The 55873-nt window shown below is 45.9% G+C and carries 61 protein-coding genes, 3 tRNA genes and 1 riboswitch (2 of these 65 only partly in view); of the genes, 7 read left to right on the forward strand and 57 right to left on the reverse strand.

The annotated features are described in order from the left end of the window. From L0U89_RS08970 to L0U89_RS08980, 3 genes are all read right to left on the reverse strand, one after another. Window positions 1-178: the 5' portion of an avidin-fold protein gene (locus L0U89_RS08970; RefSeq protein WP_234861237.1), read on the reverse strand. The gene continues 161 nt to the left of window position 1, outside the view; only the first 178 of its 339 coding nucleotides appear in the window; the start codon lies at window positions 176-178; its stop codon lies off the left edge, out of view. A gap of 509 nt (window positions 179-687) precedes the next feature. Then, window positions 688-1239 carry a hypothetical protein gene (locus L0U89_RS08975; RefSeq protein ID WP_234861238.1) on the reverse strand — a complete coding sequence of 184 codons (552 nt, stop codon included), beginning with the start codon at window positions 1237-1239 and terminating at the stop codon, window positions 688-690. A 270-nt stretch (window positions 1240-1509) separates the two neighbouring features. Next, window positions 1510-1583, reverse strand: a tRNA-Asn gene (locus L0U89_RS08980). Window positions 1584-1912: 329 nt separating this feature from the next. Between L0U89_RS08980 and L0U89_RS08985 the strand changes: the two genes are divergently transcribed. The 3 genes from L0U89_RS08985 (at window position 1913) to L0U89_RS08995 (ending at window position 7912) form a co-directional block, all read left to right on the forward strand. Then, on the forward strand, window positions 1913-2371 hold the full coding sequence (locus L0U89_RS08985) for a (2Fe-2S)-binding protein (RefSeq protein WP_234861239.1): 459 nt from the start codon (window positions 1913-1915) through the stop codon (window positions 2369-2371). Window positions 2372-2374: 3 nt separating this feature from the next. After that, on the forward strand, window positions 2375-4660 hold the full coding sequence (locus L0U89_RS08990) for a xanthine dehydrogenase family protein molybdopterin-binding subunit (RefSeq protein ID WP_234861240.1): 2286 nt from the start codon (window positions 2375-2377) through the stop codon (window positions 4658-4660). Between the two features lie 126 nt (window positions 4661-4786). Continuing rightward, window positions 4787-7912, forward strand: coding sequence for an AsmA family protein (locus L0U89_RS08995; protein WP_234861241.1), 3126 nt, complete (start codon window positions 4787-4789; stop codon window positions 7910-7912). Here the strand turns inward: L0U89_RS08995 and L0U89_RS09000 are convergent. From L0U89_RS09000 to L0U89_RS09015, 4 genes are all read right to left on the reverse strand, one after another. Then, window positions 7909-8766: a ThuA domain-containing protein gene (locus L0U89_RS09000; protein ID WP_234861242.1), complete on the reverse strand. Its 858-nt coding sequence runs from the start codon at window positions 8764-8766 to the stop codon at window positions 7909-7911. The genes L0U89_RS08995 and L0U89_RS09000 overlap by 4 nt on opposite strands. Before the next feature lie 318 nt (window positions 8767-9084). Continuing rightward, entirely contained in the window at window positions 9085-9792 is a 708-nt protein-coding gene (locus tag L0U89_RS09005) for a gluconate 2-dehydrogenase subunit 3 family protein (RefSeq protein ID WP_234861243.1), read from the reverse strand. Window positions 9793-9803: 11 nt separating this feature from the next. Further along, on the reverse strand, window positions 9804-11546 hold the full coding sequence (locus L0U89_RS09010) for a GMC oxidoreductase (protein WP_234861244.1): 1743 nt from the start codon (window positions 11544-11546) through the stop codon (window positions 9804-9806). A 123-nt stretch (window positions 11547-11669) separates the two neighbouring features. Then, window positions 11670-12740 (reverse strand): ABC transporter ATP-binding protein, encoded by a 1071-nt coding sequence (locus L0U89_RS09015; protein WP_234861245.1) that lies wholly within the window; start codon window positions 12738-12740, stop codon window positions 11670-11672. 779 nt (window positions 12741-13519) lie between these two features. Between L0U89_RS09015 and L0U89_RS09020 the strand changes: the two genes are divergently transcribed. Continuing rightward, a complete protein-coding gene (locus L0U89_RS09020; RefSeq protein WP_234861246.1) occupies window positions 13520-14020 on the forward strand; it encodes a hypothetical protein in 501 nt (166 codons plus the stop codon). 138 nt (window positions 14021-14158) lie between these two features. Here L0U89_RS09020 and L0U89_RS09025 read toward each other — a convergent pair whose 3' ends face one another. Together L0U89_RS09025 and L0U89_RS09030 are read right to left on the reverse strand one after the other, a co-directional pair. Next, the gene (locus tag L0U89_RS09025; protein ID WP_234861247.1) at window positions 14159-15190 is read right to left on the reverse strand and encodes an iron chelate uptake ABC transporter family permease subunit; all 1032 of its coding nucleotides are present in this window, start codon (window positions 15188-15190) and stop codon (window positions 14159-14161) included. Further along, entirely contained in the window at window positions 15180-16346 is a 1167-nt protein-coding gene (locus L0U89_RS09030) for an ABC transporter substrate-binding protein (RefSeq protein ID WP_234861248.1), read from the reverse strand. Before L0U89_RS09030 ends, L0U89_RS09025 begins: the two co-directional genes overlap by 11 nt. A gap of 96 nt (window positions 16347-16442) precedes the next feature. Beyond that, a riboswitch (cobalamin riboswitch) is annotated at window positions 16443-16657 on the forward strand. A 174-nt stretch (window positions 16658-16831) separates the two neighbouring features. On the opposite strand from L0U89_RS09030, the gene L0U89_RS09035 reads away from it, so the two are divergent. From L0U89_RS09035 to L0U89_RS09045, 3 genes are all read left to right on the forward strand, one after another. Continuing rightward, window positions 16832-18799: a TonB-dependent receptor gene (locus L0U89_RS09035; RefSeq protein WP_234861249.1), complete on the forward strand. Its 1968-nt coding sequence runs from the start codon at window positions 16832-16834 to the stop codon at window positions 18797-18799. Next, complete coding sequence (locus L0U89_RS09040; RefSeq protein ID WP_234861250.1) at window positions 18796-19860, forward strand: YncE family protein; 1065 nt, start codon at window positions 18796-18798, stop codon at window positions 19858-19860. Before L0U89_RS09035 ends, L0U89_RS09040 begins: the two co-directional genes overlap by 4 nt. A 101-nt stretch (window positions 19861-19961) precedes the next feature. After that, complete coding sequence (locus tag L0U89_RS09045; RefSeq protein ID WP_234861251.1) at window positions 19962-21239, forward strand: porin family protein; 1278 nt, start codon at window positions 19962-19964, stop codon at window positions 21237-21239. 71 nt (window positions 21240-21310) lie between these two features. Here the strand turns inward: L0U89_RS09045 and L0U89_RS09050 are convergent, their stop codons facing one another. The 48 genes from L0U89_RS09050 to L0U89_RS09285 form a co-directional block, all read right to left on the reverse strand. Beyond that, window positions 21311-22108, reverse strand: coding sequence for an SDR family oxidoreductase (locus L0U89_RS09050; protein ID WP_234861252.1), 798 nt, complete (start codon window positions 22106-22108; stop codon window positions 21311-21313). 139 nt (window positions 22109-22247) lie between these two features. Next, window positions 22248-23528 (reverse strand): phosphopyruvate hydratase, encoded by a 1281-nt coding sequence (gene eno, locus L0U89_RS09055; protein WP_008627408.1) that lies wholly within the window; start codon window positions 23526-23528, stop codon window positions 22248-22250. A 19-nt stretch (window positions 23529-23547) separates the two neighbouring features. Further along, on the reverse strand, window positions 23548-24648 hold the full coding sequence (gene carA, locus L0U89_RS09060) for a glutamine-hydrolyzing carbamoyl-phosphate synthase small subunit (RefSeq protein WP_234861253.1): 1101 nt from the start codon (window positions 24646-24648) through the stop codon (window positions 23548-23550). A 129-nt stretch (window positions 24649-24777) separates the two neighbouring features. Further along, window positions 24778-25281 carry a 50S ribosomal protein L17 gene (gene rplQ, locus L0U89_RS09065; protein WP_234861254.1) on the reverse strand — a complete coding sequence of 168 codons (504 nt, stop codon included), beginning with the start codon at window positions 25279-25281 and terminating at the stop codon, window positions 24778-24780. 5 nt (window positions 25282-25286) lie between these two features. After that, on the reverse strand, window positions 25287-26276 hold the full coding sequence (locus L0U89_RS09070; protein WP_008627413.1) for a DNA-directed RNA polymerase subunit alpha: 990 nt from the start codon (window positions 26274-26276) through the stop codon (window positions 25287-25289). A gap of 30 nt (window positions 26277-26306) precedes the next feature. Beyond that, complete coding sequence (rpsD, locus tag L0U89_RS09075) at window positions 26307-26909, reverse strand: 30S ribosomal protein S4 (protein ID WP_008627415.1); 603 nt, start codon at window positions 26907-26909, stop codon at window positions 26307-26309. A 20-nt stretch (window positions 26910-26929) separates the two neighbouring features. After that, window positions 26930-27328, reverse strand: a complete 399-nt coding sequence (gene rpsK / locus L0U89_RS09080; protein WP_234861255.1) for a 30S ribosomal protein S11 — start codon at window positions 27326-27328, stop codon at window positions 26930-26932. A 15-nt stretch (window positions 27329-27343) separates the two neighbouring features. After that, entirely contained in the window at window positions 27344-27721 is a 378-nt protein-coding gene (rpsM, locus tag L0U89_RS09085; RefSeq protein WP_008627420.1) for a 30S ribosomal protein S13, read from the reverse strand. Window positions 27722-27726: 5 nt separating this feature from the next. After that, a complete protein-coding gene (ykgO, locus tag L0U89_RS09090) occupies window positions 27727-27843 on the reverse strand; it encodes a type B 50S ribosomal protein L36 (protein ID WP_008627422.1) in 117 nt (38 codons plus the stop codon). 6 nt (window positions 27844-27849) lie between these two features. Then, window positions 27850-28068 carry a translation initiation factor IF-1 gene (gene infA / locus L0U89_RS09095; protein WP_040480068.1) on the reverse strand — a complete coding sequence of 73 codons (219 nt, stop codon included), beginning with the start codon at window positions 28066-28068 and terminating at the stop codon, window positions 27850-27852. A gap of 2 nt (window positions 28069-28070) precedes the next feature. Further along, window positions 28071-28844, reverse strand: a complete 774-nt coding sequence (gene map / locus L0U89_RS09100) for a type I methionyl aminopeptidase (RefSeq protein WP_234861256.1) — start codon at window positions 28842-28844, stop codon at window positions 28071-28073. Next, on the reverse strand, window positions 28841-30163 hold the full coding sequence (gene secY, locus L0U89_RS09105) for a preprotein translocase subunit SecY (RefSeq protein WP_008627430.1): 1323 nt from the start codon (window positions 30161-30163) through the stop codon (window positions 28841-28843). The genes map and secY overlap by 4 nt, the downstream gene beginning before the upstream one ends. Before the next feature lie 8 nt (window positions 30164-30171). Further along, a complete protein-coding gene (gene rplO, locus L0U89_RS09110; RefSeq protein WP_040480072.1) occupies window positions 30172-30618 on the reverse strand; it encodes a 50S ribosomal protein L15 in 447 nt (148 codons plus the stop codon). Between the two features lie 2 nt (window positions 30619-30620). Beyond that, window positions 30621-30800: a 50S ribosomal protein L30 gene (gene rpmD / locus L0U89_RS09115; RefSeq protein WP_008627433.1), complete on the reverse strand. Its 180-nt coding sequence runs from the start codon at window positions 30798-30800 to the stop codon at window positions 30621-30623. Between the two features lie 5 nt (window positions 30801-30805). After that, window positions 30806-31324: a 30S ribosomal protein S5 gene (gene rpsE, locus L0U89_RS09120; RefSeq protein ID WP_008627435.1), complete on the reverse strand. Its 519-nt coding sequence runs from the start codon at window positions 31322-31324 to the stop codon at window positions 30806-30808. A 6-nt stretch (window positions 31325-31330) separates the two neighbouring features. After that, a complete protein-coding gene (rplR, locus tag L0U89_RS09125; protein ID WP_008627436.1) occupies window positions 31331-31681 on the reverse strand; it encodes a 50S ribosomal protein L18 in 351 nt (116 codons plus the stop codon). Between the two features lie 5 nt (window positions 31682-31686). Further along, complete coding sequence (rplF, locus tag L0U89_RS09130) at window positions 31687-32244, reverse strand: 50S ribosomal protein L6 (protein WP_008627439.1); 558 nt, start codon at window positions 32242-32244, stop codon at window positions 31687-31689. Window positions 32245-32253: 9 nt separating this feature from the next. Then, complete coding sequence (gene rpsH, locus L0U89_RS09135; RefSeq protein ID WP_040480074.1) at window positions 32254-32649, reverse strand: 30S ribosomal protein S8; 396 nt, start codon at window positions 32647-32649, stop codon at window positions 32254-32256. Window positions 32650-32734: 85 nt separating this feature from the next. Continuing rightward, the gene (gene rpsN / locus L0U89_RS09140) at window positions 32735-33004 is read right to left on the reverse strand and encodes a 30S ribosomal protein S14 (protein WP_008627447.1); all 270 of its coding nucleotides are present in this window, start codon (window positions 33002-33004) and stop codon (window positions 32735-32737) included. Window positions 33005-33009: 5 nt separating this feature from the next. Beyond that, complete coding sequence (gene rplE / locus L0U89_RS09145) at window positions 33010-33564, reverse strand: 50S ribosomal protein L5 (RefSeq protein WP_008627448.1); 555 nt, start codon at window positions 33562-33564, stop codon at window positions 33010-33012. Next, complete coding sequence (gene rplX / locus L0U89_RS09150) at window positions 33557-33901, reverse strand: 50S ribosomal protein L24 (RefSeq protein WP_008627449.1); 345 nt, start codon at window positions 33899-33901, stop codon at window positions 33557-33559. Before rplX ends, rplE begins: the two co-directional genes overlap by 8 nt. A gap of 2 nt (window positions 33902-33903) precedes the next feature. Beyond that, the gene (gene rplN / locus L0U89_RS09155) at window positions 33904-34272 is read right to left on the reverse strand and encodes a 50S ribosomal protein L14 (protein ID WP_008627450.1); all 369 of its coding nucleotides are present in this window, start codon (window positions 34270-34272) and stop codon (window positions 33904-33906) included. A gap of 2 nt (window positions 34273-34274) precedes the next feature. Continuing rightward, a complete protein-coding gene (gene rpsQ, locus L0U89_RS09160) occupies window positions 34275-34538 on the reverse strand; it encodes a 30S ribosomal protein S17 (RefSeq protein WP_040480322.1) in 264 nt (87 codons plus the stop codon). An 8-nt stretch (window positions 34539-34546) separates the two neighbouring features. Then, the gene (rpmC, locus tag L0U89_RS09165) at window positions 34547-34741 is read right to left on the reverse strand and encodes a 50S ribosomal protein L29 (RefSeq protein WP_008627453.1); all 195 of its coding nucleotides are present in this window, start codon (window positions 34739-34741) and stop codon (window positions 34547-34549) included. Window positions 34742-34749: 8 nt separating this feature from the next. Then, on the reverse strand, window positions 34750-35169 hold the full coding sequence (gene rplP / locus L0U89_RS09170) for a 50S ribosomal protein L16 (RefSeq protein ID WP_040480078.1): 420 nt from the start codon (window positions 35167-35169) through the stop codon (window positions 34750-34752). A 23-nt stretch (window positions 35170-35192) separates the two neighbouring features. Then, window positions 35193-35936 carry a 30S ribosomal protein S3 gene (gene rpsC, locus L0U89_RS09175; RefSeq protein WP_008627455.1) on the reverse strand — a complete coding sequence of 248 codons (744 nt, stop codon included), beginning with the start codon at window positions 35934-35936 and terminating at the stop codon, window positions 35193-35195. Between the two features lie 9 nt (window positions 35937-35945). Next, on the reverse strand, window positions 35946-36335 hold the full coding sequence (rplV, locus tag L0U89_RS09180) for a 50S ribosomal protein L22 (RefSeq protein ID WP_040480080.1): 390 nt from the start codon (window positions 36333-36335) through the stop codon (window positions 35946-35948). A 2-nt stretch (window positions 36336-36337) separates the two neighbouring features. After that, the gene (gene rpsS, locus L0U89_RS09185) at window positions 36338-36616 is read right to left on the reverse strand and encodes a 30S ribosomal protein S19 (protein ID WP_040480082.1); all 279 of its coding nucleotides are present in this window, start codon (window positions 36614-36616) and stop codon (window positions 36338-36340) included. Between the two features lie 2 nt (window positions 36617-36618). Continuing rightward, a complete protein-coding gene (rplB, locus tag L0U89_RS09190) occupies window positions 36619-37443 on the reverse strand; it encodes a 50S ribosomal protein L2 (RefSeq protein ID WP_234861257.1) in 825 nt (274 codons plus the stop codon). 13 nt (window positions 37444-37456) lie between these two features. After that, the gene (rplW, locus tag L0U89_RS09195; RefSeq protein ID WP_040480085.1) at window positions 37457-37744 is read right to left on the reverse strand and encodes a 50S ribosomal protein L23; all 288 of its coding nucleotides are present in this window, start codon (window positions 37742-37744) and stop codon (window positions 37457-37459) included. A 4-nt stretch (window positions 37745-37748) separates the two neighbouring features. After that, window positions 37749-38378: a 50S ribosomal protein L4 gene (gene rplD / locus L0U89_RS09200; protein WP_234861258.1), complete on the reverse strand. Its 630-nt coding sequence runs from the start codon at window positions 38376-38378 to the stop codon at window positions 37749-37751. Window positions 38379-38382: 4 nt separating this feature from the next. Then, window positions 38383-39015, reverse strand: coding sequence for a 50S ribosomal protein L3 (rplC, locus tag L0U89_RS09205; RefSeq protein WP_040480324.1), 633 nt, complete (start codon window positions 39013-39015; stop codon window positions 38383-38385). A gap of 253 nt (window positions 39016-39268) precedes the next feature. Next, window positions 39269-39574: a 30S ribosomal protein S10 gene (gene rpsJ, locus L0U89_RS09210; RefSeq protein WP_008627480.1), complete on the reverse strand. Its 306-nt coding sequence runs from the start codon at window positions 39572-39574 to the stop codon at window positions 39269-39271. A 13-nt stretch (window positions 39575-39587) separates the two neighbouring features. Further along, window positions 39588-41705, reverse strand: coding sequence for an elongation factor G (gene fusA, locus L0U89_RS09215; RefSeq protein ID WP_008627482.1), 2118 nt, complete (start codon window positions 41703-41705; stop codon window positions 39588-39590). A gap of 5 nt (window positions 41706-41710) precedes the next feature. Continuing rightward, window positions 41711-42178, reverse strand: coding sequence for a 30S ribosomal protein S7 (gene rpsG, locus L0U89_RS09220; protein WP_008627485.1), 468 nt, complete (start codon window positions 42176-42178; stop codon window positions 41711-41713). A 19-nt stretch (window positions 42179-42197) separates the two neighbouring features. Next, window positions 42198-42617 (reverse strand): 30S ribosomal protein S12, encoded by a 420-nt coding sequence (gene rpsL, locus L0U89_RS09225; RefSeq protein WP_040480088.1) that lies wholly within the window; start codon window positions 42615-42617, stop codon window positions 42198-42200. Between the two features lie 101 nt (window positions 42618-42718). Then, window positions 42719-43048 (reverse strand): DUF3467 domain-containing protein, encoded by a 330-nt coding sequence (locus L0U89_RS09230; RefSeq protein ID WP_008627489.1) that lies wholly within the window; start codon window positions 43046-43048, stop codon window positions 42719-42721. A 69-nt stretch (window positions 43049-43117) separates the two neighbouring features. Then, window positions 43118-47431 carry a DNA-directed RNA polymerase subunit beta' gene (rpoC, locus tag L0U89_RS09235; protein WP_234861259.1) on the reverse strand — a complete coding sequence of 1438 codons (4314 nt, stop codon included), beginning with the start codon at window positions 47429-47431 and terminating at the stop codon, window positions 43118-43120. 48 nt (window positions 47432-47479) lie between these two features. After that, complete coding sequence (gene rpoB, locus L0U89_RS09240; protein WP_234861260.1) at window positions 47480-51355, reverse strand: DNA-directed RNA polymerase subunit beta; 3876 nt, start codon at window positions 51353-51355, stop codon at window positions 47480-47482. A 153-nt stretch (window positions 51356-51508) separates the two neighbouring features. Then, a complete protein-coding gene (rplL, locus tag L0U89_RS09245; protein ID WP_008627493.1) occupies window positions 51509-51895 on the reverse strand; it encodes a 50S ribosomal protein L7/L12 in 387 nt (128 codons plus the stop codon). Window positions 51896-51946: 51 nt separating this feature from the next. Continuing rightward, window positions 51947-52483 carry a 50S ribosomal protein L10 gene (rplJ, locus tag L0U89_RS09250; protein ID WP_008627494.1) on the reverse strand — a complete coding sequence of 179 codons (537 nt, stop codon included), beginning with the start codon at window positions 52481-52483 and terminating at the stop codon, window positions 51947-51949. Window positions 52484-52485: 2 nt separating this feature from the next. Beyond that, window positions 52486-53184 carry a 50S ribosomal protein L1 gene (rplA, locus tag L0U89_RS09255; RefSeq protein ID WP_008627495.1) on the reverse strand — a complete coding sequence of 233 codons (699 nt, stop codon included), beginning with the start codon at window positions 53182-53184 and terminating at the stop codon, window positions 52486-52488. 10 nt (window positions 53185-53194) lie between these two features. Continuing rightward, entirely contained in the window at window positions 53195-53638 is a 444-nt protein-coding gene (gene rplK, locus L0U89_RS09260) for a 50S ribosomal protein L11 (RefSeq protein ID WP_008627496.1), read from the reverse strand. A 2-nt stretch (window positions 53639-53640) separates the two neighbouring features. Continuing rightward, the gene (gene nusG / locus L0U89_RS09265; RefSeq protein ID WP_040480097.1) at window positions 53641-54198 is read right to left on the reverse strand and encodes a transcription termination/antitermination protein NusG; all 558 of its coding nucleotides are present in this window, start codon (window positions 54196-54198) and stop codon (window positions 53641-53643) included. A 15-nt stretch (window positions 54199-54213) separates the two neighbouring features. Further along, complete coding sequence (gene secE, locus L0U89_RS09270; protein ID WP_008627498.1) at window positions 54214-54402, reverse strand: preprotein translocase subunit SecE; 189 nt, start codon at window positions 54400-54402, stop codon at window positions 54214-54216. 17 nt (window positions 54403-54419) lie between these two features. Continuing rightward, a tRNA-Trp gene (locus L0U89_RS09275) sits at window positions 54420-54490 on the reverse strand. 113 nt (window positions 54491-54603) lie between these two features. Next, window positions 54604-55791 (reverse strand): elongation factor Tu, encoded by a 1188-nt coding sequence (gene tuf, locus L0U89_RS09280; RefSeq protein WP_008627499.1) that lies wholly within the window; start codon window positions 55789-55791, stop codon window positions 54604-54606. 61 nt (window positions 55792-55852) lie between these two features. Then, window positions 55853-55873: transfer RNA gene (locus L0U89_RS09285), tRNA-Thr, on the reverse strand; it runs 51 nt beyond the window's last position.

Genomic DNA, 55873 nt, shown 5'->3' on the forward strand with positions numbered 1-55873 from the left:
CGATACAGCCATTTTCATCCACTAAGCCCAGCAGGTGTCCTTGGATGATTTTTCCTCCTTGGTAAGCCGCACTGAGGATATTTCCCAATTGCTGGTATTGGAAGCGTGTCTCGGAGGAGGTTTCACCATTCTCCGTGTTTTGCACCGGTTTGAAGGTTTTGTTGTGGTAGGTGGGCATGAAAGGCTTGCTTAGAATTCTAAATTTAAGACAGCCTCTCGAAAAATTCACAAAGTATACAATGTAGTCGGCGACGAAGCAAACGAAGCTGACTTTTGCCCAACCTCCACCCTTGAACTTGGGGCTTTTTTTAAATCACATGAATATTGCGTACAAGGACTCCAAAATTAATCCCGAAGGTCCGGGACTCACAACCCAATCTTGGAAACAAAATAATATAAAAAGAAAAAGCCCTGCATTTCTGCAAGGCTTCTGCTCCCCCTCTTGGGCTTGTCCCGATAACCATCGCGGACAAGGACCCCATGACTAATCCCGCAGACTCGGGACTCAGAACCCAACCCAATCTTGGAAATAAAGCCATTTATACTGAGAACGCTCCGCTTTTGTACAAGGTCCCCATTCTCCTCATTGGTGGTAGATGAAGCTAAGATGCACCGGTTGAGTATGTAACGATAAGGGAGTTAAAGGTTCAAACTTCCTTTAGAATTGCAAAAAGAAGCATTCACGAATTATTCTCCGAACCTAAGATTTTTTTCTGCAACAATCTGCCATCGTTTCTGCCTGTGCTCATAAAATTTCTTGGCGAAGGAAGTAATGAATCCAGTTATCATTCCACCATAAATGGTGATGGCATCTTCATAGTAGATGCTGCCATTACCCAAGTCTTTCATCATCACATCGTGATTCCATACTTTTGCACCTTTATCCCATTCCTTGGTGGATATTTTGAAATTAGGATCATCAATTTTCTCTATAAATAAGTAATGAATCCCTCCAAAAGGTATAAAACCAAAAACCCTCATTTTCACACCATAAGTTTTTCCAAGTTCCCATTGTTTTGGAAAAGGTTCACTCACGGATCTGAATTTTATCATTCCTTTTGCAACAAACTTTAACAAAGCGGGGGTTTTTAAATTGTTCCAAGCAGTATCAATCCCGATGGGAATCTCAGAATGGACAGTTAGTTTTTTTGCCTTGACCTGACTACCATTATAATCGATGATGAGAGATTCAACTTTAGCAAAAGGCTTCAATTTTTTTGCAGGCATATTCATTCCCATTCCTAAAATTCCATAAAGTCAAGAAGATTCTTCATCACTCAACTTCAAGTTAGCAAATCGTTATACTTCTGTCCAAAAAACGAAAATCAGACTTGAATGATACAAGTTTAACCCAATTTATGTAATCCCCCTCTTGGGCTTGTCCCGATAGCCATCGCGGACAAGGACCCCATGACTAATCCCGCAGATTCGGGATTACACCAATGAGCAAACGAAGCACCCCTTCAAAATGCTATAAAAACAAAAAAGCGGCCATATGACCGCTTTTCGCTCCCCCTCTTGGGCTTGAACCAAGGACCCCATGATTAACAGTCATGTGCTCTAACCAACTGAGCTAAGGAGGAATTTAAATATTTTTCCTATTTGTGCTATAACCTCCCGATAGCTATCGGGATGAGCTAAGGAGGAGTTTGATCTAACCGCTTTCGGTTAAAGTGTTGCAAAAGTAATAGCACTACCGTTTTTTTCCAAACCTCGATCTTAAAAAAATTCCATACCCCTTAGCTTCCATCTATTTTCATTCATAATCAGGTACTTATTTTTTGTGCCCTACAAGGCCGAACAGGCTCAACAAAAGATAATTCTCTTTCTGTTTGGAAAATTTCCCCCTGAGGACTACCAAACCTGCGCTAGATTCCATAAATTCCATTGTATTTACCCTGTCAATCAATATATGGAAACATTTCAGATTACAGTCAACGGGAAAAAACAAGAGGTCACAGCTGACCCGGATATGCCATTGCTGTGGGTTATTCGCGACCTCCTTTCCATGAAAGGCACAAAGTTCGGTTGCGGCCAAGCACTCTGCGGCGCCTGCACGGTTTTGGTCAACAATGAGGCGGTAAGGTCTTGCAGCTACCCAATCTCCCAAGTAGGAGACCAGAAAATCACCACCATAGAGGGACTTTCCGAAGACGGCGATCACCCACTGCAGAAAGCATGGGTAGAGCATATCGTGCCTCAATGCGGCTATTGCCAATCGGGTCAAATCATGAATGCGGCAGCACTATTGATCTCGAATCCTAAGCCATCCGAATCGGACATCGAGGCGGCCATGGCCGGTAACCTCTGCCGTTGCGGCACCTATACCCGAATCAAAGATGCCATCCTTACCGCTTCCCAAAATAGCTAAGCCATGAAAAGTTTTATCCCTGTGTTCAAAACAAGAGAACCACAAAACAAAAGTGAGGTGTTCATTCCCTCCAGGCGTGATTTTCTCAAACTCGGTTCATTGGCCACCGGCGGCTTTCTATTGGGCGTCAATTTCCAATGCAGCGGGCCGAAGGGTGAATTGCTGACTTTTGCACCCAATGTGTACCTCAGCATCGACTCGGACAATCTCGTTACGATCATTGCCCATCGCTCAGAAATGGGCACCGGTATCCGCACCTCCTTGCCCCAAATTGTCGCGGATGAATTGGGTGCTGACTGGAACAAGGTGAAGATCGTACAGGCCGAGGGAGACGAGGAAAAGTACGGCAACCAAAATACGGACGGCTCATTTTCCGTCCGGATGTTTTATGAGCCCATGCGAAAGGCAGGCGCTACGGCGAAGCATATGCTGATCGCCGCCGCAGCCGAAAAATGGGGCGTCCCGGCATCCGAATGCACCACTGAAAACGGTCAAGTTATCCATGCGGGGAGCAACAAGAAAATCGATTTTGGGGACTTGATCGAAAAGGTCAAGGATGCACCCATCCCGGCACCGGAATCCGTGACATTGAAGGACCCTTCCACTTTTACGCTGATTGGCAAGGATGTCGCCATCTATGATAACAAGGCGATCGCCACTGGCAAAGCTGTCTTTGGTGCGGACGTGGATCTTCCAAACATGAAGATCGCCGTCGTCCGCCGCAGCCCGGTGGTTGGCGCAAAAGTCATTTCCTACAAGGATGAAAAAACGCTTGCCATCTCCGGTGTCAGCCAAGTCGTGAAAATCGACGGGGCGGGCATTCCTCCTGGCCTGGACAAACCTTTGGAAGGCTTGGCGGTCATCGCAGACAATACCTGGGCGGCTATCAAAGGCGCTGATGCATTGGAAATTGAGTGGGACCTGGGGCCAAACCAAACGTATAATTCCGAAATCCAGCTCGAGGAAATGCTTGCCAGTACCGCCAAGGACGGCAAAATCCGACGAACGCGCGGCAATTTCAAAACTGCACGTCAAGGCGCAGCAAAGGTCATCGAGCGTACCTATGCAGCTCCATTCTACGCCCACTCGACGATCGAGCCGCCGGCAGCAATCGCTGATTACAAAGGCGACGGCACAGTCGAAATCTGGGCGCCTACGCAGCATCCCCAATGGGCCCGGCAAGCCGTGGCCGCTGCCTTGGACATCGATTACCAGCAGGTCAAAATGAACGTGACGCTCCTCGGTGGTGGATTTGGAAGAAAATCGAAGCCCGATTTTGTGGTCGAAGCGGCCTTGCTCTCCAAAGCCGCCAAATCACCTGTCAGGGTCCAATGGACCCGGCAATGTGATTTGAACCATGATTTCTACCATTCCCTGAGTGCGCAGCGAATAAAGGCCACAATCGATAAAGACGGCAAAATTTCAGGCTGGAACCACCACACGGTCTTCCCGGCCATTGGTGCCACCGGAAATGCCGACGAGGTCCATCCTTCTGATGGCGAACTGGGCCTTGGCTGCACGGACTTCCCGTACAACGTCCCCCATATCCAAATCGAAACCCACGAGTCCAAGGCCCATACCCGTATCGGCTGGCTGCGTTCGGTGAGCAATATCCACCATTCCTTCGCCATCAATTGCATGATGGACGAGTTGGCGGAGGCGCGGGGCGTAGATCCTGTGCAGCAAGCTTTGGAATATCTCGGAGAGGATCGGAATATCACATTTACGGAAGAAATGCCCGGGGGGAAATATGAAAACTACGGTGAACCCATAGATGCTTTCCCTTGGAACACAGGCAGGATGAAGCGCGTCATTGAGCGGGTCGCCAAGGAAGCGGGTTGGGGAAATGCGCTTCCAGAGGGCCAATCCATGGGTTTTGCTTCGCAAAAAAGCTTCCTGACCTATGTTGCCTGTATCGTCAAGGTACAAAAAGATGCCAGTGGAAAAATCAGCATTCCCGAAGTCCACTACGCCGTCGACTGTGGCGTGGCGGTGAACACGGACAGAATCCGGTCTCAGTTTGAAGGGGGTGCACAATTCGCGACGAGTTTGGCGATGACATCTGCGATCACATTTGAAAATGGCAAGGTCAAGCAAAACAACTTTGACACCTATCAGATCATCCGAATGCCGCAATCCCCGAAAAAAATTCACGTGCATATCGTGGAAAGTCAGGAAAAGCCAACCGGCGTGGGAGAACCTCCCGTTCCGCCCTACATTCCTGCTTTGTGCAACGCGATGTACAAACTCACGGGAGAAAGGATTTACAAGCTTCCATTTGGAGCCTGAGTTTGTTAAACCCCTTCGGAAAAACTGTGCAAATCAGTCAATCCGAAGGGGTTTTTCACTTTTTTGAAACGCAACATATACATATTTTAGTAGATTTGGGCGTTTTAGTGCATATCACCCAAATCCATGAAACGCAAGCTTTTAATTATTTTCACTGTATTTTTTGTGGTGCCTACCTTGATTTTGGGCATCTCCTTCGCGATCCTGCAAAGACACCAACAAGAACTTACCCAAAAGGTGATCGACTCCCTCAATCGGGAGTTTGTCGGTGAACTCACCCTCGAGCGAACGGGGCTCGCCTTTTTTGAAAATTTCCCCTATCTCTCGATTGATCTGAAAGGCGTAGCGTTTTACGATTCCAAAGCACAAAATTCGAAGCCATTGTACCGGTTTGAGGATATCTATCTGGGCTTCAATGTCCTTGACCTGCTGAGCACCAACTATACGATCAAAAAAATAAAAGTAAAACAAGGACATTTGGACGTGGTCAAGTATCCAAATGGGGATATCAATATTCTTTTGGCCAAGGGCATGAAGGAGGAAAAAACCACGGAAGACTCCGACTTGGATCTTGACCTTGCGTCCATTGAAATAGAAAAAATCGATGTTTCCTACCGGGACCTCGGGATGGAGACCGACTATGTCATGCACATTGGCAACCTAAAGAGTAGCGTGTCGATACAGGAAAACCAACTAGAATTGGAGACGATCGGCAACCTTATTTTTGATCTGGATTATCAGGGAACCCACACTTTTTTTTCGAACAAACATGTACAATTGGACCTTGATCTTCAATATGATCTGGAAAAGCCAAAACTTACCCTGAATCCCTCCCAAATCCAGTTGGAAGAGGCATTTTTCGCCGTTTCAGGAACCGTAGATCTCAGCAATGAACTGACCGATTTCGACCTGAAGCTCGAGGGTCAAAAACCCGATTTCAAGATGGTCGCGGCATTTCTCCCCGCGGATCTTGCCGCGGCACTCAACGAATACCAAAACCAAGGCGAGGTGTTTTTCCACGGATCCGTCAACGGTCCACTCGGAGGTGAGCAGTTTCCTGCAATCTCGCTTGAGTTTGGCTGTGAGGATGCCTATTTCCTCAATCCTGAGATCAACAAAAAAGTTGAAAAGGTCAGGTTTACGGGATTCTACACCAATGGTGCGGAGCGGAATCTGAAGACCTCGGAATTGGTGTTACAAAATGTATTTGCAAAACCGGACAAGGGTATTTTTGAAGGTAGCCTGACCGTAAGGAATTTCGAAGATCCCTATGTCAAAATCAAACTTAATGCCGACTTCGATCTAGGTTTCGTCGGGGAGTTCTTTAATTTGGATGGAATTGACGGCATAGAAGGACAGGTTATTCTCAGCATGGATTTCGACGAACTGGTGGACCTGGATGCCTCCCAAGCCAGCCTCACTAAAATCAAAGAAAGTGTCCAATCAGAATTGACCCTGAGAAATCTCCACTTCCGCTTAGCTGACTATCCCTATCCAATCAAAGACGTCAACGCCCATATGGTGATGGAGGCAGGAAAAATCACACTCGATTCCCTTCGCCTCAAAATCGAGGATTCGGATTTTCGCCTGGCAGGCACAATCAGCGACTTTCCGGCGATTATCCATGGACTCCAAAAGCCCGTGGACGTCAAATTGCAGGCAAGTGCGGAAAAACTGGATTTTGGTAAGCTGACCAACACGCCTGACGGGGAAACGGTAGAGGACCTGTCGCTCAAGTTGAGCTTTGCGGCAATCGCGCAGGATTTGATGCATTTTGACCATTTGCCAAAGGGTGAGTTTTTCATCGACGACCTCTACGCCAAGCTTGGCAAGTACCCACATACGCTTCATGATTTCGAGGCCGATATACTGATCGGAGACAACGAACTGGAGGTGAAGGGGTTCAAGGGTGAAATCGACCAATCAGATTTCTTTTTGAATGGCAGGGTGGAAAATTTCGAAAAATGGTTTCAGGATAGAATCGAAGGAAAATCTACATTTGAATGGGACTTTCGCTCCAAACAATTGAGAATAAATGATCTCCTCACCTACAACGGTGTAAATTATCTCCCACAGTCTTGGCGGGACGAAGTACTCAGCAATTTGCATATTCATGGCAAGGTCGATCTCCTTTACGAGGGGGACCTGCAGTCTGCAGATCTATACCTCACCCAACTGGAAGGGAAAACTACCCTGCATCCATTGAAACTGGAAAATTTCAGCGGGCGCATCCACTACGAGCCTGACTATCTTTTGGTCGAAAACTTCGGCGGGAAAATGGGCCTGTCAGATTTCAATATCCATATGGGCTTGGGATTGGATTCCGCCCACGCGACCAAACCCGATTATTTCCATTTCAAAGCCAATGCCCTCGACCTTGATGCACTGATGGGATTCAAGAGCATCGAAGAGGATACCAACCACCAAGAAGCCTTCAACATTTTTAAGATCCCATTCCGCAAGATGGAATTCAAAGCTGACATCAAAAAGTTAAATTATCACACCTATTGGCTGGAGGATGTGCTTGGCCGTGCACGGACCACAGAGGACCATTACCTCTACCTCGATACGTTGGCACTGAGATTGGCGGATGGAAATTTGGGAGTAAAGGGCTATTTCAATGGGAGCAACCCGGATGAACTCTACTTTTCGAGCACGATGCAGGCAGAAAAGCTCGATATCGACAAGCTCCTTTTCAAGTTTGAAAACTTTGGCCAGGACTATCTGATCAATGAAAACCTGCACGGCAAGGTCTCCGGTACCATTGACAGCAAATTCCGCGTGTATCCAGACCTTACCCCCATCGTGGACAAATCAGAAGCAAAAATGGACTTGACGGTTTACCAAGGCAGCTTGGTGAATTTCGGGCCGATGTCGGCCCTGGCAGGCTATTTTTCCGACAAAAACCTTAACCGCATCCGGTTCGACACGCTCTCCAATACCTTCGACCTGAAGGGCGGAGTATTGCACATCCCCAGGATGAATATCAATTCCAGCTTGGGATTCATTGAGCTTTCCGGTACGCAGGGCCTGGATATGAAGATGGACTATTTCCTGCGTATTCCTCTTGGTATGGTTACCCAGGTGGGATTCAGGTCGCTTTTCGGTGGCAAAAACAAAAACGAAATCGATCCTGATCGTGAAGATGCCATTGTCTATCGTGATACCGACAAACGGGTCCGGTTCGTCAATATCAACATGACCGGAACCCCGGACGATTACAAAATCGGCTTGGGAAAAGATCGGAACTAGTTTCTGGATTTGCCAATCGGCATCTCGTCGCAGTCCACATCACCGGCCACGTACTGCATGCCATTGAGCAAAAAGCGAAGCAAATCGGGATTTTCGAAACTCTGCGCATTGTGCGAGGGAGAACAATACATCACCTTGCCTTTGCCCTGGGGCCGTATCCAAGAGACATAGGTGATACCTTCAGTATTTGGAGTCTTTTGTTCCGTAACCTTCCCATTTTCAAAATAGAGCAAAGGAGTGAAATCCAGCGTCTCGTAGGCATTTTTGTAAAAATACGGCTCGTCCACATGCCGGAAACCCGTCTTGGGAAAAGCCTGCACCAATGGATGGCTGGGGTCTGCCAGCTTGACATCGATCAGCTGCTGCACAGGGTGATAATCAAAGCTCGCCCCCACCAGCCTGCTGAATGCCCGGGAATTGTTCTGCATCGTGATGCCCCCATGCAGGACAAGCAGGCCTCCGCCATTCTCCACATAGTCCAGTAGACTCTTTTCCAAATCGGCGGCATGCTGCATCAGCATGACGGTATCGGCCTCGGGATTCTCCATGTATAACTTGTCCCAAAACAAATTCCGCCGGTCGGATTTGGAACAGGTGTTGTTGAGTACGACTGCGTCAAACTTCGTCAGATTTTCCGCTTCAAACATCCGAATATCCTTGCTGGCTTTGACTTCAAATGCACCGCTCTTGGCTCCAAGTATCTTGACGACTTCCTCGGTATGTGGGATCACCCAATGCTCAAAGCCCGTATGCAGCGAAAAAACAAGGATTTTCTTCCGCTTGGACACAGGGAAACTGGCCTTCTCCGGCGCCAAGCCTTGGATCTTTGCCTTCCATGCCTCATCGAGCTTCACTTCGGGAAGGTTTTGTGAGAAGCCGTTTTGAAACAAAAGGCATCCAAAAAAGATCAAAAATACCTTGACCAGGTCATTTGAAAGAAAGTGTGTTTTTAAACGATATCGGCTTTCCATGGTGTAACTAATTACTGAAAAAGCGCAGAGATTTGAAAACACTCTCTGACAAATGGAATTGCCCGAAATGTCACCTGCTTTGTTTTTGCCTATGGAAAGAAAAGTGAGGATCATTAACATCGTTGAACTGGGAGAAAAAAAAAGCCCTCCCAAGGGGAAGGCTTTTGGGGACTGAAAAACCCAATCTATGTAATGCAATACTTATCCAACCAAATTCCCCTCTCCGTCCCACTCGGCGACCTTGCCACGGTCCTCGGGCTTGAGGTAGAGTGAGAGGTATTTTTCTTCGTAAGCGAATCCATGTTTCTTCATCACTTCATCGGGCACACCATCCCATACGTTGGGCGTGTTGCCTTTGTAGTCCATGTACTTGAATCCGATCTCGGAAGTAAAATAGCCCGTTGCAGTCAGGTTGCGCAGCATGTTGAAAAACCGGACGGCGCCTTCCATTTCAGGTTTGGCCTTGTCCGGCCATGCGATCTCGTCGATGATGGTCATGCGCTGTGCCTCATCGAGTTCGAGGAATTTCTTTCCATAGCTCTCATCGCTGTAGTGGTCCAGCCACATCAATCCACCCCGCATGGGCGTTTGGTAGGCGGGATAATCTTTCATCATAAATTCGAGGAAGTCGGTCACCTTGGCATCGGTAGCCGATCCAAAGCCCTCACTCGCAGGCATGATGATATCGGTAAGCACATCCAGTTTTTTGCGCTCGGCCTCTGTCAGAAATGTATCTGCAAGGAGCTTTTGGTCCCTGATTTTTTCTTCTTCGGTCCTTCCGCCGGGCGTACCGCCGAGGACTTGGGGGCTCATATCAGCCTGCTTTTGCTCAGGCGTGCAGTGCGTCAGCAGAAATCCGGATGCCAAAGATCCGGTGAAAAGGAGTTTGAGGTTTTCTCTTCTGTTCATGGTCTTGGCGATTAGATGTTTTTCTTTTTCAATTCAGCAACAATGTAATCTGAAGTCCTCCATGCAAGTGCCAGAATCGTCCAAGTCGGATTCTTGTCGGCTTGGGAGACAAAAGGTCCCGCATCCACGACGAAGAGGTTTTTGCAGTCATGCGCTTGGCAGTTGCTGTTGAGGACGGATTTGTTGGGATCGTTGCCCATACGGGTCGTGCCGACTTCGTGGATGATACGGCCTGGAGCGGCCAATCCATACATCGTGTCGGGTCCGGGTTTTTGTCCCAGAAGGACCGCACCCGCATTGGTAAGGATTTCCTCAAAAGTATCCTGCATATGCTTGGCCTGCTTGATTTCCTGATCGGTCCATTTGTAGTGGAACTTGAGTACAGGAATTCCATACTTGTCGACCACCTTGTTGTCAATTTCGCAATAGTTGCTGTACATCGGGATACTTTCACCCCGTCCAGACATGCCGAGGGTACTTCCGTAAAGACGGCGGATGTCCTTTTTGAGGCCTTCCCCGTAGCCGCCGTTTGGACTTGGGTTGCCGAATTCGTCCTTGATGTATTTGCGCATCGTGTCCATCGAGAATCCAGTGCCGTAAGAGGGCATTCCCATGCCACCCCAAACCTCGATATGATAGCCCCGGGCAAAGTCTAGCTTCTTGTTGTCCAGCCACCAAGGGGTATAGACGTGCATACCGCCGACACCGTCCTCGTTGTAGCGCTCCCGGTCTATCAGTTCGGGCATGATACCCATCCTGTCTGCACCGGTACTATCGTGGAGGTATCTACCAACCATTCCGCTGCTATTGCCCACGCCGTTGGGATGGGTTTTGGATTTGGAATTGAGCATGATACGGGCGGACTCGCAAGCCGAAGCACCCAAGACTACTACCCGGGCGCGGAGCTTGTATTCCTTCATATCCGTTTTGCTCACATAGGAGACGCCCGTGGCGTTGCCTGCATCATCCAAGGTGACTGCACGCACCATCGCATGGGTGAAGAGATCGACTTTGCCTTTGGCCATGGCTGGCTTGACAAGGACTGTACCCGAGGAAAAATCCGCGTAGACCTGACAGGCCCTGTTGCACTGATTGCAAAAGAAGCAAACTCCACGTTCCGAATTGATGGGGCGTGTAAGCATGCTGAGGCGCGAAGGAATCACAGGCACGTTTGCCTTTTTGGCACCTTTGGCATAGTACATCTCGTGGAGGCGTGGCTTTGGAGGGGGTAGGAAAAAGCCATCAGGCTCGTTGTAGATGCCTTCCTTGGTACCAAAAACGCCAATCAATCGATCAACTTTATCATAATAAGGCTTCACATCATCGTATCCAATGGGCCAGTCGTCGCCCATACCGTCAATGCTCGCACGTTTGAAATCATTCGGTCCAAATCGCAGGGAAATCCTGCCCCAGTGGTTGGTGCGTCCTCCCAGCATCCGTGAACGGAACCAGTCAAAGCTTGTCCCTTCGCCACGGGTATAGGGCTCGCCCTCGATATCCCAGCCGCCAATCGCTTGATCAAAATCGCCGAATGGACGGATCCGCGTCCCGGCACCCCGGCGCGGTGACTCCCAAGGATTCCTGAGTTGGGTACGGTATTCGTCTTTGGCAGGATCAAAATCCCCACCGGCTTCCACGACAGCCACTGCCAATCCGGCCTCTGAAAGAATCTTGGCAGCCATCCCACCACCAGCGCCCGAGCCTACGATAATCGCGTCATAGGACTCAGCGGTCGATTTGATTTCAAAACTCATGTTTTACAAAATTTTTATGTTTGTTTGACAAGTTAAATAAAAAAATTTAAAACGGTGCAAACGTCGGCATCCATAATTTTATGAAGTTTCGGCGCGCCTCGGTTTATTTTACAAAACCCTTGTTCAAGGTGAATGTTTATCTGTAGAAAAGGTCGATTTCAGGTAACCAATCAAGCCAGACAGAGAATCGAATTCCGCCGAAAGCGTCTCTTCCTTCCAAGTCAATCGGGTGGGATTGGTTTGGACGTGGATTTCGCCGTCCGGTATGTCAAGTGTGGCCAAATGCTTTTTCCAAGCCAGTTTGATCCAGATTTTCCAATCCGCCGGAGCGAAAACTTCCGCCAATTTTTGCCGCTCCTGGGCTACGACTTTTCCGAGTTTCCGATCAAATTGGAACCGCTCGTTTGGGAAGAGCAGGTTGATTTGCCCGTCCAAAATCATGTCCTCGGGACTGCCTGAGACAAGCGGGCTGCCGAATTGCATGAGCCAAAAAATATCGGCAGTCTGAATGGCGATTTCGAGGTCGTGGGTCACGACCAACACGGCTTTACGCTCCCGATGGGCCAGTTCACGAAGCATTTGCATGATCTCGATACGGTTGACCAAATCCAAATGCGCGGTGGGTTCATCCAAAATGATCACATCCGACTCCTGTGCCAAGGCACGCGCGATCATCACCTTTTGCAGTTGCCCATCGCTGATTTCGCTGATGGGCAGTGCCCTGATATAATTGATTTGGGTTGCGGAAATGGCTTTTTCCACAGCCTCTTGGTCCCTTTGCGACAGGTTTCCCAGCCAACCCGTGTGCGGAATCCTGCCCAAGCTGACCAACTGGTAGACACTGAGGTTGCCGCCCCGGACTTTGTCAGTCAGGACCACGGCAATTTTCTTGGCGATATCCTGCTGGGAATAGGATTGGAGCGGCTTTTCATCCAAAAAAATCTCCCCATCCAAAGGGGGCATTTGGCCCATGATGGTCTTGATCAGCGTAGATTTCCCGACTCCATTCGGACCCAGAATACAGGTAAGGCTTCCTTTCTCGAGAGAGAAGTTAAGGCCATCCGCAACGGCCTTGGCATTCAAGCCGGATCCATACCCTATTTTTAAATTGCTGCTTTTTAAAATCGTCATCTCAGCCCTAAAGTAACTCATTACGGCAAATTCCCATGCCTCAGCGCTCGAATCTCTCCCCATCTGGGCGGAGTATGGCGTAGGCGCTAGGCGTATCCCGCTATCGAGGATGCAATCGCGCGTTTCTAGGAAATGAATTTGTAATTCACCTGATCTCAAACTATATTTCGCTGTGGGATTCTGTTCTGATTTCCAATTTCAAATTGATGTTTATAAAGGGGTAGAATTACAAATTCCACCCAGTTACCACCGAAAGGCTATTGTACGCCTAGGCGGGGGAAAATATTGGTAGGCCTTTGGGTTTCTAGGGTATGAATTTAATCGGCCTTTTGTATAGAATTATCCATATAGAAGTTTCCCAAAACAAGCATGAAAATGTTCGTCGAACATTGTCTATTATTTGGATATTATCGACCATTCCTTTCGTTGTTCTCTTGTTTCAAATCTATAAATCTCTTCCGATTGCATCATTTTTTTATGATGCCATGTTCGTTTGCGTTGAGTTAGCTATCCTATTGGTTGGCTATCACTTGATTTTGACAAAAAACTTACGAAAGATTCAGGAAACAGGTGTTGAAATGAGATTTATTTATTTCAAAAAAATCGATACAGTTCTTAAACTTTTCATCACATTATCACTTTTAGCATTCGTAATTTTAATTGGTAGATTGATTGTTATTTTATTATGATTTGGACCCCTACCGCTACGGCTTCAACAAGCCGATGCTTTACACCGACCCGATGGGGATGTTTGATACGAAGGGAATTGGGTTTGAGTATGTGAGGGGTGGGGAATCTGCAAAAAAGGCACGGAACCGTATATCCATTTTTGGCTCACAATTATGAAAACATCCTACTTCATCTTCTTCATTCTCTTCTCAGTCATTCAGAATTCTCTCGCGCAAGCATGTGATTGTTTTAAGTCTATTGATAAAGATTATTTTCCTTCGCTTTTATGCTTATTTGGTGGGGATGAATCTAGCTTTTGTTATGTTGAAAAAATGGCTGGCAACCTATATTTAGAAAAAGGAACCTATATCTTTAATGGTGATTCAATTTTCTTGACAATAAATAAAGTTGAGGAAGGATTTGTTAAAAAAAATAATCGGAATGCTGTCTTCTTGGCCAATTCAGTAATCAGCGCACATTCATCAGAACTATCAAAGGAAGGGAATTTTGTTATGCAAGGAGTTGCGAACGACCGGGAGTATGATTTTAAGACGGGTCTTATAAAAAGGAAAGCGATCATTTTTCTGAATGAGAACGGATATCCTTATTTGAAACTAAAAAGAACAAAGTGTAGACCCGAATCTTTAATGTGCAATATATGCTTGTGCCCTTAGTTGCAAATCAGTATTGATAATTGGGTGGAATTGCATGAACGTGATTATCCGTATCCACCCAGTCACCACCGAAAGTCTATACGACTCCCTGGGGCTAACCCGTTGCAGGAAGGTCTCAGGTCTTTCGTCTTAAGTCTCTTAGAATTCTCTCGAAAAATTCCTTCTCAATATCAGCCAAATCACCATCGGCGCGCCGACCAAGGACGTCACCGCATTGATCGGCAAGGTTAGAGCTGACCCCGGCAATTGGCTGATGCCATCGCATACCAATAGGGCGATCGCCCCTATCAGCGCACTCGCGGGAAACAATACCCGATGGTCCGCGGTCTTGAACACCAGTCTCGCCATATGCGGCACGGCAATGCCGATAAAGGCGATCGGTCCGCAAAATGCCGTCACCGAACCGGCCAATATTCCCGTGCTCAGGATCATCGCCCAGCGGAGATTTTGGATTCGGATACCCATGCTTGCCGCATAGTTTTCTCCCATCAGCATGGCATTGTAGGCTTTGATATGCAGGAGCAGCGGGATACTGCCAATCACCACGGCTGTCCCCATCGCGGGCAGCTGGGCATCTTGGGTGGCACCAAGACTGCCCATCGACCAGATGGTAAAGAGCTTCAATTGCTCTGCATCGGAGAAATAGGACAACACCGCCACCAAGGCCGAAACCGCCGACCCAAACATCAAGCCGACAATCAGCAGCGTCATGCTATCCCTGACCCTCCACGCCACCAGACTGACCAATAACAACACCCCAATAGCTCCAATACTGGCTGCGATGACTACCGACCAAGTGCCAAAACCGGATGTCCCAATCGAGAAACCAAATGCCGTCGCCGCCATCAGCAGCACCGCGACGCCTAGGCCCGCACCCGAAGAAATCCCCAACACATAGGGTCCGGCGAGGGGGTTTCGGAAAAAGGTTTGCATTTGCAATCCGCTCCAGGAAAGTCCAATTCCCGCCAAAATGGCCGTGAATGCTTTTGGAATGCGATAACTGATGAAAATCGTTTCCCAGGATTCTTTGGAAAAAGGATTACCAAAAAATCTCCCCACGATCTCTCCGAAAGGAATCCAGACCGAACCTACCGACAAGTTGGCCAAAAGGCAAAGCAGCAAAAGCCCAATGCCCGATGAAAACCAAAAGGCAGGTCGTCTATTTTGCATCTATTTTTTGGTAAAAGTAGGGTTGGTAATCCGGTAGCAGCTCGGGATGGAGTACCTTGATCAAATCCTTCAATATCCAATCCGGTCTCAAATATCCTAGTTCGAAGTATTCCAAGCCTCCCGTGGGACCTTTTTTGAGTGCATAGGTGTAAACCTCCCCGGTTTGAAACGCTTTGAAATCCTGATAGCGTCGGTCTGCGGCTCCCATTTCTTCCAGACTCGGGAAATCCGCCACACCTATCCACACATCCGCATCCATTGCCCGGTCAAGTACATACTCATAGCTCAATTCGGCACTTCCGGTACCTTCAATATTCGAAAACAAGTAATCAGCACCCGCCGACTCCAGTAGCTTGGCTGCCCAAGAATCGCCCCCAGGCAGGTACCAAACGTCTTGGTACATGATACCTGCGAGGACCCGTGGCCTCATGAGGTTTTGCTGCTTCACAAGTGCAATCGCGCCGAGATATTCTTTTTCCAATACTCGAAAAATGCTGTCCGCCTCTGCACTCTTTCCCAACAACGCCCCTGTCACTTTGATCCACTCCGCACGCCCGAGTGGATGCTGCTCCAAATAATCCCCGTTCAAGATCGCCGGGACTCCGGCCTTGCGCAGCAAATCCAAGTTACTAAGTTCATTACCCAAAGTGGAAATCTGTACCCAATCAGGATTCAAATCGATTATCCTTTCAATATTTGACTGTGGGCCAGCACCCAAATCCTCAATTTCACCCGCAGCAATTCGTTCCCTAGCTGCAGGAGAACTGATCAAATCCAAGTTTGGAAATCCAATCAAAGCATCTGTTTTTCCCAAATAATCCAAATGGGGAATCTGGGTAGTGGCGGTAAGCACGACCCTTTCAGCCGGCAAAACGACCACGGCTTCGAAGGATTCCTCCGGGAAATCACTGTCAGCGCTGGTATGAATTAAGTACCTTATGGAATTCTTTTGCCCCGCGTAGGCGTTTTTAACCTCCAAAACCAAAAATCCCTCTCCCTTCCAAAAAGTAAATCCAGTGGCATACACGGGCTGGATCTCCTGCCAATCGGGCTGGGCCGGTTCTCTCCTTTGGCTGCATCCACACAGGACTCCTAATCCCCAAAAAAGGATCGCCGATCGGATTAGCAAATTAGCTGTTGGAATTTCTGCCTTCATACCGCCCCAAATATAACAGCCGAATCCGAAGGGTGTTTGTTTTCTGTTTTTTAAAATATCAGTTCGGGGCGTGAAAACCCAACCCAAAAACAACTATGTTTGCATCGGAATGTTGGTTCCCGATCCGATTTGTCGGGTCAGGGATTAAAAGGGAATCCGGTCCAAAACCGGAGCTGTCCCCGCAACTGTAGCCCCATCTGAGCTGAAACTCAGATAGTGTTTTGCCCCCACTTGCCATTGTGCGCCACGGCGTATGAGAAGGCCGGCAAAACCAGGGAAGCCAGGAGACCTGCCAAAATTCTTTGTATTCGAAGGCTTTCGGGTCGAAAAGCCAAGGAGAAAAAACGACAATTCATTATCCTTCACAGGAAAACAAGGGAGAGCGTACGCCTTTTTCCCTACTTGGATGCTGCTGTTTTTCCTTTCTATCCGTCCCGATTTGTCAGTTCGAACGAGTGTTCAGTACTTAAACGAACGGTCCAAAAATGGTCGGTGTATCCGTCAAGGCAATTCTCTCAATCGCTTGCGCGCTGCTCTCAATGGCTGCCGTGCATGGCAGGCAGCTTTCTGAGGTCTTGGAAACCGAAACCCTAAGATCGCACGTTGCCCTCTATCACGAGGACTCGTCCAGTGCAAAGCCCGATACCTTGGAATTGGCTGCCGTTCAGGTTTGGGCCGGTAGTTGGAAGAAATTTGCCGTGGGCCAGCGTTTGCTAACCTACTCCAAGGATGATATGCAGGAATTTGAGGGCTTGGCCTTGGCGGAATTCCTGCAAGCGAGGACCGGCCTTTTTCTACGGCAAAATGGCCCAGACATGCTGGCTTCGCTCACCATGCGGGGAACCTCGGCAGGACACAATGCGGTGTTTTGGAATGGTTTGCCCATCAACAGCCCCTCACTGGGACAGACCGATTTCTCGGTCTTGCCTACGGGAGGCTTTGAAGAAGTAGAGGTCCACTTCGGCGGTGGGGCAGCACTTTTCGGCACGGATGCGATAGGCGGATCCCTACACTTGAAGACCCAACTGAAATTTGACCAAGGCCATCAGGCGAGGGCAAGTTCGCTGGTTGGTAGCTTTGGGCGCTGGAATTGGGGTGCGGAATACGCCTTTTCGAATCAGCACATCGCAACCCGATCAAAGGCTTACCGCAACTCGGCCCAAAACGATTTTCCCTTTCGGGATCTTTCCAAGCCCGGCACTCCCATCGTAAATCAGCCACACGCACAGGTGAAGCAATGGGGATTCTTGCAGGACTTTGCATGGAAGGTTCGGGGAAATCAACAGCTCGGCAGCGCGTTTTGGTGGAACGAAACCGATCGGCAGATTGCGCCCATTATGGGTTCCAATACGCAAGATGTGCAGCAGGACAAGAGTTTGCGCTGGGCAATGGACTATACTCGATTTTGGGCAAATACCAGCCTCCATGTAAAAACGGGCTGGGTACGAGACGACCAGACTTTCAATATTGCCACGCGGAACCTGACCGACCAGTTGCTGGGCTCAGCGGATGTGGACTGGAGTTTGGCTTCGAAGTTGTTTTTCAAAAGCGGCATCCGGCACAGCCATATCATCGGCAAGCTCAGCACGTATATGGCTCGGGAAAACCGCACCGAGATCTATCATGCCAGCAGATACCAGCCCAACGAGCGATTTTCACTCAGCATCAATTTGCGACAATTGCTTTACGATGGAACCTGGGCACCTTTCGCGCCTAGTCTGGGATTCGAGTGGGCTTTTTGGAAAACCGAAACCCAAGGACTGACCGGGCTCGGTTCAGTATCCCGGGCGTTTAAAGTGCCGACACTCAACGACCGCTTTTGGGTGCCCGGCGGCAACCCAGACATACTTCCGGAGGAAAGTTGGTCTGGCGAATTTGGCCTGGCACACCGTTTTTCAAAAAACAAAACTACGCTCAGCCAAACGTTTACCCGCTTTCGGATGTCCGTCGACAATTGGATCATTTGGCTTCCAAAAGGAAATATATGGTCTCCTGAAAACATCCGCGCAGTGCAAAATGACGGATTCGAATACCATGCACATTTCGAACAAATATTGAAAAGGGATTGGAAATTCGAGTTTTCGGGCAACTATGCCTGGACGCGCGCCCTACAAACCGCCGCAGCTACTGAAAATGATCCCGGACTGGGCAAGCAGTTGCCTTATACGCCCGAGCACAAATTGCAGGGGCTTGCCTCAATGAGCAAAGGAAGCCTTCGGATTTTTGCCAACCAGCAATGGGTTTCGGAGCGATTCGTGACGACAGACAACCTGTCCACCGTGGCGCCTTACTACCTCCTCGATCTCGGCCTGCAGTCCCAATGGCACTGGGGTCCATTTGCCGGACAGGCAGGTTTTCAAATCAACAACCTCCTCGATACCGAATACCAAATCATGCGCCTGCGGGCGATGTCTGGAAGAAATTATCAATTCAACCTATCCATAGCTTTATGAAACTGTTCAGATTACTTTCCTTTTTGCTCGCTTGGGCGGTTTTCGCCTGTAGTCCAGAAACTCCCGAGGGGCCTCTGGGAGAATATGAAACCGGAGTCCTTATCGCCAATGAAGGCGCTTTTGGAGCCAATGATGGCGAAGTTTTTCACTATGTGCCTGAGTCCGAAACACTGAAAACCAATGTCTTCGAAACCGTCAACGGACGGCCATTTGCGGGATTGCTGCAGGCAATCGTGGAACAGCAGGGGCGCATGTACTTGGTCGCCAATACCGGCAAAGTCGAAATCGTCAACCCAAAGGACTTCAAAAGCATCGGTGCCGTCACCGCAGATTTGGTACAGCCACGTTCGCTGGCCAGCAGTAGGGATAAGCTGTACATCGCCGATTGGGGACCTTATGACGCCAATTTCAACAATCCCGACTCATATGTAGCGGTAGTAAACTCCCTGGATGGAGGTTCTGTCGCCAAAAAAATCAAAGTTCCCAGCAGACCGGAGAGTGTGTTTGCAGATGGAAATTTTCTCTACATAGCCAATCAAGCGGCTGGAAAACTAACCATCTTATCGACATCCACAGATGCCATTGTCGGCAGCGAGGATGTATTGGGCGCGCCCGAAAAGCTTCAAATCATCAACGGACGTCTCTTCCTTTATGCACGGGATGCCGATAGGATCTATTTCCACGAAATCAACCGTGGCAATCAGCGCATTCTCAGCACCAGGACTTTTACCTTATCAGACGCGACAGCGGATTTTGCCAAGGGCGAACGGGACGATATCTACGTGATCACTTCCTCAGGCTGGCCAGATTACAATGACGCAGTGGCGAAAATCAACCTCGAGACCGAAAAAATCATCAAGGCAGACTGGTATGCGGGATCTGGATTCTATGGAATAGGCTTCGATCCCAATACAAAGCAAGTCTTTGTCGCCAATCATGCCGGATTCACTGGAAATGGCACCGTAAGTATCCTCGATGCCAATGGGCAAGAAACAAAAAAACTGAATGTCGGAAGAGGTCCGAATGGGTTTTTCATGAACCAACCTGCTAATCCATCTTGAAAAACGGGCAACAGCGGCTGCCCTTTAATTTTTTGAAAATTATTTTTTTCTCAAATAACCTATTTATATTCACGAACTATTCTCTTATTCAACATATCGAAATGTACCACTCTTCCTTTGCCCGCATCTTATACACTGTTTTGTTTGTTTCATCGGTCAATCAACTTTTCGGACAAAGCAATTTTCAATCCGGATACGCTGTCAACATCGAAGGCGACACTTTGCGGGGAAAGATCGACTATCGCAATTGGGAGAAAAATCCGAAAAAGATTACCTTCCAACACGGGGATGCGTCGGGTCTAAATGAATTTGCCCCCGCGGATCTGATTTCATTTGCTGTAATGGACGAAATCTACGTCAGCGCGTTGGTAGAAACGGAAGTTAGCAGTTCCAATACCAATCAACTTGACAACACCGCAAGGCTCGAAACGATCCAAGAGCAGGTCTTTTTGCAGACACTGATAAAGGGGGAAAAAAGTCTTTACCTGAATGTCAACTCATTCTCCAAGGAAAATTTCTACATCAAAGATGGAGATAGGTTTCTATTGCTGACCTACAAGAAATATAATGCGGAGAAGTTGGAAGGGGGCTATACGAGGAGTTATGTGGCAGAAAACAAGATGTACCAAGGCCAACTCAGCGTGTACCTGCAAGATTGTCCCTCAATGAAAAAGGCGACCCAGTCCGTTTTGTACAAAAAAGAAAGTCTGAAACGCCTTTTTGAATCTTACTACGACTGTATTGGCAAGCCTTTGGAATTTAGTAAAAGAGACGAAAAAACATTCGTCAAATGGGGCGTTTTGGCTGGGGTCTCAGCCACTTCTTTGCGATTTGACAGCGAGTTCCATCCCAATCTTACCAACCCGGATTATGGAACTTCCATCAATCCTACATTCGGTGGATCGATGGACATAATCTTTGCGAGGAATTTGAACAAATGGGCGATGGTAAACGAACTCGTGTATGCTTCCTACCAACATTCTGGGGAAAGCGTCAACCAGAAAAACAATAACCTAACCGAGTACTCGAGCACGACATTCGCCTATCATCAGATTAAAATGAACAACATGATTCGGTACAGTTCCTTTATCGGTAATACTGAATGGTTCACCAATTTGGGATTGGCAACAGGATTGGCCATTAGTCATACAAATGAAGAAAATCTGCGGACCGTATTCTTCGAAACAGAAAAGTTTGAAACAAGAGAGGCCGTAGAAGGTGGACGAATTTTTGAAGTTGGCTTCCTACTCGGTACTGGCATTCGTATCAAAAAAATATCCACAGAAATCCGCTACGAAAACGGCAACGGCATGTCCAATTTCCCATCCTTGGCCTCGACAACCCATAAGTTTATATTCCAACTAGGATATAGGTTCTGAAATATTTATGCAGAGGGCAGGTAAAAAACGATTCGCTTTCCATTCCTACCAAATTGATTTTGGGAACAGGCCTAGTTCATGAACTTCGACTTCGTACTACGCGCCAAAATCCATTCCAATAGACCTGGGAAAAACCTGTTGAGAAACACCAATAACTTACCTGGCAAGGTGAGATAGACTATTCGTTTCCGCTTTCTAATGGTTTGCAGAATAATCTCCGCCACTTGTTCCCGGGTATGGTGTGATCGGCGACTAATCGGTACCAAAGTGCCATCCGCATTGATTATCCTCTTTTTCTCATCATAATCGGTAAAACCCACATAAAGAATCCCAATGTGAACCCCCGTATTGTTCAACTCTAGCCGCAGCGTCTCGGCAAAAGCAGTAAGTCCCATTTTAGCAACACAGTAGGGTCCGTTGTTTGGAAGCCCACGAATCCCTGCGAGACTGGAAATAAATACGATGCTACCTTTGGTTTTTTTGATTTCGGGCAGTGCTGCATGGGTACAATACCCGGCACTCATGAGATTGGCATTTACGACCTCTTGGAAAATCCGAGGAGATGTTTCATCTACCCTCCCACGGAAACCTCCGCCGGCATTGTTGATAAGGATGTCCAAGCGACCAAAGTGGGAAACTGTCCTTTGGACAAGCGCGTTGCAGAACTCTGGGTCATTCACGTCGCCCACGGACGCTAAAGGATCAAAGCCAAGCTGGCGAAACTCCATTTGTGTCTCATTCAAGCTTTCAAACGAACGGCCATTCAATACTACTTTGGCTCCCGCCTTCAAAAACCGAAGGGCAGTTACTTTTCCAATACCCCTGCTTGAACCGGTAATCAAAACCACTTTGCCTGAAAAATACTTCATCGATAAAATTTGGGCTTACATAAGTAATTGGTAACTCAATCTAAGGTGAAAAAACAAAAGAGGCAACTGGGACAGAAAGGCAAAAAAATAGCCGCCAAATTTCTCTGGCAGCCATTTTGTTCAGTAGAAATCGTGGGATTTATTTCTTCTTTGGGAAAATCGCTGATTCGCCCAACTGTTCTTCGATTCTGAGCAATTGGTTGTACTTGGCCATCCTGTCCGAACGGGAAGCAGAACCAGTTTTGATCTGTCCGCAGTTGGTAGCAACTGCCAGGTCAGCGATCGTAGAATCTTCGGTCTCACCTGATCTATGTGACATCACGCAAGTCCAACCTGCCTTGTGGGCCATCGCAATTGCATTGAGTGTCTCTGTCAAGGTTCCGATCTGATTGACCTTGATCAAGATAGAGTTGGCGGATTTTTCTTTGATCCCCCTTGCCAAAAACTTCACATTGGTGACCAGCAAATCATCACCTACCAGCTGTATCTTGTTGCCGATTTTTGCGGTAAGCATGGACCAGCCTTCCCAATCTTCCTCAGCGCAACCATCTTCGATCGAGTCGATTGGATATTTTTCGGTCAATTCAGCCAGATAAGCGACTTGTTCTTCCCTGCTTCTCACTTTTCCTGATGGACCTTCAAACTTACTGTAGTCATATTTGCCATCTTTGAAAAACTCAGACGCGGCGCAGTCAAGCGCGATCGTCACATCAACTCCAGCCTTGTAGCCCGCATTTTTGATGGCGTCCAAGATACAAGCAAGTGCTTCTTCTGTACCTCCTGAGAAGTTTGGAGCAAATCCACCTTCGTCACCGACGGCGGTACTCAAGTTTTTGTCATGAAGGATCTTTTTCAGATGATGGAAAATTTCGCAACCCATCCGAATCGCTTCGGAGAAGTTTTCGGCACCAACCGGCCTTACCATAAATTCCTGAAAGGCGATCGGCGCATCGGAATGGGAGCCACCGTTGATGATGTTCATCATCGGAACAGGAAGAGTGTTGGCATTGACACCACCGACGTAGCGGTACAGCGGCTGCCCTGCTTCCATGGCTGCAGCTTTGGCAACTGCCAACGAAACCCCCAGAATCGCATTTGCGCCTAGTTTGCTTTTCGTAGGCGTGCCATCCAAATCGATCATGATTTGGTCAATCGTATTTTGCTCAAACACGCTCAAACCGAGAAGCTCAGGAGCGATGACGTCATTCACATTTGAAACCGCCTTGAGGACGCCTTTACCAAGGTATTTGCTTTTGTCTCCGTCTCTGAGTTCCACAGCTTCATTCACACCTGTGGAGGCGCCACTTGGCACAGCTGCCCTTCCAAAAGCTCCATTTTCGGTGTATACATCCACCTCGATGGTTGGATTACCCCTAGAGTCTAAAATCTGTCTCGCATGAATCGACTGAATCAATGTCATAATGTAAAAGGTTTAAGAGTTATGAGTTATTGTGCATTAAAGTTACGAAATCATCGAACAAATACCGGGAATCGTGTGGCCCTGGGGAGGATTCCGGATGGTATTGGACAGAAAACGCAGGCTTGTTTTTCAATCTTATTCCGGCTACTGTATTGTCGTTCAGGTGTACGTGGGTGATTTCGACAACATCACTTTTTTCGACATCCTCCCTGTTCACGACGAAGCCATGGTTTTGTGAGGTGATCTCACTTTTTCCCGTCAGTAGATTCTTGATGGGATGGTTCAGCCCTCGATGGCCGTGGTGCATTTTATAAGTGGATATTCCACAGGCCTCCGCCAAAATCTGGTGTCCAAGGCAAATACCAAATACAGGCTTATTGGTGGCCAAAATTTCCTTGGTCGTTTCTACAGCATAAGGCATCGCTGCAGGATCGCCTGGGCCGTTGGAAAGAAAAAAGCCGTCTGGGTTCCAGGCTGCCATTTCGGCTAGGCTAGTCTTGGCTGGAAATACTTTGCAGTAAACGCCTCTGCTTGCGAGATTTCTCAGGATATTCAGTTTTATCCCAAAATCGAGGCAAGCGACTTTTTTTGGTGCATTTTCATCTCCAAAATAGAAGGTCTCCTTGGTACAAACTTGGGAAGACAGCTCCAGACCATTCATATCAGGGACCTTCGCCAATTCTGCCTTAAGGCCTTCGAGATTGCCTTCGTATTCGGAACTGATGATCGCGTTCATTGCTCCCACAGAGCGGATGTGGCGAACAAGCTTCCTTGTGTCAATATCTGCAATTCCCGTTATCTTATACTCGACAAGGTAATTTTGAAGGGACCCATGCCCATCAAGTCGGCTGTAAACCTCGGAAAAGCTATTGACCACGATTCCAGCGATGGTTGGCGCTTTTGATTCCACTTCATCATTGTGGACCCCATAGTTTCCAATATGGGATGTAGTGGTCACAATAATTTGGCCGGTGTACGAGGGATCGGTATATATCTCCTGATATCCGGTCATACCCGTGTTGAAACAAATTTCGCCCCCGTTAGTACCGGGGCTTCCAATCAAAGTACCGTGGAACACAGTACCGTCTGCCAGTAGAAGTGTTGCTTTTTGTTTTTCCATTGTGAAGTTTAAATCGGTGCAAAGGTAAGTATTTTTTGAGGGAATCAGGGATTCAAATCCAATCAGACATTAAAAAAGGGATTGAACTTACGTCCAATCCCTTTTTCAATCAATTCAATATTCATGAAGTTATTCAGCAACTTTTTCTTCACCAGTTCCCGCGTCTTCAGCAGCAGATGCTTGAGGCGCAGCGGTAGACTCAGCTGCTTTACCAGAACCTCTACGGCTTCTTCTAGTTGCCTTCTTGGCTGGCTTAGCTTCTTTCAACATCAGTTCGTTGAAATCGACCAATTCGATGATACACATCTCGGCATTGTCACCCAAGCGGAAACCAGTCTTGATGATTCTGGTATAACCTCCGGGCCTGTTGCCCACTTTCTCGATCACTTCACCGAAAAGCGCTTTGATCCCCTCTTTGTTTTGCAAATAAGAGAAAACTACCCTTCTGCTGTGCGTGGTATCGTCTTTGGCCTTTGAAATCAAAGGCTCAACATATTTTCTTAGCTCCTTAGCCTTGGCAAGCGTAGTTGTGATACGCTTGTGAAGAATCAGGGAGTTGGCCATGTTAGAAAGCATCAGCTTCCTATGGCTAGCCTTCCGTCCAAGGTGGTTGAATTTCTTACCGTGTCTCATTTTATTTATTCTTCATCAAGTTTATACTTAGAAAGGTCCATTCCGAAGGTCAAGCCTTTTTCCTGGATTAGCTGTTCCAATTCAGCAAGTGACTTTTTACCGAAGTTCCTGAATTTCATCATGTCGGAAATCTCAAGCTTGGCAAGATCGCCCAAAGTCTTCACGTCAGCAGCTTTCAAGCAGTTGAAGGCCCTTACAGAAAGATCGAGGTCGCCCAAAGACGTCTTGAGAAGCTTTCTCATGTGAAGGAATTCTTCATCGATCGGCTCTGGTTCAGAGATACCGGTAGAATCAAGCACCATCGTCTGGTCAGAGAACAACATGAAATGCTGGATCAGGATTTTTGCAGACTCCTGAAGTGCTTTCTCAGGGTGTATCGATCCATCGGTAGTCACCTCAAGGATCAATTTCTCGAAGTCGGTTTTTTGTTCTACCCTTGTGTTTTCCACGCTATATTTCACATTCTTGATAGGAGTGAAAATGGCGTCGATTGGGATCACACCAAAAACCTGCTCTTTTGGTTTGGATTCCTCAGCTGGAAGGTAACCTCTCCCTTTTTCGATGGTCAGCTCAATTTCGAAACTTTTTGAATCGTCGAGGTGGCAAATCACAAGTTCAGGATTCAATACCTCAAAAGAGGAAGTGAACTTAGCGATATCTCCAGCAGTGAAAACAGACTGATTTTTGACCTCTACGGTGATTTTGCCATCGATAGAATCGTGGACTTTTTTGAATCTCACCTGCTTCAGGTTCAAAATGATATCGGTCACATCTTCAACAACGCCCTCGATCGTAGAAAATTCGTGCACCACTCCCGGAAGCTTCACGGACGTAATGGCATATCCCTCCAAGGAAGACAACAAGATCCTCCTCAGGGCATTGCCAATCGTAACACCGTAGCCCTTCTCAAGTGGCTTGAAGGTGAACAAGCCATGAAAATCATCGGCTTTTTCCATCACCACTTTCTCGGGCATTTGAAATGCTAGTATCGACATATCAATAGTTCTTTTAAAGTCTGGTTGTTTTTATTTAGAGTAAAGTTCAACGATCAATTGCTCCTTGATATTTTCAGGAATGTCCTCCCTCGTAGGAACTGAGACAAACTTACCCGAGAAGGAAGCACTGTTCCACTCTAGCCAAGGATACCGGTTAGATTTTCCGGCCAAGCTTTCAGTGATCGCTGAAAGCGACTTGGAGCGTTCCCTTACAGAAACGATGTCCCCTGGTTTCAGGATATATGATGGAATGTTGACTACCTCGCCATTTACTGCGATATGTTTGTGGGAAACCAATTGACGGGCACCTCTCCTAGTTGGTGCAATTCCCAACCTAAAGACGGTGTTGTCCAGCCTTGATTCCAACAATTGAAGGAGGTTTTCACCGGTGATACCCTGCTTTGAAGAAGCTATATCAAACATACGGGCAAATTGTCTTTCGAGCACTCCGTAGATGTACTTGGCTTTTTGCTTCTCCGCGAGCTGGATAGCGTATTCGGACTGTTTCTTCCTTCTACCTCTCCCATGCTGTCCGGGAGGATAATTCTTCTTTTGGAGAGCTTTGCTGTATCCTTCGATCTGCTCCCCGAATCTTCTGGCGATTTTCGCTTTTGGACCTGTATATCTTGCCATTTCTGTTTTTTCTTTTGAGATTAAACTCTTCTACGTTTTGGAGGACGGCATCCGTTGTGCGGAAGTGGAGTCACGTCGATAATGGTGGTAACATCCAACCCTACATTTTGCAAAGTCCTGATCGCAGATTCTCTTCCCGCTCCTGGACCTTTTACAAAAACCTCGATTTTCCTCAGTCCCAAGTCATATGCGGCCTGACCGCAGTTCTGAGCTGCCATCTGTGCAGCATAGGGAGTGTTTTTCTTTGAACCTCTGAAACCCATTTTACCGGCAGAAGCCCAGGAAATCACCTGACCCGAGTTGTTAGTAATAGAGATGATGATGTTGTTGAAGGAAGCTTTGATGTGGGCTTGGCCTACTGCTTCGACCTTAACAACTCTCTTTTTACTTTTTGTTTTATCGTTTTTTTTCTGAGCCATGATCTAATTCAAGATTTATTTGGTCGCCTTCTTCTTATTGGCAACAGTTTTTCTCTTTCCTTTCCTTGTTCTCGCGTTGTTCTTGGTTTTTTGACCCCTTACCGGCAATCCTTTCCTGTGTCTCAAACCTCTGTAACAACCTATATCCATCAACCTTTTGATGTTCAGCTGGATTTCGGACCTCAAAGCTCCTTCAGTCCTGAATTCTTCTGAAATAATGGTCCTGATAGCTGTGGACTCGTCATCGTTCCACTCTCCCACTTTTTTGTCGAACGAAATACCTGCTTTAGTGAGGATGTGCCTGGCCGAACTTCTTCCGATTCCGAAGATGTATGTCAAACCAATCTCGCCTCTCTTGCCATCGGGTATGTCAACGCCTGCAATTCTAGCCATAATGATTAACCTTGTCTTTGTTTAAACTTAGGATTCTTCTTGTTGATGACGTAAAGTTTACCTTTTCTCTTGATCAACTTACAGTCAGCGCTTCTCTTCTTAATTGATGCCTTTACTTTCATGACATTTTATTTGTATCTGTAAACGATTCTACCTTTTGAAAGATCGTAGGGTGAAAGCTCCAACTTTACTTTGTCACCCGGAAGGATCTTGATATAGTTCATTCTCATCTTCCCTGAAATATGGGCGATAAGCTGGTGCCCATTTTCAAGCTCAACTTTAAACATTGCGTTTGACAACGCCTCTATGATCGTACCATCTTGTTCAATAGATGTCTGTTTCGCCATATCTAGAAATTAAAATTTTCTTCTATGTACTTGTGCGTGGTCAAGATCTCTGTTTTGTCCTCAAAGATCGCTACCGTATGTTCATAATGGGCAGAGGCCTTCCGGTCAGCTGTTCTGATCGTCCATCCGTCCCGCTCTTGAACAATATTCTTTGTGCCTAGATTCACCATCGGCTCGATTGCCAGGACCATTCCACTCTTTAGCGGAGTGCCAGACCCTCTTTTGCCATAATTCGGAACTTCAGGTGCTTCATGAAGGCTCTTCCCAATACCATGACCAACCAACTCCCGAATGACAGTATAACCTTTGGCTTCGACAAATCGCTGAATGGCATTTCCAATATCACCGATCCGATTACCAAAGACGGCCTTTTCAATACCTAGATAAAGAGATTCTTTTGTTGCTTTGAGCAACGACAATACAGCAGGGGAGACTTCACCGACAGGGTAAGTATAAGCGCTATCGCTATGAAAACCTTGGTGAAAGACTCCACAATCTACTGAGATTATATCGCCATCTTTCAAAACATAGTTACCTGGAAAACCATGAACCACAACCTCATTTACAGAGATGCAGAGCGAAGATGGAAAACCATTGTAACCCTTGAACGAAGGTACACCCTGATTGTCTCTGATGTACTCTTCAGCTATCTTATCCAGAAAAGAGGTCTTTACCCCTTCTTTAATATACTTTGCTACTTCTCCGTGAGCTTTTCCTAGAATGAGGGCACCTTGTTTGATTATCTGAACTTCCTCGGAAGTTTTGTAATGAATCATACCGCGGCTGCGTAATTTGAGGGATTATTCTTCATATTCCCACTTTTCATCATACCCTCATAATGCCTCATTAACAAGTAACTTTCAATTTGCCTCAATGTATCCATGATCACACCGACCATGATCAATAGAGAAGTTCCTCCATAGAACTGGGCAAACTCGCCACCAACACCTGCAACAATCGCGAATGCTGGAAGGATCGCAACCACTGCCAACAGGAATGAACCCGGCAATGTAATCCTTGAGATGATGTTGTCAATGAATTCAGCGGTAGGAGCACCAGGCTTAATTCCAGGAACGAATCCACCGTTTCTTTTTAGGTCTTCCGCTATTTGCTCCGGATTAACGGTGATTGCAGTGTAGAAGAAGGTGAAAAGAATGATCATCACTGCAAACACAAGATTGTATTGCCAAGATGTGAAATCACTGAAAGTACTTCCGATATAATTCGCGATGTCGTTCTCAGAAGACCATATCTGCGCAATCAGCGCAGGAAGAAACATGAGAGATTGAGCGAAGATGATCGGCATTACACCAGATGCATTGACCTTGATAGGAATGTACTGTCTTTGGCCACCATATACCTTCCCTCCAACGACCTGCTTCGCGTATTGAACAGGAATTCTCCTCGTGGCCTCAGTCAACGCAACTACTCCGACAACCACAAAGAACAACACTCCAGCTTCAATCAACAAAAGCAACATGCCAGAGGTACCTTTCGAAACCACCTCCGCGATGATAGCGCCAGGAAAGCGGGAAATGATCCCGATCATGATCAACATAGAAATACCGTTGCCGATGCCCTTTTCTGTGATTTTCTCTCCCAGCCACATACAGAACATCGTTCCGGCTGACAGTAGAACCAATGAGCTAAACATGAACAACGAAGTACTAACCATGACAGCACCCGTAGGAAGAATTGTCGCGGTAATGTACCCAACTCCTTGTGCGACAGTAATCGCAATCGTCAGAACACGGGTGATTTGGTTGATCCTTTTTCGACCGGATTCTCCCTCTTTCTGCAATTTCTGAAAATAAGGAACTCCAACAGTCAAAAGCTGCAACACGATGGAAGCAGATATATAAGGCATGATTCCCAAACCAAAGATGGATGCATTGCTAAATGCTCCTCCAAGGAAAGTATCAATCAAACCGAAGATACCTTCAGGCGCATCTCCAAGCTTCGATGGATCCACGCCTGGCAATACTATGAATGAACCCAATCTAAAGACGATCAAAAATCCAATCGTATTAAAAATACGGGTTCTTAGATCCTCAATAGAAAAGATATTCTTAACTGTTGAAATAAACTTTTTCATCTAACCGATTAAATCTTGTTTACTGTTCCGCCAACCTTTTCGATCGCTTCAACTGCGGAAGCAGAGAATGAGTGGGCACTTACGGATACCTTGGCAGTGAGCTCGCCTCTACCTAAGACCTTTACGACATCTTTTTTACCAACCAATCCGTGTTCTACAAGAGAATCGAAGGTGATAACCTCGAGGTTGTACTGAGAAGCCAGATCCTGAAGTACATCCAAGTTGATAGGCTTGTTGTAAACTTTGTTTTTGTTATTGAAGCCAAACTTAGGAATTCTCCTTTGAAGAGGCATTTGACCTCCTTCGAAACCAAGCTTGGATTTATAACCTGATCTAGATTTTGCTCCTTTGTGACCTCTAGTAGACGTACCACCCCTACCAGAACCTGTACCACGACCGATTCTTTTGCGGGATTTGGTAGACCCTTCTGCAGGCTTTAGATTATGTAATTTCATGATTAGATTTCCTCCACTTTTACAAGGTGACTAACTTTCCTTAACATACCGGCGATAGAAGGATTATTTTCATGTTCTACCGTCCTGTTGATTTTTCCCAGTCCAAGTGACACAATTGTCGCCTTCTGATCCTTTGGTCTCTTGATGGTACTTTTGACTTGAGTAATTCTGATCTTTCCCATTTTGATTAACCGTTAAAAACTTTTGACATTTTCACACCTCTCTGTTGGGAAACTGCGATCGCATCCCTCAACTGTACCAAGGCATCTATTGTAGCCTTAACCACGTTGTGCGGGTTTGAGGAACCTTTTGACTTCGCCAAAACGTCAGTAACTCCAGCAGATTCCAAAACAGCACGCATTGCACCACCGGCAATAACGCCAGTACCGGGTGCCGCAGGCTTGATGTAAACAAATCCGCCGCCAAACTTACCAAGCTGATCATGAGGAATAGTACCCTTCAGTACCGGAACCTTTACTAGATTCTTCTTAGCGTCTTCGATGCCTTTTGTGATTGCGTCAGTCACTTCGTTTGCTTTGCCAAGCCCGTAACCTACTATGCCATTTCCGTCACCTACTACGACAATTGCCGAGAACGAGAATCTTCTACCACCTTTTACCACTTTGGCTACTCGGTTTATAGCTACAACTCTCTCTTTCAATTCTGTATCTGTAGCCCTGATTGGTTTTCTTCTAACTTGAGACATAATAGATTAAAATTTAAGGCCTCCCTCTCTTGCGCCTTCGGCAAGAGCTTTGACGTTACCGTGATATATATAGCCACTTCTGTCAAATACAACTTCCGTGATTCCGCTTTCCAAAGCCCTTTCAGCAAGTTTCTTACCGACTTCTTTGGATACTGTCACGTTGGTGTTATTGACCGACCCGAGTTCTTTGGACGAAGCCTGGGCCAATGTATGCCCCTTTAGGTCATTGACCAACTGGGCATAGATACCAGTATTGCTTTTAAATACTGACAAACGAGGTCTAGAATCAGTACCGGAGATTTTCCTACGGATACCCTTTTTGATTCTGAGTCTTCTTGAGTTCTTATTAAAGGCCATCTTAATTATTTTTTACCAGCAGTTTTACCAGCCTTACGTCTTACAATTTCACCTACGAAGCGAACACCTTTTCCTTTGTAAGGCTCCACTTTTCTCAATGACCTAATCTTGGCAGCAATTTGCCCTACCAGTTCCTTGTCAATGCCCTCCAACGTAATCAAAGGGTTTTTACCTTTTGGAGTTTCGGTAGCCAATTTTACTGACTCAGGCAGTGCAAAGAAGATGCTGTGCGAATAACCCAATGAAAGCTCCAACACCTGACCTTGATTAGATGCTTTGTAACCAACACCCACCAATTCCAACTCTTTCTTATATCCTTGGGATACACCTACAACCATGTTGTTGATAAGCGCACGGTACAAGCCATGCAGAGACTTGTGTCTCTTTGAGTCGGTAGGACGCTCGACGAGCAGTTCCTTTCCTTCTACTTTCACAGTAATGTCGGGATTCACATCCCTACTGAGGGTTCCCTTGGGACCTTTAACAGTGACAACGTTGTGCGCTGACACGTCTACAGTAACACCCGCCGGAATATCTATCGGTTTTTTACCTATTCTTGACATGACGTTTTATTAATATACGTAGCAAAGTACTTCTCCTCCTATTCCTTCAGTCCTCGCTTCTTTATCGGTCATTACACCTTTTGAAGTAGAAAGAATGGCGATTCCTAGACCGTTGATTACCCTAGGAAGGTCTTCATGTTTCACATACTTTCTCAGGCCTGGCTTGCTAATTCTAGACAGGCTAACGATGGCATTCTGCTTTGTTGACGGGTTGTATTTCAAAGCTATTTTGATGGTTCCCTGAGGACCCTCCTCTTCAAATTTATAGTTTTGAATATACCCTTTATCATGAAGTACTTTTGTAATCTCCTTCTTGATATTGGAAGCAGGTACCTCAACAATTCGATGGGAAGCCTTGATGGCGTTCCTTAATCGAGTTAGATAATCAGCTATTGGATCAGTCATATTTATATAAGTCTAACTGCACACCCTGGTTTCGGGCGTGCAAAGTTACACAATGATTTTTACAATAAAAACTCTTGCTTAATTTTTACCAGCTAGACTTAGTAAGTCCAGGGATTTTGCCAGCTTGGGCCATCTCCCTGAAAGTCACCCTGTTGATCCCGAATTTCCTCATGTATCCTTTTGGACGTCCGGTGAGCTTACATCTGTTGTGCAATCTCACTGGGGAGGCATTCTTTGGAAGTTTATCCAAAGCTTCATAATCGCCAGCTGCTTTCAATTCAGCTCTTTTCTTGGCATATTTTGCTACAAGACGCTCTCTTTTTCTCTCTCGAGCTTTTAATGACTCTCTTGCCATATCTCTTAGTTGTTTTTGTTAACAAAAGGCATCCCAAAAGCTTTCAACAGTGCGTAGCTTTCCTCATCGGTATTGGCAGTCGTCACGAAGGTAACGTCCATACCAGATATCTTATTGACTTTTTCGATGCTGATTTCAGGGAAAATGATCTGTTCGGTAATTCCAAGCGTATAATTGCCTCTTCCATCAAATCCTTTGTCACTGATACCTTTGAAATCCCTTACTCGAGGAAGTGCCACTGTCACCAACCTGTCAAGAAACTCATACATCTTGTCACCGCGAAGTGTGACTTTCGCGCCGATTGGCATGCCCTCTCTCAACTTGAAGTTGGAAACAGAGGTTTTCGCTTTTGTCGCAACAGCCCTTTGGCCGGAAATCAGAGAAAGTTCCTCTACACCCTGGTCTACCAATTTCTTGTCCGCCACCGCAGCTCCGATACCTTTGTTGATGACAATTTTCGTCAATTTAGGTACCTGCATCACAGACTTATATTGGAATTTTTCCTTCAGCGCAGCTACGATCTCTGAGTTGTATTTTTCTTTGATTCTAGGATTAGCCATTGATCACCTCCCCTGTTTTTTTGGAATACCTTACCAGTTTTCCGTTTTCGTTCTTTTTCCTACCTGTACGAGTTGCTTCTCCTGTCTTAGGATCCACCAGCATCAGGTTGCTCACATGAATTGGGGCCTCCTTTTTTTGAATCCCACCCTGTGGGCTGGATGCGGATGGCTTAACGTGTTTGGTCACGAGGTTCAATCCTTCTACGATCGCCCTTCTTTTCTCAAGGTCAACAGAAAGAATTTTACCTGATTTGCCTTTGTCGTCCCCTGCGATCACCTTCACGGTATCACCGGACCTTACATGCAACTTTGGTTGCTTATTGAATTTTCTTTCCATGATTACAATACTTCTGGGGCTAGGGATATAATCTTCATGTACTGCTTTTCTCTCAACTCCCTTGCCACTGGCCCGAAAATACGTGTACCTCTAGGCTCGTTGTTGTTGTTCAACAGCACTGCTGCATTATCTTCAAAGCGGATATAGGATCCATCTTTGCGTCTGATTTCCTTCTTTGTCCTCACGATCACCGCCTTAGACACGGTACCTTTTTTGATATTACCGGAAGAGAGGGCTGATTTTACAGTCACGACGACTTTGTCACCAATGGTGGCATAGCGCTTTCCTGTACCGCCCAACACGCGAATAACCAATACCTCTTTGGCACCGGAATTATCCGCAACGCTTAGTCTTGATTCTTGTTGTACCATGATTACTTAGCCCTTTCGATAATTTCCACAAGTCTCCAACGCTTCTTCTTACTCAGCGGACGAGTTTCGCTGATCCTGACGATATCGCCTTCATTAGCGTCGTTCTTCTCGTCATGAGCCATAAATTTGGTAGTCTTCGCAACAAACTTGCCGTACATCGAATGTTGAACCATTCGCTCTACGGCAACTGTAATGGACTTGTCCATCTTGTTGCTCACTACCTTACCAATTCTTTCTTTACGAAGATTTCTCTCAGTAGTAGCCATCTCGATCATCATTTAGCCTGTTGTTTAGCAGTCAATTCAGTCTTCAATCTCGCGATGAAACGCCTTGACTCCTTGATTTTGTTTGGATTTTCAATTGGAGAGATAGCATGTGCAAACTTCAACTTGGTTAGATTGGTCTGCTCAGCGGCTATCCGCTCTTGGAGTTCACTTTCGGAAAGTGCTCTAATTTCAGAATTTTTCATCTTTTTGCTTATTCAACGTAATCTCTACGTACTACGAATTTTGTGCTTATTGGAAGCTTTTGTTGAGCAAGTCTCAACGCTTCTTGAGCAGTCTCGAGACTCACACCTGTAGCTTCGAAAAGGATCGTACCTGGCTTGATAACGGCAACCCAATATTCTGGCGCACCCTTACCTTTACCCATCCTAACCTCTGCTGGTTTTCTGGTGATAGGTTTGTCAGGGAAAATCCTGATCCAAACCTGTCCTTCTCTTTTCATCGCCCTCGTCATCGCGATACGTGCCGCTTCAATCTGACGTGAGGTGATCCATCCGGGCTCCAAAGACTTGATACCAAAGTTGCCAAAATCGAGGTTGTGGCCTCTGGTGGCAATTCCTTTGACTCTGCCTTTGTGCATTTTTCTATACTTGGTTCTCTTCGGCTGTAACATGATTTCTCACAAAAGGGTGAAAATTAGTTATTCTTTTTTCTTCTCTTCGGACCATTGCCTTCTCTCCGCTTTCCTCTCGGTGCTGCGGCTGCGGCTCCTTTTGGTTCATTGGTCATGCCCACGTTTGGAGACAAATCTCTTCTACCGTAAACCTCACCTTTGAATATCCAAACCTTGATACCTATGATCCCATAAACCGTATTGGCTTCAGAAACCGCATAGTCGATATCGGCTCGCAAAGTATGCAATGGGATTCTACCCTCTTTATACATTTCTGATCTCGCCATTTCAGCTCCACCCAAACGTCCGGAAAGCTTTACCTTGATACCTTCTGCCCCAACTCTCATAGAAGCCGCGATAGCTTGCTTCATTGCCCTTCTGAAAGAAATACGAGCCTGCAACTGCTGGGCGATTGACTCGCCTACCAACTTAGCATCCAATTCAGGACGTTTGATTTCGAAGATGTTGATTTGAACATCTTTGTTGGTAAGCTTCTTCAGTTCCTCTTTCAGTTTATCAACCTCTGCTCCGCCTTTGCCGATGACGACGCCCGGACGTGCAGTATGTATGGTGAGGGTAATGCGCTTCAAAGTCCTCTCAATCACAACCTTTGCAATACCACCTTTAGGAATCCTGGCGTTGACGTATTTCCTGATCTGCTGGTCTTCAAACAGCTTCTCAGCGAAATCTTTGCCACCGTACCAGTTAGAATCCCAACCTTTGATGACTCCAAGCCTAAAACCAATTGGGTTTATCTTTTGTCCCATAGTCTGATCTTAATTAGATTTTTCTGTTTTTTCCGTTTCATCAGCGGTAACTCCAGCACCGAAGGAATCTACGATGAGGGTCACATGATTTGATCTTTTCCTGATTCTGTGGGCTCTTCCTTGCGGAGCTGGCCTCAGCCTCTTCAGCATACGACCTTCGTCAACGAAGATGGTTTTTACATAGAGGTCAGCATCTTCTATCTTCTCATCAGGGTTTTTTGCCTGCCAGTTTGCTATCGCAGAGAGCAACAGCTTTTCGAGCTTAAGGGAACCATGATTGGGAGTGTATTTCAAAATGCTCAACGCCAAACCTACCCTCTTACCCCTCACGAGGTCAGCAATCAACCTCATTTTACGAGGCGAGGTAGGTACATTTTTTAGTTTAGCTACTGCTTCCATGATTATTTCTTTCCTTTATCTTTCTTGGCGATGTGACCCCTAAAGTTTCTGGTTGGTGCAAATTCACCGAGCTTGTGCCCTACCATGTTGTCAGTGACAAACACGGGGATGAATTTGTTTCCATTATGCACAGCAAAGGTATGGCCTACGAAATCCGGGGAAATCATCGACCTTCTGGACCAAGTCTTGATGACAGATTTTTTCCCTGACTCGTTCATTACATCCACTTTTTTCGCCAAGTGATGCTCTATATAAGGACCTTTTTTTAACGAACGTGACATAATTATTTGCTTCTTTTACTGACAATGAATTTGTTAGAGTACTTTTTAGGAGATCTGGTCTTCTTACCCTTGGCAAGTAAACCTTTCCTAGACCTAGGGTGACCACCCGATGCACGCCCTTCACCACCACCCATTGGGTGATCGACAGGGTTCATCGCAACACCTCTGGTCCTTGGCCTTCTTCCCAACCAACGGTTCCTACCAGCTTTTCCAAGAACAACGTTCATATGGTCAGCATTGGATACTGTTCCAATAGTCGCCATGCAAGTTCCCAAGATCAACCTGGTCTCACCGGATGGCAACTTTACGGTTACATATTTGTCTTCCCTCGCTACTAACTGTGCATATCCTCCGGCAGATCTTGCCAAAGCTGCACCTTTACCAGGCTTCAGTTCGATATTGTGGATGATAGTACCCAAAGGAATGTTGTACAATTGCATCGCATTACCGATCTCCGGAGCAACGCTTTCACCAGAAACGATTTTCTGGCCTACTTGCAAGCCTTCTGGGGTAATGATATAAGCTTTTGTCCCATCTTCGTATTGTACCAAAGAAATCCTAGCGGATCTGTTTGGATCGTACTCGACTGTGAGCACTTCAGCTGACATATCGAATTTCCGTCTTTTGAAATCGATGATTCTGTAGCGCTGCTTGTGACCACCACCAATGTACCTGGAGGTCATTCGACCTTGGTTATTTCTACCACCAGTTTTCTTCTTTGGAGCCAGCAGCGACTTCTCAGGTTTTGATGTAGTGATTTCATCAAAAGAGGGAGCTACTCTGAATCTAGTCCCTGGGGTTACCGGTTTTAATTTTCTAACTGCCATGATCTTGATTCAATTAAATTTCTCCGTAAAAGTCAATGACTTCACCTTCTGCCACCTGCACAATCGCCTTCTTGAATGCATTTGTATATCCGGAAACAATCTTGTTTTTTGAATACCTGGTCTTTGGTTTCGCAGCATACCTCATTGTACGCACCTCAACAACCTTTACCCCATACATCTTTTCAACGGCCTTTTTGATTTCGGGCTTCTTTGCAGTTTTCTCCACAATAAACCCGTAAACGCCCTGCTCGTTTTTCGCAGAAATCTTTTCCGTAATCAAAGGTTTTTTTAGGATCTCCATTTTCTTACAATGATAAAAGGGTTTCTAACTTATTTACCGAGCCTTCACACAAAACCAGGCTGTCCGCATTCAAAAGGTCATAAGTATTGACACTGTCAACAGTGATCACTTTTGTCTTAGGTAGATTTCTGCTTGACAGATAGACATTCTTGTTGTTCTCAGGAAGGACAAAAAGCGTCTTCTTATCTGCCAAAGAAAGGCCTTGTAGCATTGAAATGTAGCTTTTCGTCTTAGGTGCATCGAATGACACACTTTCCAATACCAAAAGGCTATTTTCTTTCACCTTATAGCTCAACGCGGACCTTCTAGCGAGGCGCTTCAGCTTTTTATTCAACTTGAAGGAATAGTCTCTTGGTCTAGGACCAAATACTCTACCTCCTCCTCTGAAGTTTGGAGCCTTGATAGAACCCGCACGGGCGCCGCCTGTACCTTTTTGCTTCTTTATTTTCTTGGTAGAGCCTGCGATTTCGTTTCTCTCTTTTGATTTGTGCGTACCCTGCCTTTGTGCGGCTAGATACTGCTTCACGTCAAGATAAATCGCGTGGTCGTTGGGCTCGATACCGAATATGTCATCAGAAAGTGTAACCTTCCTGCCAGTGTCTTCACCGTTTTGTTTAAATACTGCTAATTCCATCTTCTTATTTCTCTAGAATTACAAAAGAGTTTTTTGCACCTGGAACTGAACCACTCACCAAAAGCAAGTTTTTCTCAGGATAGATTTTGAGAACTCTAAGGTTGATTACTTTCACCCTATCGCCACCAGTACGGCCGGCCATTCTCATTCCCTTGAATACTCTTGATGGCCAAGAGCATGCACCGATGGAACCTGGGTGACGTTGTCTGTTGTGCTGACCGTGGGTCTGCCCACCAACACCACCAAAACCGTGACGTTTCACAACGCCTTGGAAACCTTTACCTTTTGAAGTCCCGATAGCATCCACGAAGTCACCTTCGACGAACACTTCTTCGGCCTTCACGGTATTTCCGAGATTGACTTGACCTTCAAATTCGACTCTGAAGTCTCTGAATTCAACAACTTTCTGCTTCGGAGTTGTACCGGCCTTTTTGAAGTGACCGATCAATGGTTTGGGAGTGTTTTTCTCTTTTCTCTCGCCAAACGCCAACTGAACAGCGTTGTACCCGTCTGTGTCTACATTTTTTACTTGCGTCACTACGCAAGGACCAGCTTCTATTAGCGTGCATGCGACGTTTCGTCCATCGGCACTGAAAATGCTAGTCATTCCTACTTTTTTACCTATTATTCCAGACATCTTGTGTTGTATAATAAACTTCTACCATGGGCATAAGCACATGGTCCCTTTTTAAGGACTGCAAAGTTAAATATTATAATTTGCCTTACAAACCCCAACTTTAATATTTTCAATTATTTACAAAAATAAATTGCGCCGATGCGGATATTAACGGCCAATAAGTGTGAATTACCCTCATCAATCGCAGACGGACAAAATAAAGACCCACACCTATAGAGGTGTAGGTCTTTTTAAATTGGATAAATGATATTCGTCAGACTTTGATTTCTACATCTACGCCAGACGGTAACTCGATTTTCATCAGCGCATCAACAGTTTTTGAACTGTTGCTGTAGATGTCAACCAATCTTTTGTAGGTGCAAAGCTGGTATTGATCCCTAGACTTCTTGTTGACGTGAGGAGATCTCAACACGGTGAACTTCTCCTTTTTCGTCGGCAAGGGAATAGGACCAACCACGATGGCTCCGGTAGCTTTTACCGCCTTTACGATCTTTTCTGATGACTTATCCACCAGTGTATGATCGTATGATTTCAATTTTATTCTGATTTTCTGGTTCATTTTCTCTCAAGATTTAGGACTTCTCACCCTTTACTTTTGCAATCACACCCTCAGCAATGTTGTTTGGAACAGGCTCGTAATGGGAGAACGTCAAGGAGGCTGTCGCCCTTCCTGATGTGATCGTTCTCAAATCAGTCACATATCCGAACAATTCTGACAAAGGAACTGCGGCTTTAACAACGGTAGAGGTACCTTTGGTATCCATTCCCTTCATCAAGCCTCTACGCCTGTTCAAGTCGCCTGTGATCGGACCAGTGTATTCGTCTGGTGTTACGACGTCAACAGACATGATTGGCTCTAGAAGTTGCGGTCTACACTTTTTGGCAGCCTCCTTAAAGCCGATCCTCGCCGCCAATTCAAATGAAAGCGCATCGGAATCGACATCGTGGAATGAACCGTGAAACAACCTTACCTTCATCGATTCGATTGGATATCCAGCCAAAGGACCATTCTTCATAGCCTCTTGGAATCCTTTCTGCACAGGTGGGATGAACTCCTTTGGAATTACACCACCGACGATACCATTTACAAACTCAAGGCCCGGCTTGATCTCACCTGTTTCGGGATCTGGATCCCTTGGCCCCAATTCAAACACGATATCGGCAAATTTACCCTTACCACCGGTCTGCTTTTTGTAAACTTCTTTGTGCTCGACTTTTCCAAAAAGCGCTTCTTTATATGCAACTTGTGGTGCACCTTGGTTGATCTCGACTTTGAATTCTCTTTTGAGACGGTCAATGATGATTTCCAGGTGAAGTTCTCCCATACCTCTCAAGATTGTCTGACCAGTTTCGTGGTCTGTATTCACCTGGAGTGTAGGATCTTCTTCCACCAATTTGGAGATCGCCATGCCCAATTTGTCGACGTCAGCCTGGGTTTTAGCTTCAATCGCATACCCAATTACTGGCTCAGGGAATACCATTGACTCCATGACGACTTTGCGTTTTTCGTCGCAAAGGGTATCGCCGGTTTTGATATCCTTGAATCCAACAACGGCACCGATATCACCAGCTTCCAATCTTTCGATTTGGTTTTGCTTGTTGGCGTGCATCTGGAATACCCTTGAAATCCGCTCTTTGTTGCCAGAACGGCTATTGAATACATAGGAACCTGATTCGAGCACACCTGAATAAGCTCTCACGAAGCAAAGGCGTCCAACAAATGGGTCTGTCGCAATCTTGAAAGCCAATCCTACAAAAGGATCACCGAAATCAGGTTTGATCAAAACCTGCTCTTCAGAGTCAAGTTTGGTAGCGTACAAATCGTCCTTATCCAATGGAGATGGCAACAATTCCATTACCAAGTCCAACATGGTTTGAACGCCTTTGTTTTTGAAAGAAGATCCGCAAACCATCGGAACGATTTTCATATCGATAACCGCTTGCCTCAATGCATCGAGGATTTCTCTCTCGGTAATTGAATTCGGGTCGTCAAAGAATTTCTCCATCAACGACTCGTCATACTCGGCGACAGCCTCTAGAAGATACTCTCTCCATTGGTCCACCTCTTCTTTCATATCGTCTGGAATCGGAACAATCTGGTAGGTCATACCTTGATCGTGCTCGTTCCAAACCATCCCTCTGTTGTTAATCAAGTCAACGACACCTTTGAATTTGTCTTCGGCGCCGATTGGGAGTTGCAAAGGCACAGCCTTGCTACCCAGCATTTCTTTCACCTGCTTGCAAACGTTGAGGAAATCAGCTCCTGCACGGTCCATCTTGTTTACGAAACCGATACGGGCTACTTTATAATTATCAGCCAAGCGCCAGTTTGTCTCGGATTGTGGCTCAACACCGTCCACCGCACTGAACAAAAACACAAGGCCATCCAAAACCCTCAAGGACCTGTTTACTTCAACAGTAAAGTCAACGTGTCCTGGAGTATCAATCAAGTTAACTTGGTATTGGTTATTTCTGTAATTCCAAAAAACTGTAGTGGCAGCAGAGGTAATCGTAATGCCTCTTTCTTGTTCCTGCGCCATCCAGTCCATCGTTGCTGCACCTTCGTGCACCTCACCGATTTTATGGGATTTTCCTGAGTAATACAGAATACGTTCGGAAGTAGTGGTCTTGCCAGCATCAATGTGCGCCGCAATACCGATATTCCTGGTAAATCTTAAATCTCTTGCCATCCTAGTTAAAATCTAAAGTGTGAGAATGCTTTGTTGGCTTCGGCCATTCTGTGGGTGTCGTCCTTCTTCTTGACAGCGGCGCCTTCGCCTTTTGCAGCGGCGATGATTTCACCGGCAAGTCTGTCCATCATTGTTTTCTCACCCCTTTTTCTGGCGTAGGCAATCATCCATTTGATTCCTAGGGACATTTTTCTTTCGGGTCTAACCTCCATCGGAACCTGGAATGTAGCACCACCAACTCTACGACTCTTCACCTCGACGGATGGAGTTATATTGTTAAGCGCTTTTTTCCAAACCTCAAGACCGTTCTCACCTACTTTTGATTCAACCTTCTCGACTGCGTCGTAGAAGATTTTGTAAGCAATACTCTTCTTGCCATCGACCATCAGACAGTTCACGAACTTGGTCACCAAGGTATCGTGGAACTTCGGGTCAGGAAGAATATATCTCTTCTTTGGTTTCGCTTTTCTCATTTCTTTGTTGTTGTTTTAATTACTTCTTCTTAGCTGGAGCGCCTTTTCCTGCTGCTGCAGGTGCCCCTGGCTTAGGTCTTTTAGCACCGTACTTGGAGCGACCTTGCTTACGGTCTTTTACTCCGGCAGTATCCAATGCACCTCTGATAATGTGGTAACGTACACCTGGAAGGTCCTTTACCCTGCCGCCTCTGATCAATACGATAGAGTGCTCTTGCAGATTGTGGCCCTCACCTGGGATGTAAGCGTTTACCTCTTTACCGTTCGTCAATCTTACCCTGGCCACTTTTCTCATTGCTGAGTTAGGCTTCTTGGGAGTGGTAGTGTACACCCTGGTACATACACCTCTTCTCTGAGGACAAGCATCCAAAGCCTTGGATTTTGACTTGAACTCAAGGACGGTTCTACCTTTTCTTACTAACTGTTGTATAGTAGGCATTAACTGTTAAAATTTGGTTTATCCCGTTAACTTGTGATTTTTTGGACTGCAAAGGTATGCAAAGCGTTAAAACAAACAAAATTAAGCTGTTATATTTTTGGTTAGGCCTCCCCAAATGTCCCCCCAAAATTCATCGGGAAACCCGGCGCCTCCTGACCTGTTTGGATTTTCCCAAAGGCATCCTCGTATTTGCTGATATTGTCTTTCAATGCAGCCAGCAATCGCTTTGCGTGGTCAGGTGTCATGATAATGCGGGATTTCACTTTCGCCTTGGGCACCCCCGGCATCAATCTGATAAAATCAATCACAAATTCCGAGTTGGAATGGGCGATCATGGCGAGGTTGGAATATATCCCCTCAGCGATGTCCTCGGTCAGTTCCACATTGATTTGGTGATCCAAGTTTGGTTTTTGTCCTTTTCCGTCTTCCATGGTTTTATATGGTTTGGATGAAAAAAGGCCTGTATTTGCTACAGGCCTTTTATGATTTATTGATCAAATTTATTTTACAGCCTCTCGGGGTTTGCCGTAGGTTTTTTCTTTCTCTCCCGCCAAGCGGTCGTATTCTTCTGTCGAACCTACAATGATACCCTGGAATTTCCTCTGTCCGGTACCTGCAGGAATCAAGTGACCTACAATCACGTTTTCCTTCAAGCCCAAAAGCTCGTCGCGCTTGCCTCTGATAGCCGCCTCGCTCAGTACCTTGGTGGTTTCCTGGAAGGACGCCGCAGAGATAAAGCTTTCGGTGCCCAAAGAAGCCGCTGTGATGCCTTGGAGGGTAGGCTGCGAAACCGCGGTTTCCGCGTCTCTCACCTGTACCAACTTCAAATCTTTACGCTTCAAGCTTGAGTTTTCGTCCCTCAACCTTCTAGCGGTAATGATCATACCTGGCTTCAAAGTCGAGCTATCTCCGGCATCCATGACAACTTTCTTATCCAGAATGTTGTCGTTTTCTTCACGGAATGCCCACTTGTCCACAATCTGACCTTGAAGGAAGTTGGTGTCTCCAGGCTCAAGAATCTCAACTTTCTGCATCATTTGGCTAACGATCACCTCAATGTGCTTGTCGTTGATTTTCACACCCTGAAGTCTATATACTTCTTGGATTTCATTTACCAAATATTCCTGTACGGCTGTAGGGCCTTTGATGGCCAAGATGTCGCTTGGAGTAATGGCTCCGTCAGAAAGGGCTTCACCAGCTTTGATAAAGTCGTTTTCCTGAACAAGGATATGCTTGGAAAGAGGCACCATGTAGCGCTTTTTCACACCATCTTTGGATTCAATGAAGATCTCCCTGTTGCCACGCTTGATACCTCCGTAAGTAACGACGCCATCGATTTCAGAAACCACGGCTGGGTTGGAAGGATTCCTTGCTTCGAAAAGCTCGGTTACCCTTGGCAGACCACCGGTGATGTCACGGGTTTTTCCTACAGATCTTGGGATCTTCACAAGGATTTGTCCAGCTTTCACCATTTCTCCCGCTTCTACGGCCAAGTGTGCACCCACTGGAATGTTGTAAGACTTGCTTTCGTCCATTCCATAGTTTACTACAATCGCTGGGTTTTTGGTCCTATCTTTTGTTTCGATGATTACTTTCTCTCTGTAACCGGTTTGATCATCAGCAACTTCTTTGAAAGTAATGCCTTCGATGATTGAATCGTACTCGATTTCGCCGTCAAATTCCGACAAGATAACCGCGTTGTAGGGATCCCAGGTACACAGGGATTCGCCTTTGGCGATTTTTTGACCATCCTTGACGTTCAATGTAGCGCCATATGGTACGTGGTTGGAAACCAAAGTTTTTCCGGTTTTCGCATCATTGATCTTGATTTCACCGGATCTACCCATAACGATGGTAACTTTCTCACCATCCTTGTTGGTAGTCTCTATAGATCTGAATTCCTCATCAAATTCAACCACACCTTCGAACTTAGCATTGATGCTTGCCTCGACTGAAATGTTGGAAGCTGTACCACCCACGTGGAAGGTTCTCAAAGTAAGCTGTGTACCTGGTTCGCCGATAGATTGTGCGGCGATAACACCGACGGATTCACCGGATTGTACCATACGGCCAGTCGCAAGGTTTCGTCCGTAGCATTTGGCGCAGACCCCTCTTCTGGTTTCGCAGGTCAGTACTGATCTGATTTCGATTTCTTCAACAGCAGACTCATCGACTTTCTTGGCGATTTCTTCCGTTATTTCTATACCCGCAGGAACAAGGAGTTCCTCCGTCACTGGGTCGTAGACATCGTGCACTGATACCCTTCCTAGGATACGCTCAGAAAGTGGCTCTACAATTTCATCGTTGTCTTTCAATGCCTGTACCACCAAGCCCCTCAAAGTACCGCAGTCCTCTTCAGAGATAATCATATCTTGAGCCACATCAACGAGCCTTCTGGTCAAGTAACCGGCATCAGCTGTTTTCAAGGCTGTATCGGCAAGACCTTTTCTGGCACCGTGGGTAGAGATAAAGTACTCCAATACATCCAGACCTTCTTTGAAGTTGGAAAGGATTGGGTTTTCGATGATTTCGCCAACGGAACCTTGAAGGTTTTTTTGCGGCTTGGCCATCAGACCTCTCATTCCTCCGAGCTGACGGATTTGTTCCCTAGAACCTCTAGCACCAGAGTGCATCATCATGTAGATCGCATTGAAACCCTGCTTGTCCTCTTCCATTTGCTTCATCAAGATGTTGGTCAAATGGGAGTTGGTCCTAGTCCAGATATCGATCACTTGGTTGTAGCGTTCGTTGTCCGTAATAAGACCCATCAAGTAGTTGTTCCAAACTTGATCTACTTCATCCTTTGCTTTAGTAATCAACGGATCTTTGTCAGCAGGAATGATTACGTCATTTAGGCCCATGGAAAGACCTCCTTGGTAAGCCATTTGGAAGCCAAGCTGCTTGATATCATCAAGGAACTGAGCCGTCCGGGCCACACCGCATATTTTTACTACTTCAGAGATAATCTGTTGAAGCTTCTTCTTAGTCAACAATTCATTGACATATCCCACTTCCTCAGGTACATACTGGTTGAAAATCAAGCGACCTGCAACGGTATCAATGATTTTTTCAACCAACTGACCATTTTCATCCCGGGTTTTCACCTTACACTTAATGAATGCATGCTGCGAAAGTCGGCCTTCATTGAGTGCGATGATCACTTCTTCTTCGCCGTAGAAAGTCATCCCTTCGCCCAATACAGGCTCTTCTGGAGTTGACTTTTTGCCTTTGGTCACATAGTATAGACCCAAAACCATGTCCTGCGAAGGAACGGTGATTGGCGCGCCATTGGCTGGGTTGAGGATATTGTGTGATGAAAGCATCAATGTGGAAGCTTCCAAGATCGCTTCGTGACCAAGTGGTACGTGCACCGCCATCTGGTCACCGTCAAAGTCGGCGTTGAAGGCAGTACAAACCAATGGGTGAAGCTGGATCGCTTTTCCTTCGATCAGTTTTGGTTGGAATGCCTGAATACCCAATCGGTGCAATGTCGGAGCACGGTTGAGCAATACAGGGTGTCCTTTCAATACGTTTTCAAGGATATCCCAAACGACTGGGTCTTTCCTGTCAACGATCTTCTTGGCGGATTTTACAGTCTTGACAATACCTCTTTCGATCAGCTTCCTGATGATAAATGGCTTGAACAATTCAGCCGCCATGTTTTTTGGCAAACCACATTCATGCAATTTCAATTCCGGACCGACTACGATAACCGAACGGCCAGAGTAATCCACCCTTTTGCCGAGGAGGTTTTGTCTGAATCGACCTTGCTTACCTTTGAGCATGTCGGAAAGCGACTTCAGAGCCCTGTTTCCGTCAGATCTTACTGCATTGACTTTTCTTGAGTTGTCAAACAAGGAATCGACTGCTTCCTGCAACATCCTTTTTTCGTTTCTCAAGATAACCTCAGGTGCCTTGATGTCAATCAGCCTCTTAAGACGGTTATTTCTGATAATCACCCTTCTGTAAAGGTCATTCAAGTCGGATGTGGCGAAACGACCGCCATCCAAAGGAACGAGCGGGCGCAATTCTGGTGGAATAACAGGAACCATTCTCACTACCATCCACTCGGGACGGTTTTCAATTCTGGTCCTTGCTTCACGGAATGCCTCAACAACCTTGAGACGCTTCAATGCCTCAGCCTTTCTTTGCTGAGAAGTATCGGTCGCGGCTTGGTGTCTAAGGCTATAGGAAAGATCATCCAGGTCCAAACGGGAAAGGAGCATTTCAAGCGCTTCTGCACCCATCTTGGCAATGAATTTATTCGGATCCTCGTCGTCAAGCATGTGGTTTTCCTTTGGAAGCTTGTCGATAATGTCCAAATACTCGTCTTCGGTCAAGAAATCAAGGTATTGTACACCGTCTTCAGCTTTGATTCCTGGCTGTACCACCACATACCTTTCGTAGTAAACGATCTGATCCAATTTCTTGGTAGGTAACCCCAACAGGTAGCCGATTTTATTGGGAAGCGATTTGAAATACCAGATATGGGCAACAGGAACCACCAATTCTATATGGCCCATTCTCTCCCTTCTGACCTTCTTTTCAGTCACTTCCACGCCACATCTGTCGCAGATAATACCTTTATATCTTATGCGCTTGTATTTACCACAATGACATTCCCAGTCTTTGACAGGCCCGAAAATCCTTTCACAGAACAAACCACCCATCTCTGGCTTGTAGGTTCTGTAATTGATGGTTTCAGGCTGGGTTACTTCACCATGGGAGCTATCCAGAATGGATTCTGGAGAAGCCAAGCTGATCGTGACCCGGGAAAAGTCAATGTTGAGTTTTTTGTTTTTTCTGAACGCCATAATTGTCGAAGAAATATGTGAAGGGCCTGACGGCCCATTGAATTTGAATTAATCGAGGGTAATCTCAAGAGCAAGACCTCTCAGTTCGTGAACCAATACATTGAAGGATTCAGGGATATTTGGCTTCGGAAGGTTTTCACCCTTCACGATTGCCTCGTATGCCTTCGCCCTACCAACGACGTCATCAGATTTCACGGTCAAGATTTCCTGCAACACATGGGATGCACCAAACGCTTCGAGCGCCCATACTTCCATTTCCCCGAACCGCTGTCCACCAAACTGGGCTTTACCACCCAAAGGCTGCTGCGTGATGAGAGAGTAAGGACCGATGGAACGTGCGTGCATCTTGTCATCGACCAAGTGACCCAATTTCAACATGTAGGTAATCCCCACGGTTACTGGCTGGTCAAACATTTTACCAGTAAGACCGTCGTACAAATAGGTACGTCCATATGCCGGAAGACCTGCTTCTGCCAATTCGGCCGAAACTTCTTCCATTGTAGCTCCGTCGAAAATCGGAGTAGCATACTTCTTGCCCAACTTGTACCCTGCCCAAGCAAGTACGGTCTCATAAATCTGACCGATGTTCATCCTTGAAGGTACACCGAGTGGGTTGAGGACGATATCCATCGGGGTTCCGTCCTCCAAGAATGGCATATCCTCTTCTCTCACGATTCGGGCGACAATACCTTTGTTTCCGTGACGGCCAGCCATTTTGTCACCAACCTTAAGCTTGCGCTTTTTCGCGATATACACTTTTGCAAGCTGTACGATTCCAGCAGGCAATTCATCTCCAACCTCCAAGGTAAACTTGTCTCGTTTGAACCTTCCTGAGATTTCGTTTCTTGCATTCACATAGTTTTTGACCAGTTTTTGGATCAAGCCATTTGTATGCGCGTCGTCTGTCCAGTCGTCAAGAACGATATCGGAAATCAAGTTCGCTTCCTCAGGGACGTTGTAGTTAGACTCGTCACGGTAAGGATTTTTAGCAGGAAAGAGGTTCTGCTCGATATTTTTCAAGTTGAACTTAACCCCCTTGCTGATGATCTCATCGCCGAATTTATGCTTTACGCCTTGAGAGGTCTTTCCATCCAGCAACGTGACCAACTTATTGATCATCTTTGCACGGATACCTAGGAGATCCTTGGCGTATTTGCCTTTCAATTTTTCGACTTCTGCTTTGGATTTTGCGCGAAGGTCTTTGTCCTTCTTAGGCCTAGAGAACAGCTTGGTTTCGATCACAACGCCGCTTAGAGAAGGGGATGCCTTCAAAGAAGCATCCTTCACATCACCTGCCTTGTCACCGAAGATCGCACGAAGAAGTTTCTCTTCCGGAGTTGGATCAGTTTCACCTTTTGGTGTGATTTTACCGATAATGATATCACCCTCTTTAACTTCAGCACCGATTCTGATGATACCGTTCTCATCAAGATTTTTAACGGCCTCTTCAGATACGTTTGGAATTTCAGAAGTCAATTCTTCCTCACCACGCTTCGTGTCCCTTACTTCAAGTTGGAATTCTTCTATGTGGATTGAAGTGAAGATATCCTCACGAACAACGCGCTCAGAAATTACGATCGCATCCTCGAAGTTGTAACCTTGCCATGGCATGTAGGCAACCCTGAGGTTTTTACCCAATGCCAATTCACCTTTATTGGTAGAATAGCCTTCCACCAAGACCTGGCCTTTTTTTACTTTTTGTCCTTTCAAAACCAAAGGAGTCAAGTTGATGGTTGTGTCTTGGTTGGTACGACGGAATTTGACCAATTCGTAGGTTTTGTATTCATTGGTGAAATTCACCAAAAGATCGTCCTGAGTCAGGTCGTATTTGATTGTGATCTTATTGGCATCGACAAATTCGACAACACCATCAGCTTCTGCCAAAACCAAAGCCCTTGAATCGATGGCAGCTTTATACTCGAGACCTGTACCAACGATAGGTGCTTCTGGCTTCAACAAAGGAACTGCCTGACGTTGCATGTTGGATCCCATCAAGGCCCGGTTGGCATCATCGTGCTCCAAGAACGGAATCAGCGAAGCGGCCACAGACACGATTTGGTTTGGAGCTACGTCCATGTAGCTGATCGCAGACGGCTCCAACACAGGGAAATCGCCTTCGAATCTTGCTTTTACCTTCTCATTGATGAAGTTCCCTTTTTCGTCCAATGGAGCATTTGCCTGAGCAATGTTGTTGTCATCCTCTTCTTCCGCAGTCAGGAATACAATGTCCTTAGAATCCATGGAAACTTTACCGTCCTTCACTTTTCTATAAGGAGTCTCCAAGAATCCCATGGAGTTCACTTTTGCATGCACGCAAAGTGATGAAATCAGACCAATGTTTGGACCTTCCGGAGTTTCGATCGTACAAAGACGACCATAGTGCGTGTAGTGAACGTCACGGACTTCAAATCCAGCCCTTTCCCTTGAAAGACCACCTGGACCGAGGGCTGAAAGCCTTCTTTTGTGGGTCAGTTCGGCCAATGGATTTGTTTGGTCCATGAACTGGGAAAGCTGATTTGTACCAAAGAATGAGTTGATCACTGAGGACAGGGTCCTTGCATTGATCAAATCAACAGGTTTGAAATCCTCATTGTCACGAACATTCATCCGCTCTCTAATCGTCCTGGCCATTCTCGCCAGACCAACACCGAACTGGCTGTACAATTGCTCACCCACAGTCCTAACCCTTCTGTTACTCAAGTGGTCAATATCATCTACTACCGCTTTTGAGTTGATCAAGCCGATCAAATACTTGACGATGCTAATGATATCTTCAGTCGTCAACACGATTTTCTCCGGGTCGATATCCAAGGAAAGCTTCTTGTTGATCCTGTACCTACCGACTTCACCCAAATCATAGCGCTTGTCGGAGAAGAACAACCCGTGAATAACCTCGCGCGCAGTTGCTTCGTCCGGTGCTTCAGTATTTCTCAATTGACGGTAGATTACTTCAACCGCCTCTTTTTCAGAGTTTGAGTTATCCTTTTGGAGTGTGTTATATATGATGGAAAAATCAGCCACGTTCACATCTTCCCTGTGCAGGATGATCGACTTCGCGCTCGACTCCATAATCATCTGAATATCTTCATCTGTCAGAATTGAATCCCTTTCCAGCAGAACTTCATTTCTGTCAATAGAAACCACCTCACCGGTATCTTCATCAACGAAATCCTCAACCCAAGTTTTCAACACCCTTGCGGCCAATTTCCGTCCGGTGATTTTCTTGAGGTTGTTTTTGGTTGCTTCAATCTCCTCCGAAAGACCAAACAGGTCGAGGATCTCTTTATCCGAACCAAACCCAATCGCCCTCAACAAGGTAGTTACCGGGAATTTCTTTTTCCGGTCGATGTAGGCATACATGACATTGTTGATGTCAGTCGCAAACTCAATCCAGCTGCCCTTGAATGGAATGATCCGAGCTGAATAAAGTTTGGTTCCGTTAGTGTGCTTGCTTTGCGCAAAGAACACACCCGGTGACCGGTGCAATTGGGAAACAATTACACGTTCGGCCCCATTGATCACAAATGAGCCCTTCTCGGTCATGTAGGGAAGGTTACCCAAGAAAACTTCTTGCTCTATCGTCTCGAAATCTTCATTGTCTTCATCATGACAGAGCAACCTTAGTTTAGCTTTCAAAGGAACGGAATAGGTCAATCCCCTATCGATACATTCCTCAACGCTATATTTTGGTGGATCTACCGTGTAGTCGATAAATTCAAGGGTGAAATTTTCCCTGGAGTCAGAGATCGGGAAATTCTCAGAGAACACCTTGAAAAGACCGTCCTGTCTCCTTCTCTCGGCCGGAGTATCCAATTGAAAAAAGTCCTTGAATGATTGTAATTGGATATCTAGGAAATCAGGATAGTCTTTGACTACCTTAATAGATGAGAAACTTTTCCTTTCAGTTTGATTCTGGATAGCCAAGGCAGTATATGTTTTTGGTGAAAATAACTAATAGAAAGCGACAATTTTCGCTTGGAATAGTGCAATTTTTAACCTGCGCACAAACAGGAAAAGACCTGACTATACAGTCAGGTCTAAATCCATACCCTTTCCCTTTGGAAAAGGCGAATCAAATTACTTGATTTCGACTTCAGCTCCAGCTTCTTCCAAAGACTTCTTCAAAGCTTCAGCTTCGTCTTTAGCAACGCCTTCTTTCACTGCTTTTGGAGCACCGTCTACCAAGTCTTTTGCTTCTTTCAAGCCAAGACCGGTCAACTCTTTCACCAGCTTCACAACAGCCAATTTCTGACCGCCAGCAGCTTTAAGGATTACGTCGAAGGAAGTTTTCTCTTCTACTTCAGCAGCGGCACCAGCGCCACCACCAGCAGCAGGAGCGGCAACGGCAACAGCAGCAGCTGCAGGCTCAATGCCATACTCGTCCTTCAAAATATCAGCCAATTCTTTTACTTCTTTTACAGTCAAGTTTACCAACTGATCAGCAAGTTGTTTAAGATCTGCCATTGTATTATTATTTAAATTGTTGATTTTTAATTAAATGATGTTTGAAAATGATTATTCTTTTTCAGAAAGAGTCTTGACTAGGCCAGCCAAGGTGTTTTGTCCTGATTGAAGTGCAGAGACCAAATTCTTCATTGGTGACTGTAGCAATCCAATAAGTTCGCCAAGAAGCTCTTGCTTAGACTTGATGTTGGAGAGGAACTCCAACTGATCTTCGCCTAGAAACACATCTGAATCGATGGAAGCTCCTTTGAAAACGGGTCTTGTTTCTTTCTTGCCCATCTTCTTTCTGAAGTCCAAAAGGATATTAGCAGGAAGCTTTCCACTCTCTTTGGTGAAGATAATTCCTGAGAATCCTTTTAGCGCCACTTTGGAAAATTCGGTATAATCTCCACCGAGGTTTTCCAAGGCTTTTTTGATTAGGGTGTTTTTGTAAACCTTGTACTCTACACCTTTCTCAAAACATGTTCTTCTAAAAGCATTTACCTGCGCTACTGTGAATCCTGATGCATCAGTAACATAGAAGTAAGGGTTTTCTTTCAACTTCTCGGTAAGACTTTCGATTATCTCTAATTTTTCTTCTCTAGTCATGATCAGATACCTTGAAAACTGCCTTTATCTATTTTAATGCTCGGAGACATCGTGCTGGAAAGGTGTATACTCTTGAAGTAAGTACCTTTGGACGTCGAAGGTTTCAGCCTGGAAATAGTGTTAACCAATTCTTTCACGTTGTCCTGGATTTTTTCAGGATCAAAGGAAACTTTCCCAACACTTGCGTGAATAATACCAGTTTTATCAACTTTGAAGTCGATCTTACCAGCTTTCACTTCCTTTACTGCTTTGCCAACCTCCAAAGTCACAGTTCCAGATTTTGGGTTTGGCATGAGACCTCTTGGACCCAAAACCCTTCCCAATCTACCGACTTTCGCCATTACGTTTGGTGTGGTGATGATGACATCAATGTCTGTCCATCCACCTTCGATCTTAGCGATATAATCATCTAGACCCACATGATCTGCTCCAGCGTCCTTCGCTTCCTGTTCTTTGTCAGGAGTGCAGAGTACGAGTACCCTGATGTCCTTTCCTGTCCCATGAGGCAAGGCCACTACGCCTCTAACCATTTGGTCAGCCTTTCTAGGATCGACTCCCAAGCGGATGTCAACATCCACAGAGGCGTCGAACGTAGCATTCGTGATTTCCTTGATCAAAGAAGAAGCGTCCTCTAAGGAGTAATGCTGGCTCTGGTCGTACTTAGAGAGAGACTCTTTTTGTTTTTTCGTTAACTTAGCCATAATTGTAATTTTATTCCTCCCAAGGGGCTTTTCCTGAAACAGTAATACCCATACTTCTAGCGGTACCTGCGATCATTTTCATGGCAGATTCCACTTTGAAAGCGTTCAAGTCAGGCATTTTCACCTGCGCAATATCCCTTACTTGATCCCAAGTGACGGAACCGACTTTTTTCCTGTTTGGCTCTGCTGAACCACCTTTGATTTTCGCGGCATCTAGCAACAGGTTTGCTGCTGGAGGCGTCTTTACTACGAATTCAAATGATTTGTCAGAAAAAACAGTAATCAAAACCGGCAATACCTGACCCATTTTGTCTTGGGTCCTGGCATTGAATTGCTTACAGAACTCCATGATGTTCAAACCCTTGGAACCAAGGGCCGGACCAATTGGAGGTGATGGATTTGCCTGGCCACCTTTCACCTGTAATTTCACATAACCAGTGATTTCCTTAGCCATTTTTAATCTTGTTTTTCTACTTGTATAAAGTTTAACTCAACTGGTGTATTCCGACCGAAGATCTTAACCATAACATTAAGTTTCTTCTTGTCTTCAAACACCTCTTCAATTGTCCCGGCAAAACCACTGAAGGGACCGTCCATTACTTTAACGGTCTCTCCCACTATAAATGGTGTCTCAAGCTTCACGGCAAACTCATCAATCTGCTCAACACGACCCAAGATCCTGTTGACTTCAGACTGCCGTAATGGTTCAGGGGTTTTGGAAGCTCCCCCCTGGTTTGATCCTAGAAAACCGATAACACCGGGAATACTCGTTATCACGTGATTAGCTTCACCATGGGTAAGATCCGCATTGACAAGGACGTAGCCAGGAAAGAAATTACGTTCCCGTACTCGTTTTTTGCCGTTGCGCATCTCGTAAACTTTTTCGGACGGAATCAAAACTTCAGGAATATATTCCTCAAGTTTTTGACGGACAATCTCGTTATCCAAGTAAGACTTGGTCTTCTTTTCTTGTCCGGCTACCACCCTAAGCACGTACCACTTATGTTCAGCCATCAGTATTAACTTCGATTAGAATAGATCGTAAAACCACTTCATTAAATTCTCGAATCCCAAGTCAATCACCCCAATAACCAACGCAAAAATAAGCGAGGCGACCAAGACCAAAACAGCACTGTTTTGCAGAAATGAATAGGAAGGCCAAGTGACCTTGTTTTTCATCTCGTCGATAGATTCGATAACAAAACTTTTAATATTCATGGTTACTACATTGTTTGCACGGGCAGAGAGATTCGAACTCCCATCAACGGTTTTGGAGACCGCTATTCTGCCATTGAACTATGCCCGTATGAATTTTTGGTCCCCAAAAGGAACGCAAAGGTAGTTATTATGGAATAGAGAAACAAATGCGATCCCAAAAAAAATTCAGGATCGCATTTGATATATTGAGTCTGTGAATTCTTAGTCAAGAATTTCAGTCACCTGACCAGCACCTACGGTTCTACCACCTTCACGGATAGCGAAACGAAGACCTTTCTCCAGGGCAACTGCGTTCAACAGGTTCACTTCGATAGTGATATTGTCACCTGGCATAACCATCTCAACATTCTCAGGAAGTTTGATTTCGCCCGTCACGTCAGTAGTTCTCAAATAGAACTGTGGACGATATTTGTTGAAGAATGGAGTGTGACGACCACCTTCTTCTTTTGAAAGGACGTAAACTTCAGCCTTGAAGTGAGCGTGTGGCTTTACAGAGTTAGGCTTGCAAATGATCATCCCTCTTCTGATCTGAGTTTTTTCGATACCTCTCAACAAAAGACCAACGTTGTCACCTGCTTCTCCTCTGTCAAGGATTTTGCGGAACATTTCCACACCGGTAACAGTAGACTTCAAACCTTGAGCGCCCATACCGATGATGTCAACTGGATCACCAGAGTTGATAACACCTCTTTCGATTCTACCAGTAGCAACGGTACCCCTACCAGTGATAGAGAATACGTCTTCAACAGGCATCAAGAAGTCTTTGTCGATCAAACGCTCTGGGATTGGAATATACTCATCCACAGCGTTCATCAATTCCATCACAGTAGCTTCCCACTTTGGCTCGCCATTGAGTGCACCAAGCGCAGAACCAGCGATAACTGGAATATCGTCACCTGGGAATTCATAGAATGAAAGCAGTTCTCTGATCTCCATTTCCACAAGCTCAAGAAGCTCAGGGTCATCCACCATATCAACTTTGTTCATGAAAACAACTAGAGCTGGTACACCTACCTGACGAGCAAGAAGGATGTGCTCTCTTGTTTGAGGCATCGGTCCGTCAGTTGCAGCTACCACAAGGATAGCACCGTCCATCTGTGCAGCACCAGTAACCATGTTTTTCACATAGTCAGCGTGACCTGGGCAGTCAACGTGCGCATAGTGTCTCTTCTCAGTCTGATACTCCACGTGAGAAGTATTGATTGTGATACCTCTTTCTTTTTCTTCAGGAGCGTTGTCGATAGAAGAGAAATCTCTTAATTCAGAAAGACCTTTTTTAGCCAATACTGTAGTAATGGCAGCAGTCAAGGTAGTCTTTCCATGGTCTACGTGACCAATCGTACCGATATTTACGTGCGGTTTGGAACGGTCAAAGGTTGCTTTTGCCATGCTTGAAAATCCTCAGTTTTAGTTAAAGATATGAATTAGTTAAATGTGCCATTGTTGTATGAGCCAACGACGGGATTTGAAC

Source organism: Mariniradius sediminis, assembly GCF_021491425.1.
Taxonomy (GTDB): domain Bacteria; phylum Bacteroidota; class Bacteroidia; order Cytophagales; family Cyclobacteriaceae; genus Mariniradius; species Mariniradius saccharolyticus.

What these genes read in the sequence shown, in the direction of transcription:
- rpsG (WP_008627485.1), bottom strand. Translation starts at nt 42,178, where the DNA reads ATGAGAAAAGCGAAACCAAAGAAGAGATATATTCTTCCTGACCCGAAG.
- rplJ (WP_008627494.1), bottom strand. Translation starts at nt 52,483, where the DNA reads ATGACTAGAGAAGAAAAATTAGAGATAATCGAAAGTCTTACCGAGAAG.
- rplK (WP_008627496.1), bottom strand. Translation starts at nt 53,638, where the DNA reads ATGGCTAAGGAAATCACTGGTTATGTGAAATTACAGGTGAAAGGTGGC.
- rplO (WP_040480072.1), bottom strand. Translation starts at nt 30,618, where the DNA reads ATGAAATTACATAATCTAAAGCCTGCAGAAGGGTCTACCAAATCCCGC.
- rpsJ (WP_008627480.1), bottom strand. Translation starts at nt 39,574, where the DNA reads ATGAACCAGAAAATCAGAATAAAATTGAAATCATACGATCATACACTG.
- rplD (WP_234861258.1), bottom strand. Translation starts at nt 38,378, where the DNA reads ATGGAATTAGCAGTATTTAAACAAAACGGTGAAGACACTGGCAGGAAG.
- rpsE (WP_008627435.1), bottom strand. Translation starts at nt 31,324, where the DNA reads ATGTCTCAAGTTAGAAGAAAACCAATCAGGGCTACAGATACAGAATTG.
- ykgO (WP_008627422.1), bottom strand. Translation starts at nt 27,843, where the DNA reads ATGAAAGTAAAGGCATCAATTAAGAAGAGAAGCGCTGACTGTAAGTTG.
- rplQ (WP_234861254.1), bottom strand. Translation starts at nt 25,281, where the DNA reads ATGAGACACGGTAAGAAATTCAACCACCTTGGACGGAAGGCTAGCCAT.
- rpmC (WP_008627453.1), bottom strand. Translation starts at nt 34,741, where the DNA reads ATGAAAAATTCTGAAATTAGAGCACTTTCCGAAAGTGAACTCCAAGAG.
- rpmD (WP_008627433.1), bottom strand. Translation starts at nt 30,800, where the DNA reads ATGGGAAAGATCAGAATTACTCAAGTCAAAAGTACCATCAAGAGACCA.
- rplV (WP_040480080.1), bottom strand. Translation starts at nt 36,335, where the DNA reads ATGGAAGCAGTAGCTAAACTAAAAAATGTACCTACCTCGCCTCGTAAA.
- rplE (WP_008627448.1), bottom strand. Translation starts at nt 33,564, where the DNA reads ATGGCTAATCCTAGAATCAAAGAAAAATACAACTCAGAGATCGTAGCT.
- rpsC (WP_008627455.1), bottom strand. Translation starts at nt 35,936, where the DNA reads ATGGGACAAAAGATAAACCCAATTGGTTTTAGGCTTGGAGTCATCAAA.
- eno (WP_008627408.1), bottom strand. Translation starts at nt 23,528, where the DNA reads ATGACATTGATTCAGTCGATTCATGCGAGACAGATTTTAGACTCTAGG.
- L0U89_RS09015 (WP_234861245.1), bottom strand. Translation starts at nt 12,740, where the DNA reads ATGGGGAGAGATTCGAGCGCTGAGGCATGGGAATTTGCCGTAATGAGT.
- L0U89_RS09020 (WP_234861246.1), top strand. Translation starts at nt 13,520, where the DNA reads ATGAAAACATCCTACTTCATCTTCTTCATTCTCTTCTCAGTCATTCAG.
- rplR (WP_008627436.1), bottom strand. Translation starts at nt 31,681, where the DNA reads ATGGCCTTTAATAAGAACTCAAGAAGACTCAGAATCAAAAAGGGTATC.
- rpsS (WP_040480082.1), bottom strand. Translation starts at nt 36,616, where the DNA reads ATGTCACGTTCGTTAAAAAAAGGTCCTTATATAGAGCATCACTTGGCG.
- rpsD (WP_008627415.1), bottom strand. Translation starts at nt 26,909, where the DNA reads ATGGCAAGATATACAGGTCCAAAAGCGAAAATCGCCAGAAGATTCGGG.
- L0U89_RS09040 (WP_234861250.1), top strand. Translation starts at nt 18,796, where the DNA reads ATGAAACTGTTCAGATTACTTTCCTTTTTGCTCGCTTGGGCGGTTTTC.
- L0U89_RS09045 (WP_234861251.1), top strand. Translation starts at nt 19,962, where the DNA reads ATGTACCACTCTTCCTTTGCCCGCATCTTATACACTGTTTTGTTTGTT.
- L0U89_RS08995 (WP_234861241.1), top strand. Translation starts at nt 4,787, where the DNA reads ATGAAACGCAAGCTTTTAATTATTTTCACTGTATTTTTTGTGGTGCCT.
- L0U89_RS09030 (WP_234861248.1), bottom strand. Translation starts at nt 16,346, where the DNA reads ATGAAGGCAGAAATTCCAACAGCTAATTTGCTAATCCGATCGGCGATC.
- L0U89_RS08975 (WP_234861238.1), bottom strand. Translation starts at nt 1,239, where the DNA reads ATGGGAATGAATATGCCTGCAAAAAAATTGAAGCCTTTTGCTAAAGTT.
- L0U89_RS08985 (WP_234861239.1), top strand. Translation starts at nt 1,913, where the DNA reads ATGGAAACATTTCAGATTACAGTCAACGGGAAAAAACAAGAGGTCACA.
- rpoC (WP_234861259.1), bottom strand. Translation starts at nt 47,431, where the DNA reads ATGGCGTTCAGAAAAAACAAAAAACTCAACATTGACTTTTCCCGGGTC.
- rplW (WP_040480085.1), bottom strand. Translation starts at nt 37,744, where the DNA reads ATGGAGATCCTAAAAAAACCTTTGATTACGGAAAAGATTTCTGCGAAA.
- L0U89_RS09070 (WP_008627413.1), bottom strand. Translation starts at nt 26,276, where the DNA reads ATGTCGATACTAGCATTTCAAATGCCCGAGAAAGTGGTGATGGAAAAA.
- rpsN (WP_008627447.1), bottom strand. Translation starts at nt 33,004, where the DNA reads ATGGCAAGAGAGTCATTAAAAGCTCGAGAGAGAAAAAGAGAGCGTCTT.
- rpsM (WP_008627420.1), bottom strand. Translation starts at nt 27,721, where the DNA reads ATGGCTAGAATTGCAGGCGTTGACATACCCGATGGCAAGAGAGGCGAG.
- secY (WP_008627430.1), bottom strand. Translation starts at nt 30,163, where the DNA reads ATGAAAAAGTTTATTTCAACAGTTAAGAATATCTTTTCTATTGAGGAT.
- carA (WP_234861253.1), bottom strand. Translation starts at nt 24,648, where the DNA reads ATGGAAAAACAAAAAGCAACACTTCTACTGGCAGACGGTACTGTGTTC.
- rplF (WP_008627439.1), bottom strand. Translation starts at nt 32,244, where the DNA reads ATGTCAAGAATAGGTAAAAAACCGATAGATATTCCGGCGGGTGTTACT.
- tuf (WP_008627499.1), bottom strand. Translation starts at nt 55,791, where the DNA reads ATGGCAAAAGCAACCTTTGACCGTTCCAAACCGCACGTAAATATCGGT.
- map (WP_234861256.1), bottom strand. Translation starts at nt 28,844, where the DNA reads ATGATTCATTACAAAACTTCCGAGGAAGTTCAGATAATCAAACAAGGT.
- L0U89_RS08990 (WP_234861240.1), top strand. Translation starts at nt 2,375, where the DNA reads ATGAAAAGTTTTATCCCTGTGTTCAAAACAAGAGAACCACAAAACAAA.
- rpsL (WP_040480088.1), bottom strand. Translation starts at nt 42,617, where the DNA reads ATGCCTACTATACAACAGTTAGTAAGAAAAGGTAGAACCGTCCTTGAG.
- nusG (WP_040480097.1), bottom strand. Translation starts at nt 54,198, where the DNA reads ATGGCTGAACATAAGTGGTACGTGCTTAGGGTGGTAGCCGGACAAGAA.
- rplL (WP_008627493.1), bottom strand. Translation starts at nt 51,895, where the DNA reads ATGGCAGATCTTAAACAACTTGCTGATCAGTTGGTAAACTTGACTGTA.
- L0U89_RS09230 (WP_008627489.1), bottom strand. Translation starts at nt 43,048, where the DNA reads ATGGAAGACGGAAAAGGACAAAAACCAAACTTGGATCACCAAATCAAT.
- rplN (WP_008627450.1), bottom strand. Translation starts at nt 34,272, where the DNA reads ATGGTACAACAAGAATCAAGACTAAGCGTTGCGGATAATTCCGGTGCC.
- L0U89_RS09035 (WP_234861249.1), top strand. Translation starts at nt 16,832, where the DNA reads ATGGTCGGTGTATCCGTCAAGGCAATTCTCTCAATCGCTTGCGCGCTG.
- L0U89_RS09005 (WP_234861243.1), bottom strand. Translation starts at nt 9,792, where the DNA reads ATGAACAGAAGAGAAAACCTCAAACTCCTTTTCACCGGATCTTTGGCA.
- infA (WP_040480068.1), bottom strand. Translation starts at nt 28,068, where the DNA reads ATGGCGAAACAGACATCTATTGAACAAGATGGTACGATCATAGAGGCG.
- rplB (WP_234861257.1), bottom strand. Translation starts at nt 37,443, where the DNA reads ATGGCAGTTAGAAAATTAAAACCGGTAACCCCAGGGACTAGATTCAGA.
- rplP (WP_040480078.1), bottom strand. Translation starts at nt 35,169, where the DNA reads ATGTTACAGCCGAAGAGAACCAAGTATAGAAAAATGCACAAAGGCAGA.
- secE (WP_008627498.1), bottom strand. Translation starts at nt 54,402, where the DNA reads ATGAATATTAAAAGTTTTGTTATCGAATCTATCGACGAGATGAAAAAC.
- L0U89_RS09050 (WP_234861252.1), bottom strand. Translation starts at nt 22,108, where the DNA reads ATGAAGTATTTTTCAGGCAAAGTGGTTTTGATTACCGGTTCAAGCAGG.
- rpsK (WP_234861255.1), bottom strand. Translation starts at nt 27,328, where the DNA reads ATGGCTCAGAAAAAAAACGATAAAACAAAAAGTAAAAAGAGAGTTGTT.
- rpsQ (WP_040480322.1), bottom strand. Translation starts at nt 34,538, where the DNA reads ATGGCTACTACTGAGAGAAATCTTCGTAAAGAAAGAATTGGTAAGGTA.
- L0U89_RS09010 (WP_234861244.1), bottom strand. Translation starts at nt 11,546, where the DNA reads ATGAGTTTTGAAATCAAATCGACCGCTGAGTCCTATGACGCGATTATC.
- rplA (WP_008627495.1), bottom strand. Translation starts at nt 53,184, where the DNA reads ATGGCTAAGTTAACGAAAAAACAAAAAGAGTCTCTCTCTAAGTACGAC.
- rplX (WP_008627449.1), bottom strand. Translation starts at nt 33,901, where the DNA reads ATGGAAAGAAAATTCAATAAGCAACCAAAGTTGCATGTAAGGTCCGGT.
- fusA (WP_008627482.1), bottom strand. Translation starts at nt 41,705, where the DNA reads ATGGCAAGAGATTTAAGATTTACCAGGAATATCGGTATTGCGGCGCAC.
- L0U89_RS09025 (WP_234861247.1), bottom strand. Translation starts at nt 15,190, where the DNA reads ATGCAAAATAGACGACCTGCCTTTTGGTTTTCATCGGGCATTGGGCTT.
- rpsH (WP_040480074.1), bottom strand. Translation starts at nt 32,649, where the DNA reads ATGACTGATCCAATAGCTGATTATCTAACTCGATTAAGGAACGCCATC.
- rplC (WP_040480324.1), bottom strand. Translation starts at nt 39,015, where the DNA reads ATGTCTGGAATAATAGGTAAAAAAGTAGGAATGACTAGCATTTTCAGT.